We start from the raw sequence: 57,100 nt of genomic DNA on the forward strand, positions 1-57,100 counted from the left end.
AAATTCTTTTTTCGTTTTGTTTCATGCTTTTTGAGGATGTAATTCCTTTCTGTGTTTCCAAAGATCGATCAAACCATCTTCGATTTTTTTTGCGGTCTGATCCCAAGTCCATTCGGAAGCGTTCCAAACTTCCGGTCTTTCCAACTTTCTCTTTTTGAGTTCGGATAAAGCCAGAACCCAAGAATTTACGCTGAGAGGTTCCGCAAACAAGTCCACCTTTCGATCTAAAATTTCATGAAAGACGGGAATATCCGATGCGACGCAGAGTTTGCCTTCCCGAAGGGCTTCCAACAAAGGAAGACCAAAACCTTCATGAATCGAAGGGAACAAAAAGGAAACACAGTTTCGATACAACCAAGCGAGAACTTCGTCCGCCGGATTTTCTACGAAATAAATTCCTTCCGATTCCAAGGTTCCTTCTTTTAATAACTCGGTCAGACCTTCGGACTTCCATCCTAAACGACCCGCGATCACAAGAGGATACGGAAACGAAGGATCCTCTTTTTTGAGCCCGCGATATGCGGAAACAAGAGTTCCCAAATTCTTGCGAGGTTCCAGGGTTCCGATGGTAAATAAAAAATTTTCAGGAAGTTTACGAAGAGGCTCTCGAAGAATCGGAAACGAATCCACTCCCGGATAAACCACTTTTAATTTAGAATCTATCGCCGGTCTGAATTTAAGAATATCGTTCCTTGTGTTTTCGGAAAGACAAAACACAAGGTCCGCTTTTTTCAAAGTTCTGGGAGAAAGAATCCGGTGTTGCCAATAGTTCGCAGTCGTCATCGTTTCAGGAGCCGAACGAAAGTTGAGATCATGATAATTGACGGCGGTTAAAGCGCTTCCGCAAGAGAAGGGCAAAAGCTGAAGGGTTCCCCAAAAAAGATCGAGACGATCTTTTTTGATTCTTCTTGGAATCGTCCAATTCAACCAAGCCACACCGGGAAGTTTCCCCGTTAGAAAAAATCTCGAGTTTTGGTTTGAAAGAATATCATAAAATACTGTATGAATCGGTTTGTTGGAATAGAGATAGTATTCCAAAGGGGATTCGTTCGTTATCAACCTTCTCAAAACTTCGGCGAGATATCTTGAATTGCCGGTGATTCCGTAAGCGAGAGGACGTACGTCCACACCGACCCTAGGTTTGTATTTGAGTTCGTTCGTTCGAATCGTCATCTTTGTAAGAATTCTTTTTTTTTATTTTTCCGTTTGTAGTTCCGAATCCGGAATCAACAAAAGAAGGACATACTGAAAAATCGCAAAATAAAGAAGATAAGAAGCCATCATCAGCTTTTCTTCCGTTCCTCCCCCGATCACCGATCGATTGGAGAGAAGAATTCCGATCGATCCGATTAGAAAGAAAAAACTCACTTTATCATTTGCAAACAAGATCTTAACCGAAGCAAAACTTTTTTTCAGAAAAGAATCGGAAACGATTTTCCAAACGGGCAACACTTTCACTTCCACAAAAGACCAAAGTCGATTGAGAAGAATCGCGGAAGGATACAAAAGAAAAACAAAAGCGTGCACCCAAGAAATTCCGCTAAAGATGATCGAAAAGACGAACAAACAACCAAGAGTCAGTTCTTCCTTACGTTTTGCAAAAACTTTCCAAAAGAAAGGAATCACAAGACCCAAGGAAAGAATATAATAAATTCCTTTTACAGCTTTTTCGGGAAGTTCCGCAAGCGGATATCCGAGTTGGGATTGATTGAGAACGTCCGCGTAATTGAGAAAATATTTTGCGAGAGTCGCGTTCAAACTCTGATTATTCTTCCAAGCGCGAAAGAGAGGAGACTTGAGATAATTGTCTAAGATCAACTGTTTCCAAGTCAAGGTCATCTCGATCGTAAAACCCGGAGCATAAATACAAGGAAGAAGAATCCAGAAAACTGAAAATACAAACGTATAAAAAACGGCCCAATAACGTCTTTGCATCAAAAAGAAAAGAACAAAGGCTCCCGGAGTCAACTTGATCACGATCGCAAGTCCGAGCAACAAACCGGACAACCAATCCTTCTTTGTATGTACGGAAGCCAAAATCAAAAACATCAAAAGAAAACCCACTTGGTTGTTGTTCTGATGATTTTCCAAAAAACGAAGATTGAGAAGACAAAGAACTACGACAAAAACCAAATTCCCTTGGATCCGAAGCCGGATCGAAAGGATGTATAAAAAACCGACAAGCGCCAAAAAATTCAAACTCAGAAAAACCGCCGAGGCGACTTGGTAAGGAAGAAAAGAAATCGGAATCAGCAAAAACGCAAACGTAGGAGGATAGATGTAAGAACCCAAACCTTCCATCATATCTTTGAGTTGTGTAAAAACCTTAGGGGTAAACGCTTCTTCGACTTTGATTTCTCCCGTTTGAAGCTTTTCGAGAATCTCATCGATCTGTTCTAAGTTGTATAAATTATTTCCTTCGGTAAAACGAACGGATGCGTTGTAGTAGTCTCTGAAATCGGAACGGTTCCCCGCTTTGGAAATTCCATTGATGAAGAGGAGGGAGAAAAACAAAATCGTTCCTGCAAGAATCCAGGTTTTTCGGTCTCTCATTTGCATTCTGAAACACTTTTGGATCGCACCCGAAAAGCCAACCAATAAAATTCTCCTACATTCCCGCGACGATTCTCAAAAAGGAATCTTTCTCTTGTTAGAAAAAAGATTCACCCGTGAGCATTCTCCAAATCCACTGCAAATAGAATGTTGTTTTCCGATCTCAATGAATTTGAATTCGAACTGCAAGAGGAAAGAATCGCACGCTATCCGGCAAAGAATCGGGACGAGAGTCGACTCATGGTGGTCAACGTTGGTTCCGGAAAAATCCACACCGAGGACACATTCAAAAATATCATCGCTTATCTGAGAGAAGGCGACGTCTTGATCGGAAATCATACCAAAGTCAGTAAACGCCGCGTTTATCTCAAAAATCAACTTCGAACCCACGAAGCGATGTTCTTGGAACCCAAGGACGGACTTTGGAGATGTAAGATTCGAAATTCTAAAAAACTAAAAACCGGGGATCGGCTTCAAGACGTAAAAACGGGACTTCGCTTTTTTCAAGTGGAGGGAAAAGAAGAAGAATTCGTTTTTTTAAAACCGGACAAGGAACTCAAGGAAGAAGACTTTCAAGAGATCGGTGAAATTCCGATTCCTCCCTATTTAAAAAGAGACGCGAACTCCGAGGATGAAATTCGTTATCAGACTCTTTTTGCAAAAACCCCCGGCTCTGTTGCAGCTCCTACAGCCGGTCTTCATTTTTCCGAATCTTTGTTTCAAATTCTAAAAGAAAAAAAAATTCGGATCTGCACCTTGGAACTGACCGTGGGTTACGGAACCTTTCAACCTCTCACGGAAGAAAATTTTCAGAAAAAAAAATTGCATCGAGAAGAATTTCTTTTGGAAGAATCGAGCGCCTCCATTCTTAACCTCGCGAAAAAAGAAGGAAGAAGAATTCTTTCTATCGGAACCACGACGCTTCGAGCCTTGGAATCCACATACGATCCCCTTACAAAAACATTTCGTTCCGGAGCCGGTGCGACCGAACTTTTTTTGCAACCGGGAGACAAATTACAAAGTTGCGAAGGTCTGATCACAAATTTTCACTTACCCGGTTCGAGTCTTCTTTTGCTCGTCTCCGCGTTCGCCGAAAAGGAACTGATCTTACACGCGTATCAAAAAGCGATCCAAGAAGAATTTCGATTCTATTCCTACGGAGACGCGATGCTGATCCTCCGGTAGATTGTGATTGATAACCGAGGGGAATTAGGGAACAATCGTCACAGTGATAAAAAGAATAACCTCCGCTCAGGCAGAAATCAAACTTCACGCGGGAAAACAAAGACCCAAAAACGGTCTTCCCGATTTTTTGGCGTTTCACAGAGAAGAACTGAGTTCCTTACCGAAGGCTCTGGAAAATCCGGGCATCCTTTCCAACATTCTCATAACCGGTCCGGCCTTAGAAGCAAACCTTACCTTACTTCAAGAATACATCTCCAATCTTAAAAAAGGAATCAAAGTTGTCTGCGATCCCCATCCTGGATTCTTAACTCTCGCAGGTTTTCCAGGAAACTCGGAATACCGCGCGGGCAAAATGGTGGAAGCCGACGGCGGTTATTTACTGCTCCCAATGCGAGCCCTTACGGAAGATCCGAATCTATACTTTCTCGTAAAAGGAGTTCTGCAAACGGGAAGTATCGACTTTTTGACACTTCCTGAAATGACCGGCTCGAAAGAGATGAATCGTTTTCATCCTTCGATCAACACACGCTTTCGTCTGATTCTCGTGGGAGAAGAAGGAGAAGTGGACTTTATCACCGGAGTCGATCCCGACTTCTATGAAAGTTTTTCTTTTAAGATTCATCTTCCCTACGAAGCTGTTATGAAGAGCAAGAAGAATCTTCAGCTCTTCGGAGGACTCATTCATTCTTGGGAAAAGCCCGGTTATCCGAGTTTCGATTCTTCAGCGGTCGACGCGTTACTCGAAATCGCTCTTCGTTGGAACGACAGCAGGGCGAGACTTTCTCTTTCCTTCGCAGAACTTCGTACCTTTGTGGGGGAACTTCTCGTCCTTTTTAAAAAGGAAAAAAAGACGATCACTCGCGCCCAAGTAGAATCCGCAATCCCCACGATCGAAAAAAGAATCGCGGTTCACAAAAGAAGATATCAGGAAAGTGTTCGAGAAGGTCTGACTTCGATTCAACTCAAAGGAAAAAAGACGGGAAGAATCAACGGCCTTTCCGTCATCCTTCTCCATTCTTCTTTATCCGATTTTGGTCAGGTCAACCAAGTTTCCGCGCGTGTCGCCTTAGGTTCCGGAAATTTTATCAACATCGAAAGAGAAGTCAATCTTTCGGGAGACTTACACGATAAGGGCGTATTCATATTACAATCTTATATTAAAGGAATGTTCTCCCATATCCAGTCCTTCGGTTTGGACGCTTCGATATTGTTCGAACAAAACTATTCTCCGATCGACGGAGACTCCGCGAGTTGTGCGGAATTACTCGCAATTCTTTCGGCGCTTTCCGGTTTGGAAATTCCGTGTAACATCGCGGTGACAGGAGCCCTTTCTCAGTATGGAGAAATTCTTCCCGTGGGTTCGGTAAACACAAAGATCGCGGCTTGGTTTGATATGATTCAGATAGTTGGGAATACAAAGGATAAATACAGGGTTTACATTCCGACTTCGAACCTTCGCGATTTGAATCTTCCCGCTCACATTCGAAAGGCCATCGATAAAGGAAAATTCCAAATTTACACTTGTTCTCATGTGGAAGAATTGATTCCGGAAGTTTTTGGGATTCCCGCGGGAAAATTCGGCAAAAACGGAAAATATCCTCAGGGAAGTCTGTTCCACATGATAGAGGAAAGAATCGATCGGAAAAAAGAAGAAGAGCACGAATGAGAAATAGGCCTTGAGTGTCGATGGGACAGAATTCAATAAAAAAATTCTTTCCCGCTACCCCCTCGGTTTTGAAACTGGATGGAAGGAATCAATCTCGTTTTTTTTGAATTATTTTCGCTCTGCCTCCGCCACAAAAGGCCTTTCAAACCTTGGAAAATTCAAATGATAACCAAAATGCTCTGGGAAAAAGAATGCTTCGTTTTTTGGATTCTTTAAAAAATCTTCGTCCTATACCAGACTTGCATTTGTAGGTGATCCTTCGACTCTGATTACCGATACTAAATAATGATAAGAAAATGAGACTCATCGGGGCGATCAACATTCAATCCTCCTTGCTGGTCAGCGGCCTGTCCGCACTGGGACTCGGTGTTCTCATTTCTATCGCTCAAGTCAAAACCCCCGACAATGTTCCCAAAATCGATTCCTTTCCGATGGAGGAAAACGACAGCCCTTCCAAGTTCCAGCCGACTTTGAAGGAAAAAGTGGAAGAACGAGCCAAGGACGTTCAGGTTTTTCAGATTCCGGGTTCTCGCAAAATCGATCTCTTGGAAGAATGGGAAAGATCATCCTTTGGAATCCAAGAAGACCGAGGTTCTAATTTTGCAAAATTTGGGAACGGTTGGAGCCCTTTTCCTTCCAAGGATTCCCTTGCTTGGAATCAACCGGATTCTCTTTTTAACGATCAGAATACAAACTGGACCGGAGCGCGCTTTTTCGGAGGAAAACAGGGAAAGGTTCAATTGAATTCTTCGATTCGTCCTTCGTCTCCTTTTTCTGAACTGGCTCCTTCCCTTCGTGGAAGAAAATCGGATCCTTTTGGAACCGGAGATAAAACTGGCATCCACCAATCCACGTTAGACAACTTTGAACTGAGTTATTCCGTCACACCCGGAGTGGACGCGATTCTTAAAACCGGAAACTCACTTCCTTATACCGCCGATCAAAAAGACATTGGGTATTCGATGGCCGGTTTTTCCTTTAAACCCAACGATTATATCAATACAAAAATCGTCTCCGGAAGTTCTTTCGGAAATTCGAGTATGGCCTCCAGTCGTTTTCTTTATTCTTCTCCCGGATCCAATTCTCAAGCGTTCAATACGGATCCGAGCATGGGAAACAATCCGGTTCTTAGAAATCAAGCGATGGGAAACAGTAGCGGGCGTGTGATCGAATGGCAGGCGAACATCCAACCCATCCGTCGTCTTTCGTTTCAAACTTCGGTTTTGAATAAGGAAAAAGAGAAGGGTCTTTACAACCCGGAAGCAGCACGCTTTTCGATGTTCATCGATTTTACAAAAATCATTCTCAATATTCGTTATAGTTATTCCGCCGATCCTACTACGAGAAACAACGGCCTTTATATGACTCCGGAATCGGACGCGACTACCTTGGGTTTTACGATGCTCTTGGATCCCGCCGGAAGATATTCTCTCTTTCTCGGAAATAACTACTACAATCTCCTCTCTCAGAGAAATACCGGTATCAACACGCAAACGGACGAACCGCTTCGTTCTTTTTCAGCCGGCTTTCGAGGAAAGACGAGCTTTCAGAACGCGATCTTTTTTATGAACTTTCGAAACAATCTCTCCAAGGGTGTGATCTACACCGACGTCGGTCCGTTCCGTCTTCCGGCTTATTCACAATACTATTCCGAATACTTCACTTCTCTGGGAATGGAGTTGTCCTTCTAAGTTTCTTTTCTGGTTGCCGGTTTTTTGGCGTTCGGAAATTTGATTGGATGAGGAGCTCCTACGCGAAAAAAAAATCGCGGAATGTAATTCTTCTTAAAAATACAATAGGTTCAAAAGGAATTAAAGAATGTTTGGAAACAAGTTAGAATCCCTAAAGCAGATGAATCAGATGCGCGTGAAAATGAAAAAAGTGGAAAAGGATCTCATGGCTCTCTCTTTCGAAGCAAAGTCGAAAAACGATCTCGTAACTTGTATCTCCGACGGGAAACTCAACATCAAAGACATTCTCATCGAAGACGAACTTCTCGCAAAAAACGATAAGAAACTTTTACAAAAGAGTATCAAACAGGCGGTTACACGTTCTCTCGAGCTCGCGCAAAAAGCCGCGGAAGAAAGAATGGCAGAATTTCGCGGAATGATCCCGGGAATGGAGTGATTCTTGTTAAAAAAATGAAGTCCGCAGCGAGTTAGATCACAAACGGCATTCCAACTTCCAACCCGGCTACAATTTTTTTGAGAAATATTTTGTCGGAACAATCGTTTCGAGTGGAATGAATTTATACATCATAAGAAATTTCTTATAGAGTTTGCACGAACCCAGATACGAAAATTTGTAATAGCTCCTACAATAAGTCTTAGATAACGGCCCTATACCCTTTTTGAAGAACGTTCAGTCGAACCAAACCGAGGGAGTTCCCACAAATTACAAGCTTCTTGTTTGAAACCAACTTGCAACGTCGTTCCCGAGATTGTAAGAGTTCCCACGCTTTTGGGGATTTCAGAAGAATGTGCAGCGCATTTCCGCGGAAAGAATTGTTTCCTGTAAAATCGATTCAACTATCAGAAATTTCTCAAAAACAAATTCGAAGTTAATTTGTTCGATTTCTTTCGGAAGCGTGAAAGTATTCGAGGGGACAGATGATCTCCGGACCGCCCGTTTCCGGAAGAAGAAAAATTTCTCCTTCGTCTTCCGTTCTCGTTACGGATTGAGAAACCTGACCGAGACGATACGGATCTGCGTTTACTTGCAAAATTTTTAAACTCGGAGCCGTCTTTTTCAAAAGGACCACGCCCGGTTGAGTTCCGGTGTTACTCCGATTCTGATCGATAAAATGAAACTGACCCGGTTTGAGAATCGAAAGGGGAAAAATGAAAGGAAGGGGTTGTGTGTCATACAATTTTCGAAGTTCTCCTCCTTCTTGATTCGCAGAAGGAAAGGGAAGGGCCGATAAAACGGATTCCATTCCGGTTTTAAAACCGGCAGCTCCCGCAAAATCCACCCCCAACTGCGCTTCCGAAAGAGTCGTCTCTCCCGTCGATAACCAGAGAAATGCCGCAAACAAACGTATGAAGGAAGTTTCTCCGGAAACCCCGAGATCGTTTTTCTGGGACGCGGAAAGCGAATTTACCGCAGAAGAAGAAAGAAAAATTTCGGCTAAACTCTGAGCGTCTTTTGCCCTTATGGAAGGACCGGAGACCGTCTTTTTAAAGAAAGAATTTCTTTCCTGAAGATTTGCGCCAGAAACCGTATAAAGATATTTTATAAAAGCGTAAGCAAAAGAATAATCCACAATCGACGAAAAGTTGCCGGACCCGAAGATGCTGGAACCGTTTACACCTCTCGCACAAACTCCTGAGACGTTTCCTCGGTAACACTCGATACGATTCGTCTGCGGAGAATATCCAGCGATATCGCTCGCAACCTCGCTCGTTCCTTCGTTCAACCAGGTTTCATCCCGAGTCTTTTGGGAAAGATAATCGGGAAGTTCGTATTGAAATCGAATGAGGTGCTGGAATTCATGTGCGATCGTGGAAAGGATCGTATCCGGTTTTCCGGAAGCCAGATCCTTTTCGGCCAATTCTTTCAACTGCACGGAGTCTATATAAAGAATTTCTTTTGTATTGGAACGTATTCCCGATCGTGGATCGTCCGAAAGAAAATCGAAAGGATCAAAAAAACCGGCTACAAAGGAACCGCCCGGTTTACTTCCGTCACGGATGTCCAAAAAGAGAATATGAACCTTTCCGCTCTGATCCATATCGGAAGGAGCTCCGAAAGCGGCGCTGAGTTTTGGAAAAATTTTCAGATCGAATTCTCGGATTATATTTTTGTAATCCAGATTTTGCTCTTGTCCGAATTCGGCGTAGACTGAAACATTTTCTCCTTCTCCCACAAAACTCGCCTGAAGACAATAAGATGCGTTTTTTGTAATGTCCCTTACCCAAAATTTTCCGGGGCCGCTACAGCTGATCGCAGTGAGAATCAAAGCCTGGACGTACTGAGCGCCTAACTTTTGTTTTTCGGAAGGAAACAAAGACGGGAAAACACCCTCCAAAGAACAAGAATTGAGAAAAAAAAGAAAAATCGAGATCCCCGAAAAAATTACAAGATTGTTTCGACAATTTCGCTTCATCGAAAGGATAGGACGAAAAAAGAGAACCAATCTAGAACGTTGACTTAAGGAGAGCGGTCCAGAGGATGTGAAAAAGAATCCCGACATGTGTTTTGTAACGAAGGGAGAGCGGAAACTGAATCGAGATTCTCTCTTGCCCCCGTAACGTGTCAGGATCTTTCTCCCTCTAAACAGGAGCAATCAACATTGGATAAAATATTTCCTATCGATTCCTTTTTAAAACGCAAGAAATACTCGATTCTGATCGGAATTTGGATCCTCGCGATGCCGTTTTGTTCCTCAAGGGAGGAGAGGATCGAACAATATCCAACTCCATTCTTAAAAATTCCCCCCGGAGAATACTATTCTAAAATTCAAAAATTAGAAGAGGGTTATTTCGTTAGACAATTGTTTTTAGATACAAACCCGTCAAAGAAGAATCCGAAATTTATCTTTACGCAACTGAGCGTCACCTTGAGCAAAAATCGGGAGGAGACGAGGATCGAAGGAATCGCCAAACCTTCCAAAACCGGTTTTCAACTCGTTCCGGAATCTTGCAGAGTTTTTACAAACAGAGAATCCGGAAACCGTTGGGCGCTCGTTCGTGCTTACGACTGCGATCATCTCGTTTTTGAATTGGAATCGAAAAAACAAAACTTCATTTCGATCCATCCGGATTTTATTCCGGGAACACCCTCCGGAGAATATAGAAAGGCGATCTCCTCCGATCCGAGCCGGATCAGTGCGCTCGTTTTGGAAAGTGGGGGAAAAATTCTCGAAGTCTGGGGTCTTCGATTGTCGAGAGTCCGCAAAAACGCCTCCATAGTTTTGGAAAAAGAAAACGGGAAACGTTACCCTGTAAGGGCTTTGGAAACGATAGAAACAACGGGACAAGTCACAGCCGAAGGAGTTCCCGTGGACAAAGGGGACATTTTGCTTTATTCAAACCCCGGCGAATCGAGCCCTCTTTCTTATTAATTTTTTAGAATATTATAAATTGCTGTAATAGTTAGGGACCAATTTCAGATAAGGAAGTTGGATCCGAATCCAGTCCAATTCCTCTTTGGAAATATTCAAACCCGACCATTCTAAATAACGAAGGTCTTTCATGTCGTAGATATATTTGATTTCTTTGATTTTCGTGTTCCCGATTCTCAGCTCGAGAAGATATTTACAACCGGAAATAGACTCCAAAGAAGCGACTTCGGTTCCACGGATGTCCAACTGCCTGAGTCTGCAGTCAGGACCGATAAAGGAAAGATCCTTGATTTTGGTTTTGTAGAGACCGAGTTTTGTAAGAGCTCCTACACTCGGATAACGAGAAAGATCCTTTTCGTCCACGTCGGTCCGATTCAAATAGAGGCTGTGGAGAAGGGGAAGTTTTGAAAGAGGACTCAAATCCTTAACCTTGGTCCCGTTGATGTTGAGAAAACCGACCGTTTTTAAGGCGCTCAATTCTTCTAAGTTCTTAAAATCGGGGTGAAGAATTTCCAGAGAAACCAAATTCCTAAAATCGCTCAATCTCGACGTGTCCGGAAATTCATCCTCGTCAAAACCGATCCAACGCACCTGATATGGATAGTATCTGAGAATCTTTCCTTCCCGAGAGAATACGGGAATCGCTCCGGAAATCGGGTCTTTCTCTAAAATTGAACAAGAAAAAAGACAAAAAGGGAGGATCGCAAGGAAAATCGTTCTAAAAAAAATACCCGCGTTACTCGAAATCATTCTACAAACGATTGAGAAACGGGTTGGAAGAAATAGAAACCAAATTCTAAATCGCTTCCAAAATGTAAAAAGGCTTTCCTATAGAACGGGTTCTGTGAGATTCTCCTGGAAGCATTCCTAAGAATTACTGATATTGAGTTTGACTCTCATATTCACATTTTGAGAATGGTTTTCAAATGGCAGAAGGAGAATTCATGAAAACTATTCAAAAGATCGCAAAGACGACCCTTATTTTCGGCCTCATCTTAGGCACCCTCATTCACTGTAAAAAAGAAGATAAGGAAGAAATCGACCCTATCACTCTACTTTTATTGGGACTCACCGCCAATAGTTACAATTGTTCCGCAAACGTAGGAGGGAGAGTTTCAGGCCTTCCCGCAATGACTGCAACCACTTCTGTCCAAACCCTCGTTTACGGCAAGGTTCCATTTGTAAATCACTCGATCGCCGCGGTAAAATTCTCAAATGTGAAGGCCGGGGATCAGATCTCTTTTACCGGAAGGAATGTCGCTGACTTTGACGAAGGGACCGCAAATAACGTGAATGCGCCGTTGGTTTACAACACCGCATCTTGTCCCCTATTGGATTCTGCTTACGATTCTGCAAGAACTTCTTACACAACTCCGAGCGAAGGTCAATATGGAAGCGCCGCAGGAAACGGCCCCTACGTTTACACTCTGAACGCTACAAAAGGCGGAGACTATTACTTCGTTTTTTACCTCGCAAGTAGAACCGCGGAACCGCCGACTACAACGTTTCAAATCACTCTGAAAAACTGAATTTCCTTTTTGGTATTTGCGATGAAACGAATCTCGAACTTCAAACACCTTTGGAAACAAATTCGTCTGGGGTTCGGGATCTTAATCCTTTTATCTTGTGCGAGACAAAACCCGGCCGTGGATGAAACCGAACTCGCGATGAGACAAACTCTGCTCGCTCTTCAAAAACAATTGGAAGATGCAGCGATTTCAAGAATCCTTTCCACCGAATCCAACGGTGACGGTTCTTATACGACGAAGGTAAGAGCGATTTCGTATGACGTCTGGATCAAATTTAGTTTTGCCAATTTATCGCAAGTCTCAGCTCCCGATACGGCGGGAGGTTGGGACGTAGGATTTCAGAGATTCAAACTTCAGACAAACAGCGGTCTGACCAATCCGACAGGAAACGGAGGGGCTTGTATGACCAATCCGGTCCTTACCGATTTTAACGCCGCTTCGGCTAGCTCTTCCACGACCTTGGGTTGTACAAACGCCAACTTTTCCAAGGACACAAACGTTTCCGAAGTTGCGGCAGGCGGAGTGCAGACCGAATATGTAGGAAACGACGTACTCAACAAATGGTTTAACTACACTCTCGCTTTTTTACAACCGAATAATAAGATTTTTATAATACGTTCCAATACCGGCAACGAATATTATCTTTTTCAAATCACCGGCTACTACAGTTCCGAAGGGACATCGGCTTATCCCACAGTAAAATGGAAACAGATCCCTTACTAATTTCATGTCCCTAATTCAAAAACTTCTTCAACACAAGGGAATTTCGGTTCTTTTTCTGTTTCTTCTTCTTTCACCCTTACAAGCTCAAGACGACAAAACCAAAAAGGAAACTCCGATTCCCGAAAAGGAATCGCCTAACACGACTACTGTGAAGCCGGAGCCGAACGGAGCCGAAACCCAAAAAGAGAACAACGGACAAGAGGATTCTCAAATCGTCGTTACGGGATCCCGCGGTGAAAGAAGACTCAAGGATTCCACTGTCGCAACGGAAGTGATTTCGAGAAAGAAGATCGAAGCGAGCGGCGCGAGAAACGCCGCCGAAGTTTTGGAAACTCAGCTCGGAATCGACGTGGTTCCTTTTTTCGGCGGATCGAGGGTCCGAATGTTGGGTATGGATTCACAATATGTCCTGATTCTCATTGATGGGGAAAGAATTTCGGGAAGACTCAACAACGCAGTCGACCTAAGCCGTTTTAAAGTTCAGAATTTGGAAAGAATCGAAATCGTCAAAGGAGCTTCTTCCGCGTTGTACGGAGCCGACGCGATCGGAGGTGTGATCAATCTCATCACTCGGGAAGCGGATAAAAAACTCAGCTTCGAGATAAGGACCACTTACGGAAACGGAAGCCGGAAAAACTTCAATACCGAAGGAGAATTCAATACCACCGCAAATCTGGGTTTTCGAAACGAGCTCGTAAGCGGTAACGTTTCCGCAGGTTACAATAAAAATCCGGGTTATCGTCTGGTTCCGGATTCCCTCGCGACTACCGGAAACGCGTATCAGGATTTGAATACGGGGATGAATCTCACGTTCAATCCGGACGGAAAGTTCAAGGGTAAGACAAGAATTCTCTATCAACACAGGGATCAAAACGGAGTCGACGTCACTCAGTCCAAAGCAATCTTCGATCGAAACAACAAAACCCACGACTTTCTCGCGACCGGCGCCCTGGAATACGGATTCGGGAGAAAGAATCTGATCTCTTTTCGGGGAAACATTTCGAAATGGGAAAACAAATACTACAATAACCAAAGAGGTTCGGATGAGTTGGATGTAAAACAACTCAACGCTGAATTGACTTCCCAAGGTACCGTTCAGTTAGACTGGCAAGCCGCAGAAAGACATTTTATCACCGCGGGAGTAGAATCCTTCGCGAACGAATTAGAATCCGATCGTTTACAAAACCGCTTTGTATATCGTACACGAAGAGCGGCATTCTTTCAAAACGAATGGACGGTTTCCCGATCTCCCAGAATTCGAATCATACCCGGTGTTCGTTACGATGACGATTCCCAATTTGGAAATCAGACAACTCCCAAATTGGCCGCACGTTATGATATCCTTCAAAACCTGGTCTGGAGAACGAGCTACGGAAGGGGATTTCGTCCTCCTAGTTTTCAAGAATTGTATCTTCGTTTTGAAAATCCCGCCGTTGGTTACGTCGTGGAAGGAAATCCGAATCTAAAACCCGAAAAATCGATCACGGTCAATTCCGATCTTGAATACAGTCCTTTTAGTTTTCTTACACTGTCCTTGAGTTTGTATCGAAACGATATCATCAACTTAATCCAATATAAATTCGATTCCAACCAAGGAAGGGAATTTTCCCAGTTTCAATTACAGAACATCGCGAAGGCCTACACGCAAGGAGGAGAGCTCGGCGTTCAATATCGTTTTCTAAAAAACTATACTCTTGAACTCGGTTACAATCAAACCGATACGAGAGATCTTACGACCGATCGTCCCCTGGAAGGAAGGGCTCTTCACCAAATTTCGGCGAACTTTATCTACAATTCTCCAAGCGGATTTCAATTCAATCTCCGGGGAAAACACCTGGACAAAAGACCCTTTTACAGTTCGACCAATAACCTTTCAGCGGCAGGACAAGACTATATTCCGACCGAAGTTAAATTGAACGAAAATCCGCCGGTGACATACGGAAAACCATTCACGATTATCAATCTAAGAATGGAACAAAAATTCTTCGAAAAACAATTTGCGGTGTTTGTGGGAGTGGATAACGTCCTGAACGAATACGAACTCGCTTACAATCCCACAAGACCTAGATTTTATTACGGCGGTCTTTCAGCCCAATTTTGATTTTTTGAAAATCGCAGATGAAGAGTTTCGATCCTTCCGCTTAAGAACGTTAGACGACATTTCGAGCAAGCTATCTTTTTGAACCGCATGCTCTCGTTTCATTTTTTCGAACAAATGTCTTCCCGCAAAGTCTGAAATAAAATCCTGGAATTTTCAATCATTCAAAGAATGATCCCGGGTCGGAAAAAAGGAAGAACCGAAACTCTTGAATGATCGAACGATTCGGAGTATGTCCAAAAATTCGGAACCACTTTTGACAACGTTTATCGACCTCATACGAAAAAACGCGGGAGTTCCCGCGGATTACGTTTTTTAGCGGTTTCGTTTTGTTAAATTCTTGTTTTTGTTTGAGTTCCTACATTCCGAACTTTTCGGAGAGGTTCCAAGTTTCGAACCATAAAGAGCGTTCAATTCTGATTCCATCAAAATTTAGAAAAAACTTTTACCTTTCTAATTTTCTTTTTGATTCAAAATTTTATAAAAGGGAATACTCACGATCACGAGGAGAATCTGAGCGAGACCGAAAACAACGGCGGTAAGGGAAGAACTTCGAAACCAAGAAATGGAATCCGAAATTTTATCAAGTCCAACGGAGGAAATTGGACCTAGAAAAAAACCCAAGGAGCCGATTCCAGTCAAAGCGGACATTACGATTCCGTTATTCTCACGATTACAAAGAGAGGATGCCAAACGCAAAGAAGTCGCAAACATAAGCCCCGCCCCCAAACCGCAAAAAAGAAGCGAGATCGTAATCCAAACAAGAGAATGAAACGTTCCGGAAAGAGTCAATGCGACGCCGTAGATCAAAGAACCGAGAGCCACCGGAAAATACTTTCCGGTTTTTTTGGAAAGGCGGATCGCCGGATAAGACAAAAGCGCCATTGGAAGAAAAACGAGGGAAAGTAAACGTCCCGTCTCCGAAGGATTGAGTAAAAATTCTTCTCGAAGACGAAGATTGAGGGAGCTCATAAAATAACCGGATGTAAATCGATCTAAAAATTGAAACGCCATCGGAAACAAAAGAAGCGGATGAGAAAGAAAAATGATTCCGGATTCTTTCCAAGAAGTATGTTTTTTGGAGGTTAGGTTTTCCACTTCGGGAACAAAACGATATACTACGAAGGCGAGAAACAAAAGGATCCCCGAACCCGCGTAAAAGGGAAGATAAGGATTTTCTTTTCCTAAAAATCCAAGGGAGATTCCGACCGCGCCTCCCAAAGAAAGAAGCATTCCTGAAAAGCCCATCAAAGCTCCCCCTTTGAGTTTTAAAGAAAATCCACCTTGTTCGAAATCGGCGACCGAAGCCAAAAGCAGACCGATCACAAAAACGTGGGCTCCTCCTTCTAAAAAACGAAGACCCAAAAGTAAGGGAAGATTATCCGCGTATGGAAGAAGACTTAAGACGAGGGCGTCTAAAAAACAGAAAAGGATAATAAACTTTTTTCTAGTTCCGAAATGATCCGAAAGAAAACCTGCAATCGGGGAAAAGAAAAAAGATCCGAGCATCGCGACGCTCAAAAACCAGGCAACCTCGCTGTTGCCCGATTGAAATCGATCCTTTACAATTTCTTTAAATACGGGAACGATCATCGTAACCGGAAGCATCGCCAAAAAGATCGCCCCCGGTAAGAAATAGACCGAACCTTTTTTTTTATCCTTTGGAGAGGACGGAGTCATAGGTTTCCTTTCCGATCGCGGCGATCAGGTCTTTTTCCAATTCCGAAAAAATTCCTTGGTTCAAAAGAAAAACCTGTTTCGATTCGGAAAGAATATTCTGCTTTTCCGAATCGTCAATCGGAAGCGCGTCTAACGCGGCTCTGTAGTTTTGTTTAAAGCCGTTGATGTCCGTAACCTGCGGAAACTCGTAAAAAGCGATTCCTTCTCCTTCCGGAAGTGCGAGTGCGCGGCTCGCTACTTTCTTGAGGATCTGACCTCCGGAAAGATCGCCCAAATAACGCACGTAAGAATGGGCCACGAGAAGAAGAGGTTGTGTTCCGGAAATTTTCCGGATTCTATCCACGTAAACCTGAGTGGCGGCAGTGGGCTTGTGATCTTCCGGTTTCCAAGATCCGAAAAAGAACTGAAGATCCTTTAATATTGCGTCCTTACGGTTGAGTTCCGGAAAGAAGATCGATCCGAGAACGGGGTCTTTCGAATGGAGCTCCAATTCTTTTTCTAAGGCCTCATAGACAAAGTAGAAGGCTTCCAGATGTCTCGAGTAGGTTCCTTTTTCCAAAACACCTTTCATAAAACAGCGAATAAAAGCCGAGGTTTCTGCGGATCTGTGCTCCTCGGAAGTTCCTTCTCGAAGTAAAGTAGCTAAGTTCATTTCGTATCTCCTGACAATACTGTGACAATTCTTTTTATTTGATACTGAGAATCAAACTTATTTTCTGAAAATGGAAATTCTTCGTAGAGGTTGAGGTGTAGGAACTCACACAATTTCCCTTTTCAAAATATAATATTGATATATCGTTATCATTATTGACAAAAAGAAAACCTTCTCCAAACTTGAAGGAAAGGAAAAAATGATGAGTCTTTCCAAAAGTGCACAGAAAAAGCTCCCTGTGAGCGTTCTTTCCGGTTTTTTAGGCGCCGGGAAAACAACCGTCCTCAATCACATCCTTCACAATCGGGAAGGAATGAAAATCGCCGTCATCGTAAACGATCTGAGCGAGGTGAACATAGACGCAGGGCTCATCCGATCGGGTGGAGCGGATCTCAAACGGGCCGATGAAAAACTTGTGACGATGAGTAACGGTTGTATCTGCTGCACGTTGCGAGAGGACCTTTTGGAAGAAATCGGAAACCTGGCTCGACAAAAAAGGTTCGATTATCTTCTGATCGAGTCCACCGGAATTGCGGAACCTCTTCCGATCGCGGAAACCTTTACATTCGAAGATGAAAACGGAAATTCCCTTTCGGACTTCGCGTCCTTAGACACGATGATCACCGTAGTCGATGCAAAGAATTTTCTAAAAGATTTCGACTCTTCCGAAGACCTCAAGGATAGAAACCTAAACTCAGAAGAAGAAGAAGACGATAGAACGATCGTAGATCTTTTGGTGGAACAGGTCGAATTCGCAAACGTGATTCTCGTTAATAAGATCGATTTGATTTCGCAGGAACAACTCGGGTCTCTTCAGGCGATTCTTACTAAACTCAATCCTGAAGCAAAAATCTATCCGATCCAAGAAGGAAAGATCCCACTTTCCAAAATTCTGAACACGAAACTTTTCGATTTTGAAAACGCGTCCAACGCACCCGGTTGGCTTCAAGAACTTCGAGGTAAACACAAACCTGAAACCGAAGAATACGGAATATCCAGCTTTGTCTTTCAATCCAGAAAACCGTTTCATCCGGATCGTTTCTATAAGCTGATCGAAAAAGAATGGGCGGGAGTGATTCGTTCCAAAGGAATTTTCTGGTTGGCTTCTCGTATGGATTGGGTGGGAGGTTGGTCTCAGGCGGGAGCCTCCTGTAGAACCGAAAACGTAGGGCGTTGGTGGGCGACGATCCCTCGTTCGGAATGGCCGTCCGAATCAGAAGATCTGGACGAGATCACCTCCGTTTGGTGCGAGCCCTTCGGAGATAGGAGACAAGAGATCGTGTTAATTGGAGTTGACATGAAGGAGGATGAGATCCGAGAATTATGGAACGACTGTCTTTTGACCGAAGAAGAAATGCTTCTTGGTGAAAAAGAATGGAACCATTTTTCAGATCCTTTTCCTCCATGGGAAATCGAACTAGAAAAAAACCCTCCGGTGGTCGATCGGATTTTTTTGGATGAAAGCAGAAGTAGGCAAAGCAGCCCTTAGAAACACAAAACAAAAAGGGGAAATCTTAAAGGTTCTCGAAGCAGCCAAGGGGCCTTTATCGATCAAAGAAATCTTCGAACTCTCTCGAAAGAATCTCGACAACCTCGGAATCGCCACAGTCTATCGAGCCGTCAATCATCTGATGGAAACCGGCGCCATCAATGAAATCCATCTTCCTGGAGAATCCTCCCGTTTTGAGGCGAGCCATCTTCACCACCACCATCACTTTCATTGCAAACAATGTGATCGGGTCTTTGACGTTGAAATCTGTCCGTTTCCTCTCGACAAAAGCCCTAAAGGTTTTACCGTGGACACCCATGAGATCATCCTCTATGGGACTTGCTCCGACTGTAATTCCAAAGTAAAATGAATTCAGAATCACGATTAAAGTTTAAAACTTTCTGTATCTCTCTTCTACTTCTTTTAGGATTCGTTTTTTTAGACAGAGTGATCTTTCCGATCGCACTTTTCGAATTTCCAAACGAACTCGAGTGGGACACTTCTCCTTGGTACAATTTTCTTCACAAAAGAAGAAACATCAGCTTTAAAAACGACGAAAAGGGGATTCTGATCGCGGGAAGTAGCGTAGCGTTGTATTCTTCTTATCCGGATAAGATAGCACAAAAAATCAATTCTTCAAAAAGGGTTTCGTCGAACTTCCACGCGGAATTCTATTCCCATCCCGCGATGTCTCCTACCGATTTTTATTATTATTCGGACGACATCCTTTCTAAAAATCCGGAGGTTGTCGTTTACGTTTTTAATCCCGCCGATTTACAATTAGATTATATTCAAAAAACGGAATCTAATTCAGCGAGTTTCAACGAAGCCGCAAGACTCAAGGATTATAAGGTCCGGCACCAGAATCGTTTCATTTTTCCGGGAGAATTTTTAGCGGACCACTGGAAGAATTATTCCAAGGGAGATTTTTTTTCCCAGCTTGCAAAGGCGGGAATTCTTCTCAATCGTTATAGAAGTTTCTTATACGATCCGTGGATGGAATACATAGAACATCATACAAGAACGATGCGCTCCTATCATTATTTCACCGGCGCCGTTCCGAAAGAGGGGATCTTTCTTCGAGGTTGGACGCCGCCACAGTTTACGATCGAATGTGAACTCAAGGACGGAAAACTTTCCGAGGATATCTTTACACAAAAGCCGGGAATCAACTTACTCATTGAAGAAACGACTCCGAGCGGAGCGCCAATGAAGTATGAAGCTTTGTTCAACGAGACTTACTCTAAACCGGGTTGGAAGCCAATTCTCCTAAAATTCGAAGACGAGTTCGGGAAAAAAAAGAACTCCGTGACCTTAAGATTCACCGTATCTCCGACAACCAGCTCAGAAGAAGTTGATGCGAGAATTTTCGGAATCCCCGCGACCTACGGAATCCGGCTCCCCCAGAACTTTTGCAGAAGGGAAATCAGAACGGGAATATCCTACGAAAGAATCCACGGCCTTGACGACGATCGTGTCGAGAACATGTCCGACGGAGAATACTTAAAAGACTACGAAAGACGTCTTTATTACAATCCTGAAAACGAAGGTGCCTTGAATCGTCTCAAAAAAGTCCAAAAAAACAAAGAGATCCTCGGCGATTCCGAATTTTTTACCTGGTCCGAGTTTGTTTTTTTGGAAAAGACGATCTCAAAGTTCAAAGCGAAAGGGAAAAAGCTCGTCATCATCAATTCGCCAGAAAATCCTATTGAAAGTAAATATTACAAAAACGGAAATTGGTATCGGGGATATCTAAACTTCTTCGAATCCCGGAGGAATAAAGACTTCGGTTTTTACGATCTCAAAGATTCGATGGGGGATAAAAAATTCTTTTTGGATCCTCATCATTTGACATTCAATGCCGCACAAAAAAGTTCCGGGTTGTATGCCGAATCGATCTTAGAATTCCTCGATTCTCCAGAGCGAAAAAAATAGTGAACTCAAATCGGAATTCGATTTTTGCCCGAATTCGGTATCAGCTTGAAAGTCCGAAGTTTGTTCTTCCTTTCTTTTTAATCCTTTATATTCTCTCCTCAATTCTCATCTGGAAAAAATACGACTGGAATCCGAGTTCTCAGATCAATTTCGGAATGCAGTTTGTAGTCCAGAATCCGGAACGGACGCCGAAAAGCGCTGTGATCTTCCAAAGTCAACCGGGCGATTTAGGTGCCGGCTACGACGGGCAGATCTTTTATTTTTACTCGAGAATGTTAAGCGAATTCAATTTAGAGTGGCCGAAAGGATTCGAGGCCAATATTCGAGCGCTCCGAATCGGATATCCACTTTTGATTTCTCCCTTTGGCTGGTTCGGACTCTGGGGAAACGTAGCGGGGATGTTTCTTGTGAACTTGATCTTGATTTTATCTTCCTGGTTTTTACTAAGAAATCTTTGCGGAGAAAAATACCGGATCGGTTCCAGTTTGTATTTATTTTCTCCCTTCCTTTTGGGAAGTTATGCGCTCTTAGTAAGCGACGCGACCTTGGCAAGTCTTCTCGTTTTCGTTTATTGGTTATATAAAAAAGAAAAGTGGATTTTGTTCTCTTTTGCGGGAGCCCTTGCGATCCTCACAAAGGAACAGGCCTTATTCTTACTCTTTCCCTTGGGACTTCAATCCTTGTTGGAGAGAAAATGGAAAACTTCCTTTTGGATCGCTTCCACACTAACGCTTCCGATCCTTTGGGCCTTCTTTTTGAAAGTTCAAATCCCCGAATGGTCTCCGACAAGATTCGCGGACTTCTTTGCACCGTTAGACGGCTTTGCGGGTTATTGGAAGGAAATCAACGAACCGTCTTTGTTTTCGTTTTTGCATGCGCCCGACTTTGAAACCAAACTGACTTTGTTCGCCAAAAAGTTTTCCAGGGTTCCTCTTTTTCTTTTGTTTCTTTCGGGGCTTTTTGTCCTTTCGAGCGGGGATTGGAGAAAAGGTTTAGGAAATCGGCTTTCTTTTTTTTTGGTGATGTTTTCTATTTTTTCGGCGGGTTATATTTTCTATTGGTCTTCTTACGAAAACGTTTCGAGAATGTTTACGGTGTCGATCGTTTTTTTAATCTTCTGGAAACTAGAAGACGAGACAATCTCCGATCGGATCTATTGGATCGTTTCCGGATGTATTTTGTTTCTGTTCGTATTCAAGTTGGCTTTTATTTCCAGAACTCTCCAATACGAAATCTGGAAATAAAATCTCTTCCAAAACCCAATTGATCTCCGTAAACTTTCTAATGAAAATGCTAGAACTCCCACAAATTCCGTCATTTTCGTAAAAAAGTTCAAACAAACTTAGAATAGTAAATTCTAAATGGGATGCGTACATTCTGAAATCTTGATATAGTCTTTTAGATTTGAAAAGATTGAGAAGTTTTTAGAAAAAGAACTTTGACAAAGACGAAAAAATTTATGAGCAGAAGAATGTTTCGACAAATGGCACCCTTGCGAAAAAAATCAAGGACAGACTTCATCCGGTCCGTATCCAAGATGATTTTCGGCGGAATCCAGATTTCCCCGTACGGGAATCGGGACTCCGATAAAAAGGCGGTTTTGTAGGAGCTCACACAACAAAGACACAAAGCTCTGCCGCGTTTAACGTGAGATCGCAGTTCTTTTCAATTCTCCGGCATTCGAATCTTATAACTCTTGTAGATACGATCGTTAATCTCTTTGAGTTTACTTCTTTCCAGAGCGATCTCGGTTCCATCGTCCAGAGAAATCAGGGCAAAATTCGCTTTCCCTTCTTTTAGATTAATTTTTAGTTCGTTCACCGATTTCACTTCTTTACCGTCCAACTTTTCCACAATCTTAAAACTCAGGTCGTGAAAACCGTTGTTGGATTCGTCGGGGAGAACTTGAGAAAGAAGAACAACCTTGCCGGCGTCTCCTTCTTTTTCGTGAAACTTCGCATAGTCGAAAAGATAAAGGAGCTTTCGATCTACTCTGGATCTCCAGTCTTTTCCCCATTCTTCCAGAAGAGCTTCGGAAAGTTCGAGAAAAACAAATCCACCTTCCACGGCAAAGTCATTCGTCATCGGAGTGTTCTTGAACGGAATTCTCACAGCGTCGTGTGGAAAAGGCTTGAGTTTCATGTTCAGGGAAATCTTTTGTTTATCTCTTAGGATAAGAATCGGGATTTCCTTTCCTAACGAATATCCAAACGAATCACCCGCGTGCGCCAAAAAGGAAAGAACTTGTTTCCCATATAACGGGTGTTCGATGTAACCTTTGGAATCCACCTTTTTACCGCCGAATTCCAAGATGATATCTTCAAGTTTTAAAACTCCGCTCGCGGAAGAACCGGGGATGACGTCCGCCACTAGAATCCCGGAATCGGATTCTTCCATACCGTAGTATTTTTTCACCGTAACATCCGTGATCGGACGGAATCGAAATCCCTTGTGAGCGAAAAGATCGGTTCCGGGAGTATTTAAGAATTTTTGAATGATAAAGGAAGGAATGATTCTTCCTGAATTTTTGCCGGTCGTAAAATCATAAAGAAGCCCCACAACTCTTCCGGATTCGATCACGATTTCTCCAAAACCGTTTAGACCTTCGCTTGAACTGATATCCACAACGGGAAGTTCAATTTGTCCGAGCGGCATCTGATCCATATCCATGCTCAAAAGAGTTGCGGCTGTGGATTGAATCGATCCGGAATTGTCCAATTGATAGATGTTTGCCTGTTTCGGAAAAACCACGATCGGAGAAAGCGGAAGAGGGGACAGATCGTCGAAAAAGTTTTTCTTTTCCACTCTCAAAAGCGCGAGATTCGATTCCGGATCTTTGCGAAACACGACCGCTTTGATTTCGGAATAAGAAGAATACTTTTTGACTTCGATCAGAGTCGCATCCGGAAGCAACGTATAAGGAATCAGAATCCGATTTCCTTCGGTGACCAAACCCACACCTCTTCTTACACGCGGACTCTTTTTTTTCCAGGGCTGATGGTATTCCGGTTCTTGAAAGGTTACTTTAACCTGTATGATACTTTTCTGATATTCCTCAGTGGTCCCTTTGGAAGCGGGGGAGGAAATCATCGGCTTCGAGGATTCTTTTTTGGAAACATCCTTCGTAGCAGAACGTTTTTTTTTGACCGAAAGAAAATCCCCATTCTTACCAAAAGAAGTTTCGGCGAAAACCTCGAACGAAAGAAAAAGAATCGCCGAAACAGCCGCCAACTTGAACATTCTATTTTTCATTTTCTGATTCCAGGCCGTAGGTCTTACGGATTTTTTCGTCGGCCTTCTCCGCTTCTTCTCGATTGAGAATCAAGGGCACTTGAACATCCAAGAATTTCAGACGAAGGTATTTGTCTTTCGAATCGTTTAAAATTCTTTTGAGATCTTCCAACTGAGTCACGGGAATTCCGTTTACAGATTCCAAAACTAAATTGACGAAGTAATCCGAGGAAGAATTGACCGGGTGCGATAACTTTCGATAGAGAACGACGTCCGTCTTTTTGGTTCTGTTGAGTCCGTCTTCGATAAAATAAAAAAATCTGTATAAGAGTTGGCTTCCACCGGAAGTGTTTCCGCCTCGGCTCCAACTCGTGATCAGATCTCGCGACATCTCTTGAAAGAGAAGTCCTCCGATCATCGCGAAATCATACGGTTTATCGTATTGGTTCCGCATAAAATCAAAGTCGGGCATACGGATCGCGGGGAAGGATACGGTCATTTCCTTTCCATTTCTATAGAGTTTAAAAGTGATCTTATCTCCCGCGTGTTTGTTGTCCACGATCTCCACAAAGTCCACTCTCGCGTCCCGGTCTTGCATCACGGTTCCGTTTTTACCGATCGGATTTCCGTCGATCTCCACGAGAAAGTCTCCTTCTTTTAGATACTTTTCAGCGGATCCGTTTTTCAAAACCTTGGAAACAAAAACACCTTCTAAAGAATCCGGAATTCCTTTCGCCTTTCGCAAAGAAACGTTAAACGAATTGAGGGTTCGAACTCCGAGCTCCACATAACCGTCGTATTTGCCGTCTTCGATATCGGTGAGGAAATGACGTATAACGTTGGTGGGAATGAGATAACCGATATTCTCACCCTTGGTCGCGACTTGAAACGCAACTCCGACTACCTTGTCGTCTTGGATCGCCGGTCCTCCGGAGTTTCCAGGATTGATCGCCGCGTCCACTTGCAAAACCAAATGACTGTCCACGGCGGAATGAGAATAAACGGATTGATCCTTTCTCGAAACGATTCCTCTCGTCACCGAAACCTTATTCCCGCCGATCGGATAACCGACCACGATCAAAGGAGAATTGAGTTCCGGAATTTCTCCGAGTTGAAGATCTCTCGAGTCTTTGTAGAATTCGGGGCTTTCCGCTTCGAGAACGGCCAAATCACAATCATGGGCTATATGAAGAACCTTTACGCCGTACCATTCGGTTTGATTGTATCTCTGCACCTGAACGAACTTTGCGTTCGAGATTACGTGTGCGTTTGTAATGATTCTTTTATTCCCGATCAAAAAACCGGTTCCGGAACTTGCGCGAACCGCGTCCGTCGTCCAAGGCGAAAACGGATTTACCGACTGAGAATAAACTCGAATTTGGACGACTCCCTTTCGAAGTTCGTCAAAAGGAAGAGGGCCTTCCACTGCATTGGTTTTTGTTTGAAAAAACAAAAACACCGAAACAAGAAGAAGTTGGCGACTTCTCTTGACCCCAATTCTTAAAAAACCGGATAGATTAGCCGTCAATGGGCCCTCCAAAGCGAATATTCAATTTTTAGAATTTTCTAATGTCCTTCGAACTCGCAGATCGCAAAAATCGGAACTTGCAATTCTTCTTTGAGTTTTTTGCCGCCGCCCAGGTCCGGAAGATCGATGATCACTCCGGCCTCGTAAACTTCGGCTCCCAGTTTTCGCAGAAGTTTTACTGCCGCGATCATGGTCCCACCGGTTGCGATCAAATCGTCCATAAGAAGAATTCGATCTCCCGGTTGGACCGCGTCTCTATGAATTTCGATTACGTCTTTTCCGTATTCCAGATCGTATTCTTCCGAAACGGTTTCCGAAGGAAGTTTTCCTTTTTTACGAATGGGAATAAAACCGACTCCGAGTTGAAACGCAAGAGGAGCCCCGGTCAGAAAACCTCTGGCTTCGATACCGGCCACTTTTGTGATTCCTTTCCCTTGGTATCTGTTTACAAAGGTTCCGATCGTTAGAGCAAGTCCTTCCGGATCAAGAAGGAGAGAAGTAATATCGCGAAACAAGATTCCCGGTTTTGGATAGTCAGGTATGGTTCTGATTTTGGATTTAACAATAGACATCTAGGTTTTACGTCCCAGGATTTTTATTTTACGGGTTCTATTCAAAAAACCGGAGACATTTCAAACAATTCTTTTTTATTTCCAAGAAAGAAAAGCCCGGCAAAACCGGGCTGATTTTAGGAACTCTTAAAAACTCCGAATCAATATCCTGAATTTTTCAAAGCTGCGATTCTCGCTTCTAAAGGCGGGTGAGTGGAAAACAAGGCCAACCACTTACCGTGTCCCGAGATCTTCATCGTTGCAAGAGATTCTCCACCCCTTGGATCTTCCGGAGCTTCAAAAGTACGTTTTAACTTTTCAAGAGCGGACACCATGTTCTGACGTCCCGCGAGTTTCGCTCCGCCGGCATCAGCACGATATTCTCTCGTTCTTGAAAAATAAGCGACCACGATCGATCCAAGAATGCTGAATAAAATGCTGAGTACGATGTTGGCGACCAAACGCACCGTGTATTGTGCGTCTTCGTCTTTTACGAGAGTACTCAACGCATAGCTCACGATTCTCGAGAAGAATATTACAAAAGCGTTGACTACTCCTTGGACGAGAGTCATGGTTACCATGTCACCGTTCGCAACGTGAGCAAGTTCGTGCGCGAGAACTCCTTCTACTTCTCCGTTGTCCATCACTTGCAAAAGTCCGCTGGAAACAGCGACAAGAGAACTGGACTTGGACGGTCCGGTTGCAAACGCGTTGACTTCGGGAGAATGATAAATTCCCACTTCCGGCATCGGAATGTTCGCGGCCCTCGCGAGTCTTTCGACTTTAGAATACAATTCTCTTTCCACTCCGGTTGCGGATTGGCGATTGATTACCTTTACACCCATCATCGTCTTCGCCATAAACTTGGATAGAAGGAGGGAAATAAAGGATCCGCCCATACCCCAGAGGAGGGCAAAGATCATCAAGGATTCGTAATTAAGTCCGTTTGCGTTGAGATACGGCCCGATTCCAAGCACGCTCGTTACAATCGAAATCGTAACCACGACCAAGATATTCGTCAGCAAAAACAACCCAATTCGTTTAAACCACATTTTGGTTTCTCCTATTCATCTTCTTTTCTTTATACTATCAGTCTGCCTAAGAACGATTCCTATTTTTATGGGAAACGCGATTTTTTTGTCCGATGGAATTCTTAAAAATCCAATCCGTCGTTTCTCGTCGTTCTAAAATCGCGGATGCACTATCACGGCAAATCCACGATTCTCAATTACTTAGACCTTTCCAACAAAACTTTCGATCCATTTCGAAGAAGCTTCCTCGAATGCTGCCCCTTTTTTGGACCAAAAAAATCGACCTTCTTCACGTTTCGATTTTTCCGCGGGACGTTTCGTTTTCGACAAAACTTAAAATTCTTCTTTGAGTCCGTTCGGCGAGGATTCAAAAATTCGGAAGAATTTTGGTCTAAACTTTTCTCGGTTCCTTTCTAAAAAACGAGGCGAGTAAGAATAAAAATCCGAGTAAAACATACGCAGTCACGAAAGAATTAAATCCGGGTTCGAACTGCACAAGCACGTCGTTTCCTCTCAAAGAGAATCCGTGAATAAATCCGGTGGCCGCTAAAACCGAGGCGATCAAACAAGTGATCAAGGCCTTCTTAAAATCACGATCGATCACAAAGACGGCGATGGAAGCCCAGATCATCGATGAAATGAGAAACCCTTGAGAAAGACTCAAAAGCCCTCCGAGTGGATACGGAAGAAAGGGTAGCCCTAAAGGAACATCGGACATCCAGAGATGCGCGGTTTCTTTTACACCAGCGTTTTCTAATATTCCCGCGATTGATCTGTCAGCGTAGTTGAACGTGGACTGAACCAGAAGGACTCCCCAGCCTGCAAGCGCCGGAAGAATTCCGATCACAACCGCCGGCGCGTGTCTGCTCGGAGTGGCTTCGAAAGCTTGCGAACCGATCACGATTCCGATCCAAAGAACGATCGCCATTCCGGCTTCCACTGGAATCAGCGCTTGGATAAAGGCAAGAAGTCCGAAAAGCGCGACTAACGTCATAAAAATTCCGTTCAACGTGGAATAGCCGGCTCTTGCACCGAGCGCTTTCCAACCGGGATGTCCGATATAAATCGTAGTAGGAAACGGAGAACCAAAGAAGGAACCGATCACGGTTCCGACCCCGTTTGCCAAAAGAGAATCTCTGGTGTTGAAAGAATCTCCGGAGGCTTCTGCGGACTCAATGTTTTGCAAAGATCCGATCACGTTAAAAATTCCCATAGGAATGATCACCGCAAGATACTCCCGAATATCCGCGAGTTGAAACGCGGAAAACAAATCTCCGATCGATAAAACCGGTAAGTAGAATCCGATTTGACTCGTGGAGGCTTTCAAAAGCGCTCCGTCCATCATCGGATTTCCCCAGACCCCTTGCGACCATGCAAGCGCGGTTCCTAAAATTACGGAAACAAGTCCGCCGGGAAGACGGAACGGAAATACGACCCTCGCAAAGTATTGGAGAAGAATGATTCCAAAAGGAAGAAACGCTATCAGTGGATTCTGAAATGTCCGAACTAAAAAGTCCATCGAGATAAAAGTGATCGCGATTCCTGCCAGAGAGGAAAGAAGCGCGGCTCTTGGAGTTACCTTTCGAATCTTTTCGGCTACAAAAGAGCCGAACATTTCGATCAGACCGGAAAGAAGACTCGCAACAAGTCCCACCTGCCAAGCGATCTTGTAATCTCCGGTTTTCTTATAAACGGGAAGTATAATGAAGAACACAAATGCGAAGAGTGAAACTGTATTGATCCCGTAGGGGAGTGCGGTGACGTCGTTTCTGTTTTCTTTCTGAGCGAGACGATGCGCCTGCCAAGAATAGAAAAGATTTCCGAGCAAAAGAGAAATTGCCGTTCCCGGAAGAATGACCTTATAAACAAAGTCTCCCGGCACGCCGCAGAGCGTGGTTAACAAAAAAGAAAGAACAAGAATCTGAATCAGATTGTCGATCATCAGACCGAAAAATCCGTCCAAGTCCCCAAGTACAAACCATTTGAATTTATTCTGGCTCATTGTTTCGATTTACTCCCAAAGTCCACTTGAATCACGTTGGACTTGTCGTCCTTCGTATCACCCTCTTTTTTCTCTGTTAAAACCGTCTTCTCTCCCGGAGAGGATTGTTTCCGATCCTCCAGTTCCGAGGTAAAAACTTTCATGTTCGTAAGCGTTGTCTGTGTTTTATCAAAATAACGAAGGACACAATCCCAGGGAATAAAAACTTCCTCCCAGACGTATCCGAATTGAAGTTCCGCGTAGATCCATTCCTCGCCCGCGTCGAGATTTCGAACTCCGCCTTTGGGACTAAAAACGAGAACGATTCCGGATTCTTTTTCGTCTCCGACTAATCCTCGTTTGCCGATGACGAGTTTGGGATGAGGAAGCGCGTGCAAAAAGAAAGTGCCGAATCCGTCCCAGTAGAGATCGAACAACTGTCGTTTGAACTTTCTCAGACTGAGAATTTCTTCCTTTAGATTTCCCTTATCCATTTTTGAAGTTTCGATCCGGACCTTCCGCGTTGGTTTCGCTGAGATAGTCTCCGTGAATTTTGTATTCCGGAACGAGGGCCTTAAAGGCCAGAAAAATTTCCTTGTCCTTATTGGTTCTTCCCGCGGTGAGAAGTTCGTTGAATCTTGCGATAAACGTAGTCGGTTCCTGATTCTCCAGAGGAGATGCGATCTTGATTTTAGGATGATGAGTTTTTTTGATCCCTTCCAGATCGAGAAGAAGCTCTTCGAATAATTTTTCTCCGGGCCTGAGTCCGGTAAACTGAATCGGGATGTCGACATGAGGCCTGAGTCCGCAGAGACGAATCATCTCTTCGGCGAGGTTGAGAATTTTTACGGGCTCGCCCATTTCTAAGATAAAGATCTCTCCACATTCTCCCATACTTCCTGCTTGGAGTACGAGTTGAGTCGCTTCCGGAATCGTCATAAAGTAGCGGATCACATCGGGATGTGTGACCGTGACGGGTCCACCGTTCGCAATCTGTTCTCTGAATCTTGGAATCACCGAGCCGTTGGAGCCGAGTACGTTTCCGAATCGAACCGTGATAAACTTGGTTCTGGTTTCTCGGGAAATATGTTGCAGATACAATTCCGCGGCGCGTTTGGAAGCCCCCATGATGTTCACGGGATTGACCGCCTTGTCCGTCGAGATCAAAACAAAACGTTCCACTCCGGAAAGACGGGAAATATCGGCGATGTTTTTTGTGCCGAGGATATTGTTCATCACGGCTTCGGTCGGATTGACTTCCATCATAGGAACGTGTTTGTAAGCCGCCGAGTGAAAGACAACTTGGGGAGAATGCCTTTCAAAGATGGAACTCACACGGGAAAGATTTTTGATATCGGCCACGATCGGAACGAGTTCGATATTCTGACCTTGTAATTTCTTCTTGAGTTCGTATTCGATTTCGTATAACGGAGTTTCTGCGGAATCCAAAAGAAGAATCCGGGAAGGTTCAAAAACGGCGACTTGTCTACAGAGTTCGCTTCCGATCGAACCTCCGGCTCCGGAAACAAGAATGGATTTTCCTTTGAGATAAGAACGAATGGATTCGATTTCAAGATCGACCACCGGACGACCCAAAAGGTCTTCCACTTGCACTTCTCGGAGTTGATTCAACTTAGGAGAATCAAAAAACAAAGAACCCAAGGAAGGAAGAATTTTGAACTTTACGTCCGAATTCTCAAAAGAACGAATCAAACGACTGATGAGCTTTCCGTCGGGATTGGAGATCGCGATGATGACCTGTTTGATTCCGAATTGACTGATCATCTGTTCCGCTTGATCGATCTTTGCGAGAATCGGAATACCTTGGATATGAGCTCCGATTTTTTGTACGTTGTCATCCAGAAAACCAACCGGATTGAGTTTGAGCTCGTTGTGTCTTCGGATTTCCGAAAGGAGTGTGGCTCCCACTTTTCCGGCGCCTAAGATCAGAGTAGGAAGTCCTTCTTCTTTTGATTTTTTAAGAATGTACTGATCTCGAAATACTCTCCAAGAAAAACTGCGAATACAAAGAAAACTGAGCAGAAGCAGCGTATCTAAAACAGGAACCATTCTGGAAAGTTGCTCGAAACGATTGTAAAAAAGAAGTGCGGTCGTCGAGACTAAAGAGGAAAGCAGGGTGACTTTGATGATCTCCACCAAATCGTGAATCGACGCGTAAGCCCAGATCGATCTGTAAATATCCGAAAGAATAAAAACTCCCGCACGAACCGAAATCACGATGACAAGAGACGTTAAAAATCTTTCCGGAGGAACTAAAAAGACAAAGGATTCAAAGCGGATCCAATGTGCTAAAAAGAAAGAAATTCCCATGAAAAAAAGATCCAAGGGGAAAATCCACATTCTCCGATTCCATTGACCGAGCATGTAGGAAATAAAATCCTCTTCTTCCTAAAAGTCCAATCTTTTTGAAATAACGAACGCCGATTTTTAACCGATCCGAAAAATGTGTTGCAGAAAATCTTTTCTTGCCCGACTCCAATAGGAGAATAAATCGGTTTTAGATCGGGACACTTTGAAAGAAATCATCATCAACCTCCAAGGGGATTTGGACTTTAAACTGGGAGAAGCCCTATTCTCCAAATTGGAAGAACTTACCGAAGCGCCTAGAAGAATTCTTTTGGACGCTTCCGGTTTGAACTCGGCGACCCTCGAAGGCGCCTCGATTTTAAACCGACTTCCCGAACGTTTTCCGGATTCGAAATTTGCGATCTGTACAATTCCGGAAGGGATCGATCTTTCTTCGGAAGGGAATTCTCCCATTCTCGTTTTTCAGGACAGAGAATCGGCTAAGTCACATTTGACCGCTTCGGACGACGACACGACGGACCAGGAGTTTTCGGAAGAATCTACCGTATTGGTCCATTGTCCGATCTGTTTTCATCTTTTGAAAGTCCAGGGTTCCGGGAATTACGGATGTCCGGCCTGCAATTCCAAATTTTTCGTGACAAAAGATTTCAGAACGTCCCCTTTTGAAAGATTATTATAATATTCTTACATTTCTTCGAACAACTGAATCGTTTCCTGGACTTCGACGGGAACGTTACCGGCTTGAAAATAAGGGTTGTATCTTTTTTTGATCCCTGAAACAAGTCTTCGTTTTCTCGCCTCGAAAGAATCCATAGATTCTTTAAGAATCGGATCTTTTCGAAGATTGGTTCTGATGTCGGGGGCAAAGGGCACATAACGGTTCAGTATGTCTCGGCAGACGCGGTTGAGCCTGAGCTTTCCGGAAGATTCGAATAAAATCCAATAGGAGTAATCCGAGCCGAAAATGTCCTTTAGATTCTTTTTGAATTTCATCAACTGTTGATCGATTCCCTTCTTAGCATCCGCAGTAAGGGCAGGAGATTTTCTATAATTCTCCAGATAAAGATAATACTCGGACGTCAATGACGGAGGAGAGGAATCCTTCCACTTTCTTCCACGAACCGTCCTTTCGATTTCCCAACGGAATTCTCCCAAGGTTCTCGTAATGGCCAAAGTCATATTCTCGTTGAGAATTTGAGGAAACACAAGCCTTCCTCTCGAACTCAAACCGGAAGTCACCTCCTGCCAAAGAACTCCTCGGTTTCCAAAAACGGGAAGAATGATACAGTCCGGAAAAATTTCCTTCATCGCAAGTTCCGGTTTTCCGGGAGATTGTTCCGGCTCGAACGTGATCTGTCTGTGAAAGAGATGTCGATCGATCTTGTGTACGTGATCGACAACCGACTTTAGTTTTTCCGGAGTCATCAGAAACGCGTCCGTTTCACCGTACATCTGATCCTCGGAAAGAATCGGATAGGCAAGATTCGGATTGGTAGAAACTCCGATGAGGCCGTTGTACAAAAGATTGCTCAACTCCCAATCCAAAAGATGAAGAAGATCCTCGATCCCGCTCTGATTCGCGGAGTCGTCCTTTCCAGTCTTCCGAACCAGGGAAGCTTTCACTTGTTCATAAGTTTGTGAAAGATAATTTCGAGAAGGAGTTTTTTTTCCGGAAAGAATCAAACCCAACCATTCCGGTAAAAGATAAATCGCAAGATTGTGGTTAGACGGATAGGGTTCTTCGGAACGGCTTCTCAGTTTTTCCAGAGTGGAAAAGAGCTGAACGATTCTGGAAGGGGAGAGTAGATTCTCATCTAAAAAGAAAAAATGAAGAAACAACAAAACCGGTTTGGGAATCGAGGAAATATCCGACCGATACTTCGCATAACAAGACGCATAAAGTTGGATGAAGGATTGAATGTCTTCCGGTTTGTGTTCCTTTCGAACAAGACCCGGATGTTCCTTGAATGCGTTTACTCTTTTTTGAATGTCCGCCGTCGCCGAGGCGCTCATCCCCGAATATCTTAAAATCTGAATCAAACTGTCTCTGAATTCATCGGGAAGAGGTTGATCGTCCTGACCCGTAGTCCCGGCCATGTGGACTCCGCCCCAAGTCCTCGTTTTCTCTGGGTCTTTCTCCGGAAGCGTTTGGATTTGGATTCCGATATCGTTTCCTTTAAAATTGAGAATCGTTGCATCAAAACGGATCCATTCCCGATCTTCTCCCGAAAAAAGAACGTGAATTTTTTCTCCGGCCCCGATTGGAAACGAGTGGTAGATTTTTTTTGTAAAAACTTTTGCGTGGAAGGACTTGTGGACGGACTCGGGAACAATCGGCCCGGAAAATAGGAATCCGGGAAAGGCTTCTTCCCCATCGGTTAAGAATACGACCGGAAGAATTTTCTTAGGATGAGGGCCCAGATCGTGCACGAGATGCTGCAACCTCTTGAAGATCAAAGCGTCTCTCCAAGCGGGAAGTTCTCCCAAATGTGCGAGGTAGATTGCAAGCTCCGGGAGAAAGGCTTCTTGAAACCAAGAAGGAGATTCTACGATTCTTCTCAGATCGGAAACGCTCGCCTGATCCAAAAAGGCATGGATGTGAATAACGTCTCTTCCGTTGAGATAGGTGAGCGGAAGTTTTTTTAGAATTTTTGCTCGATAGAGAGAGCGGAGTTCCGTAGAACGGCGAAACCTCTTCTCAAGCCAATATCCGGCGAGCACCAAAAGAACGACAAAGATAGTTCCGTTGATGACCGGGATCCAAGAGAATTCAGGCCAGACTAAAACGGGACGAGCTTGTGCGAGGAGAAACATGCGGAATGTATAAACTTCTCAGAGTCAGGGTCAAGCAGGATTCTTCAGAGTCTCGGACCGCTTAGAATCCAGAACAACGAATTCCAAATCTACAAACCATTCTTACAAGACGTCGCTTGTACAAATCCATTTTTTTTGAAACGTGGCGATATCGTAAGCTTTCGGTCTTTTCGAACCGACTTATATTTTAGGATACAAATCCGGCCGTTTCAACTCGAAAAATAAGAATTCGTTTCTTGGAAGTCGCATTAAAAAAATCTTTTCCGAAACAATCGAGGATCGCGCGGGTTCAGGACGTTTGTGATTCTTTTCTTTCGAAGCCTTTGTTATCAGTCTGTGCGAACGAAGACGGCTCCAATTCGAAATCCGAACTGTCCTTGCAAAAACTTCGAACGATCGAACGACAAAGGAATGGGAAACTCGGCTCAACGTTTCCGGAAAAAACAAAAAATTCTTAAAAGCGAAAAAAGTTTAGAATCTAGAATCCTTGTTTGCGACGTGAAACCGTTTTTCGAATGAGAATTTGATTTGTCCAAAAGAGAACGATGTTTCAACGTCTGAAAAATGACTATAGAAAAAGGAATCATTCTCCATCATTATCCGGCTTCTCCTTACTCGGAGAGGGTTCGACTTTTTTTAGGATATAAAAAAGCAACTTGGAAATCTGTGATCACTCCGATCACCATGCCCAAACCGGATCAAACGATTTTGACAGGAGGATACAGAAGGGCTCCCGTCTTGCAAATCGGATCCGATATCTATTGCGATTCAAGACTGATTCTCGAAGAACTCAACCGAATTCTTCCGGAACCTCCGATTTCGATCGGAAACGCAGACGCAGCTTCCGCCAACCTTTTGGCGGAATTGGTCGACGCCGACGTATTCTTAAAAGTCGCCAAATTCGTAATGGGATCCTACGCGCAGAAACTTCCGCAGGAACTCGTGGACGATCGTGCTGCGATGCAACCTCAGGAAAAAATGACAAGGGAAAATATGGAAAAATTGGTTCCGTATCTTCAACTCAGTCTTTCCAAAATACTTCCTGAATTTGCAAAAGTTTTGGCGAAGAAGGAGTTTTTCGGAGGTGAAATTCCGGCTCGAGGGGATTTTGCGATCTATCAAATTTTCTGGTTTCTAAATACGATTCGAAAGTTCAAACCGCTCGTTCCGGGAAATGAAAATTTGCACGAATGGTTTGCAAGAATGAAAACGTTCGGCGCCGGAGAATCGATTTTGTTCACCGCGGAAGACGCCTTAAAAACGGCGGCGGAAAGTTCTCCCCAAAGGATCGTTTCCGCAAATGTCTTACCCGAGCCTTACGACCTTAGAGCTGGACAAGAAGTGATCGTTCATCCGGAACACTACGATCACGAAAGAATTTTCGGAAAGTTGGTTCATCTCGACGACGAGATGATCATTCTCGCCAACGAGTCGCCCAAAACCGGATTGGTTCACGTTCATTTTCCGAGATTGCGTTATCTCGTTTTACCAAAAAGTTCCTAAAGTTTTAGGGGAACTTCGATTTTGAACTGGGAAAAAAGCATCCCAACGTTCTATGGAATTTTGGATGCTTTCCAATTTCAAAAGAAAGAATTTTGAATCGAGGGGAGCAAAACAGATCCAGTAGACATAATCCGGAACTTCCGATAATGTAGATTATGTCTCATTAAAAGGAAATGAGAGGGGTATCTCCGAATTCGGATTTTGTAAGACATCCTACAAAATTCTTCTCTAAAAAACAACCGATCGCGAAAATTCTCATCGGAGAAAAACTCCTCGCGGGAGCCGCGCAACGAGGACAAGACTTTTGCTTCGGATCCGGATTCTTATTCGATGACCAAAAATCGGCAGGAGAAAATTCTTTTCCAAAAATGAGGAAGAAAACGATTCGAAAAGTGCTTCCCGGAAAGACAATTCTTGGAATTCTTATGCCCCATGGAAATTTTAAGAACACCGGATTCCGCCTTTGACAACCTTCCCGGTTACAACTTTCAGCCGAACTACATTCCAATCCAAAACCTTCGAATGCACTACGTCGACGAAGGAACAAAGGACGCTCCCGAAACCGTACTTTTGCTCCACGGAGAACCCTCCTGGTCTTTTCTCTATCGCAAGATGATTCCACCCTTAGTTGCAGCCGGATATCGTGTGATCGCACCGGATCTGATCGGATTCGGAAAATCGGATAAACCGAACGAGCCCGAATTTTTTTCCTATCAGAGTCACATGGATTGGCTGAAGGAATTTCTGATCGGACTCGATCTCAAAAACGTTACCCTCTTTTGTCAGGACTGGGGAGGACTTTTAGGTCTTCGATTGGCGGCGGAGAATCCGGAACGTTTTTCGAGAATCGTTGCCGGAAATACTTTTTTACCGACCGGAGACATTCCGCCCAAAGAAGACTTTTTGAAGTGGAGACATTTTTCTCAAAACGTAAAACGACTTTCGATCGGAACGATCGTAAAAAACGGATGTGTTTCCGAATTATCCAAAGAGATCGTCGCGGCCTATGACGCGCCGTATCCCGATGAAACATTCAAAGCGGCGGCTCGCAAGTTTCCGGCTCTGGTTCCGATCACTCCGGACGATCCTGCTTCCGCAGCGAACCGAAAAGCCTGGGAAGTTTTAAAAACGTGGAAGAAACCCTTTCTTGTCGCATTCAGTGACAGCGATCCTCTCACCAAAGGGGGAGATATTTTCTTTCGCAGAATCATCCCTGGAACCAAAGGTCAAAAACACGTAACAATTGCAAATGCGGGACATTTCCTTCAAGAAGACAAAGGGGAAGAATTGGCCGAGGTGATCCAAGGTTTTATCGCGGACAATCCCTTGATTTGATGTTTCCGAAGAATTCGGTGACATCATCCGAGACACAACTCACGCCGCCGGTCTCGGAACATCAAAAGTAAAATGCCAGCGCCTGACAAACAGGAAATATTCTATTTATAGAATATTATGATTTCGGGAAGTTTTCTAAAAGTTCCTTATTTTTGAGTTTCTGATCTTTGAGCATTTGATAATTCTCTGCCTTGATCGTTTTGAAAGTTTGGATGATTTTCATCTTTTCCTTCATAAATTCTTTGAGAGGTTCGAGAAGAAATTCTTTACCGTTCCAGGAAGCTTGTTCTCCGGCTTTTAGATCCAGTTCGCCTCCGGAAGAAGTGTTGACCGCGACCGCGCCTTCGTTTACAAAAACGCCGTCCGGAATCGCCGAATCTTCGTTTTTCGGAGCATTCTCCTTATCTTCGCTGATTACGAACTGAGTTCCTCGAACACCGGCCGTATAAGAAACCGAAGTGACTTCCAGATCTTCTTTCTTATTGGATTTCTGGACGTTGGCAAAAAGTTTTCCGGAAACCAAATTGACCTTGGTTTTATTTTTGGTCCCATCGGAATAGAGTTCCGAAATTTCAATCTTGGTGAATGGGGCTAGTCGGACCACGGCGCTCGCACCCAACTGAAGATCGGCCTTACCGTCTCCGGTTTCCACCTTCGCGGACTTTGTTAAGACTACGTTCTTTTTTAGAGTGTCAGTCTTTCCGCCTAAAGTATAATGCACCTTCCCGGTGACAAAGAGAGCGATCGCAACTTCTTCTTCGGCAAAAACAATCGACGGAAAGCTTAAGAAGAGGAAGGCCAGGAGCAATACGTTTCGGATCATACCGAGAAGGTTTGCATAATTTGGGAAAAAATCTACAATTAATTTCCGAAAGAGATCGAGGCTCCGGAGGAACGTCGATTTAAAACCCAACCCTTTCGGTTTTGGATTTGAACCAACAATTGTTCAACTCTTCGAATTGATTCTTTTTTCGATCACCTGGTTGAGAAGATCGGCGAGTTCTTGAAACTCGTCCCCTTTTCGAATTTTGATCTTTTTTACGTTTTCCCCATCGGCCAATCTTTTGAGGTGATTTTTGATATTGTAAACGGGGCCGGCCATCTTATGAGAATAAATGACGGTAAAAATCGCGGTCATTCCTAAAAACAAACCAGACAAAAGAAGAATTCCATTTACTTGAATCGTAAACATATCGAGCCTATGGTCGTAGTCCGGAAGGAAAACTTCTCTTTCAACAAACTTTTCTTTTTCCACACCGTTGAGCTCTTCAAAACCTTTTTGATACACTTTTACCGGATCGTTCCTCAAACGGAAAACGACACCCTTGTCAAACTTTGTATAATTCAACCAGTAAAGAAAACCGACCGTCAAAAGTAGTCCGAAGAGAATTAGTAAGGAATAATTCAGTAAGAATTTGAGTTGGAAGTCCCGGTCTATGATGTAGTTGCTAAAAATCCTTTTCTTACCGGGGTCATCTTGTGTCATGCGGGGTCCTCGAGAACTAAATTTCCCGATTTACCCGCTCGATGTCAAAGAGAATTTCGTTCAGTGAACTTGAATCACTTCAGATACGGATTCCCGTGGAATCGTAATTTCCTTTTCAAGTGTTTGAACATACATCGCTTTTTCGTCCATGTCCACGATGACGCCTTCGATCGTCTTTCCGTCTATGAGAACAAGTCTTTCCATTCTTTGAAACTCGGTTAGGAGATCTTGTTTGCTGGAATAAGCCTTGTTTTTGTCGCGAGGAATGCTTTCGATCGGCAATTTATCAAATTCACTGTTGAGAAGATCTTTTTCGGAATCTTTCAGAAGGCTCCGAACAAAACCTTTTTGATTCACAAAGATTGCTTGGTTCGGCTCTAAAACCTGTTCGCCTTCCGGGGCGGTCTTTTGAGAATCCGCTCTCGCGCTTACGGCAACACGGCCTTCTAAAACTTGAACTTTAGTTCCATCTCCCGGGAGATTTTGAAAACTAAAACTCGTTCCACGGACTTCTACGCTGACCGTTTCGGAACGAACTATAAATTCTTCCTTTTTCAGATTCTTGTGAATGTGAGCAAGAAGTTCGCCTTTTTCCAGATCGATTCCGATCTTGTAGTGGGTTGAGAGATCGATTTTGGGAAAGGAAACCTGAGAATCTCCGAGGACACGAACCGCGATTCCGTCCGAGACTTTGAGATTTAAGAATGCGGTCGGACCCGTGATCACTTTCTGCCCTTCCTGAATCCGAACTCCCGGTTTGAGGAGAATTTTGTCCTTCGGATCGGAAGAAGTCAGATAGGCTTCTCCTTGGACCTGAGAAATTTCGACTCCGCCCTTTTCAACGTTGAGCGGAGCGTTATTTTTAAGAATAGAATAATACCCTAATGTGATGGCCATCAGAAAGACGGCCGCGGCGGAAAGAGAAAGGACGATCTTATTTTTTTCGAAACTGGAAAAGGAAACTACATTCGAGGTCTGGGCGCGGCTATAGAGCGACTCAAAATCCGACTGTTTGGCTGAATATTCAACCCAAGAACTGCTCAAACTTTTGCCGAGCCATTCTACAGAAGGACTAAGTTCGTTCTGCTTGCCTTCCAGCAGAATTTCTTTGATCTTCTCTTCCCTTTCCATTCCCGATGCTTCCAACTTTTTTTTATTTGATTCAATCAGGGTTTCAAATTCTTTTTTTCCGCGATCTCTGTCACTTTTGCCGTCGCTTTTACGATCAATCGAGAAGCGGTTGAAACCGAAATGTCCATAATCTCAGCAATGGTAGACAAATTGTAGTCTTCCATAAACCGAAGGATCAAAGCATACTTTTCGTCTTCTTCCAGTTCATCCAAACAAACCAGGAGACGCTCTTCCAGATCCTTAAGTTCGGCTTTTCTAACGAAGGAAAGTTTCTTTTCCTGAAAGTCCTGCATCTCGGAATTTCCACTCTCCTTTACGGTCGAGAATTTCCGAGAATGATTGATGGAACGGTTCCTGGCGATCGTATAGAGCAAGCGAATCGCTTGTTCCTTATCCAGATCCGAATCCGAATACTTCCTGAAAAAATTCAGGAAGGTATCCTGCATGAGGTCCATCGCTACTTCAGGATTTCCAGAAGAATATTTATAGAGGAAATCAAAAATCTTTCCACTGTACTCTCGATAGAGAGCATCCATAAAATCTTTCCGGGAGGTCATTGGAACTAAGTTGAAGATGGGAAACCCGATTTCAAGTAAATTCCTTTGCCGCTCCAGCCTTCTATCCTGAGTTAACAGAGTGAATTCGGCTTTTTTTCAAATTTACAGTTTTTTTTTCGAACTAAACGGATTATTTCCTTTGATTCAGATTCCAATCGTAGTCGAGATATTGGATTTCTGCGGCAACCGGAACCGGAGGAAGTCCGGAATTCTCATTGAAGAAGGAGAGGAGATTCCCGTTTTTACGAGTAAAATCCGTCTGAAACCACTGAAAGATCTTGGAAAGATAAAGAATCTTCGCCGACTCATCGTATCGATTGAATTTCGAATCCGAGAGAAATTTTTTCGCAACAAAACTCAGTTGTTCTTCAAGCTTTGCTGCTTGATAGGATTCGTTTAGAATCGGCGGACAACCTTTGGACGCACAATTGATCGCGAAGTGAATTCTGGGTTCTTGAAAATCTTTTCGGAGTTTCTCGTGTTCAATCCAATCCAGATTCTTTTTGGCGCCAAGGAGGTTAAAAAATTCGATTTTCCACGGTCCGGAAAAAAGGCCTCCGAGTTCTTTGATACTTTTCAGAGGATAATGATCCAGGATCAATCGAATCGTAAACGCGTTATACGCGTTGATCAGAAAACTCAGTTTTTCGGATTTTGTAAAAGAAGAATATTCTTTTTCGTCGACCGCGCTCAAGGTCTGAAGATAAGAATCCAAAGCAGTACGATTTGTCTTCCAGGAAGTGTAATCGACTAGACCGTTCTGAACGTATTTTCTAAGCTCGTTTGAAAACTTAGAATGCGCATGATCGAAAGCGGATAAAGATCCCGTAAAAAGGACCAAGATTAGAATGGGAATGAAAAAAAATGAATGATTTCGTCTGTGCATTTTTGCTTTTCCTATTTTTTCCTTCGACTGAGTTTAGAATCCATCGGTTCTTCTATTTTCTTCTATTTGTGAAAAAGTAAATGGAGGTTTTGAGAAACGTCGGGCCTTCTATTTGCTATAAAATGACAAAAGCGGGCTTTGTCTTTTTCGAACTGTGAAACTTTTAGTAGTACGGAATGCGGTCCTTTGCATAAATCGGGTTCGGATCAAAGATAAATTCCCGCGAAATCGTGTTTGAGCTCAGATCGAGGGTCAAAATATTGCGGTAAAAATTGAAAAAGGGTGGAGTTCCCACATTTAAAGTTTCACTTATAGATTCTCCAACTCCAACCTCTTCCAACCAAAGCATATAATTTACGAGGAAACATCGGGAAACTCCGTGTGCGTTCGCATAAGAGCTCAGAATCGCCCACGTCCCAAAATCCATTCTTACATTGATTCGGATCAGAGGGCCTTGATTTTTTTGATACATCGTTTTACCGATTTCCGGGTTGAGCCTTCTTACCGAAAGAAGATATTTTCCATACCTTCTCATCAAGACCGGAATTTTCTTCCGAAGAAAAATTCTTTCTTCCTCATTCAATCTCTTCCAATATTCTTCGGGAATCAGAAAGGTTTCCACGTTTGTTTTTCCGTCCACGGCAAGACGGTCTTCAACTTTTTTCACCGGAGCAATCAAAATGTTTCCCATACACAAAACGGTTCCAAGAGAATTCCGCAGGATTCGAACTCGAGAGATTCTAATACTTTTTTTTATAAAAAAATTCCGATTCTCCAAAAAAACAAAGGATAAGAAGAATTGAATTCTCTTTTTCCGACAATCAATTTCTCCCAATAAACCGAATCAGGAACTCGATTCCCCCTTTTCCGAATCATCCTTTCTCGTTCTTTTTTATTCTTCCCACTTAAAAATCTTTCTCTTCTTCGTTTTATCTTTCTTGGAGAATTCTTCGAACCGATTTTCGCAATTTCTATTCCTTGTTAGGTTTGGAGGTAAAGCTAACAAATACGGCGTCTTTGATTCCCAAAGTGCAAAAAAGTCAGACCAAGCAGGCACTTCATTTTCTTTTTCGAAAGAATCCAACGGAAATCCGGAATTCTATTCTTTTTATAAGAACAAAAATTCGATCCGATGGTTATTTAAATCGAGGTTTTTTCATGACGATAGTTTATAACGGAACCGGAGGAATTTTGGGAATTTTCGCAATCCTCCTTTCTATCATTTTGAGTTTTTGCGATATAACCTGGAATCCTTGGGGCTTATTGGTTTTTTGCTCCATCCTGACTCTTGGAGGTGGAATCTTGGAACTAACCTTGGACGAAAAGATACGTCCACGTTATTTTTTTCTGATTCCGGCTTGGCTCATCGGGATTTGCGGAATCGGTCTTGTCGTTCGAGAAAGATACGAACTCTGGGGAAACGTAATCTTCGCCGGAATCTTAATTCCACTTTCGTTTTGGATCCGAGCCGAATCGAAAAAACCCGGCGGTATGTGGGTCTTCGCTTTGCTGGGTAGCCTGATCTTAATCGCTACCATTCAGATTTTGATGCAAGGAGAACACGGGCCAACTCCTTCAATCGGAAGTCATATCTTCAACGGGGCCGGAATTCTTCTCTTTATATTTTCCCTTTTCAAGATTTGGTTCGCACGAAAAAAAGAAGAATCCGCGTCCGCCTAAACGGCGATCGATTCGAAAAAACAAAACGAAAGTAAATTTATCTCCTCGTAAGAATCGATTCTTTCGATACAAATCTTAGATGTCCTCACTTTTTCAAAACGATTCCGAACCGGAAGAAAGAATCCACGGTTACGGAAATCCGATTCTAATTTTTAAACTTTGTATTATTGGATTGTTTTGTTTTGGACTTTTGCTCGACTTCCCCTCTCCGATCTTTTCTCAAAACGAACCCAATCAGAAATCTCAAGAACAACCGGAATCCAAACCCCTTCTTCGGGTCTTTCCCTCTTTTCGAAAGGAAGAATGTGACTGGGCGATTCGCTGGGATATTTGTCTCAATTGTTTAAGAATCGGAAGGAGATACGCGCAGAAGATTCATTTTTATCCTTCGGGACCGTATCGAGAACACGGATGTTATTCGGAAGAGGAAGGTTTTTTTCTTTTAGAAGAATGAAGTCGGTGAGAAGAAAAAGGTAAAACGAGAGAGATTGGACAAAAAACAAAAGCAGAGAAGAAGAATTATTCCTTCCCTGCTTTATTTTGATTGGAAAAATCTTATTTTTTACAAGCCTGAATTGCAGGAATGCTTTTCGCGGACTTGAGACAAGTCAGATCAAATTTTCCAGACATACATTCTTTTTGTAAAACAGGAACTAATGTCGCTTTCATAGTTGCGATGTTTGCGGTATCGTCTGCTTTTTGTCCGGCAGTCAGATTCGTTAACATTTCTTCAACGATAGGAGCACATTCTTCCGCAGAATGTTTTGGTCCACCGCACATAACAGTCAGAGATAGAACTGCTACAGCGCTTAGGGTAATCATGAGAACTTTTTTCATCTAATCTTCCTCTTTTGAGTATTCGGAACCACTTTAGTCCGATCTTGTTCCCTGAAAAGTGATTTTTTCGACGGTAAAATGGTTATTCCATAATGTAGAATTCCCTTTTCTCCCTTAAACTTGAGAGTTCTAGCACGGGCGTCGTACTGATACGAACCTGCATTCACCAAAACTTCAAAGCCATTCTTATAATGAATGTCCGGAATGAAGATTTCCGTTTCCGGAAATAAATCTCCTTCTTGTCGAAAAGAAAATTTGAATAGAGAACGTTCCATATCAAAAGACAAGGCCACCGGTAAACCTTTCGTTCGCACGGGGTAAGGCCGGCTAAAGGCCCTTACCGCCCGTCCCCCGTCTTCGTCGTAAGCAACGGGTGTATCCAATGAATAGATCGAAAGATCTTCTTCGTTCCAACGATCTCCCAAACTGTGAGTGTGATCCGGCGTATAATTCCAAAGGGCGAGGTTTACGAAATTTTTTTCGATCGCCTTCATGATTCGATCCAAAGCTTTTTCTAAAACCCCGTAGTCTTTTTTGAGATACGCGACTCTCTGATTCAAATCCATCGGAAGTCCCGTTTCTCCGATTACGGTCGGACAGTTCCCCATATTTCTTTCGGACATATCTCGAATCATCCGAATCGTTTCTTCGTAAGCCTTGTCGATATTCTCGCTTCCAAAAACAGGCTTTGCTTTGAAAACGTGAACTCCGAACCAAGGAAAATAACGTTTGAGCATAAGTACAGAGACGTCGTACCAATGCGTCGCATTCACGACACCGCCGTGGTTCTTCTTCGGAGTTTCTTTCCATTCCAATTCGAGTTTAGAAGGATCGCTTTCTATAAAGATATGAAATCTACTTTCTACTTTTTGAACTCTTTCCTTGAACTTCTTGATAAAGGGTTGCATAAAGTCGGAATAGAATTCGTATTTTTTTCCATTCTTCTTATAGAAGTATTCCGGTTTGAGGAGCATGGGCGCTCCGTTCGGATCGTAATCCCAAACTCCGTGATTTCTCCAGATACATTGATGTCCCCGTTTCCAAAGAGGAACTCCTCCCGCATTCAATCGAACCTTTCCCCAAGGAAGACTCCAGAACCCGAGCATATAAGCCTGCTCCGCGGAAACCGCACGTCCTTCGGATAAATACATTTCTTTGAACGGAGGAGTTTTGATCACCTTTCCAAAACCGAAGGCTTCGAATTCTCCAAGATTCTTTTTACCGATCCATCCCGGAGAAGGCTCGTTCATAGAATCAAAGCCGACGACGTGTTTGTATTTTTTTAGTTTGCGTACGATTTTGAGAACGGATTCTATATAATGATCTTGTAAAAAATCCTGAACGTTCTTTCCGCCGATCTTTGTATCCGGTGCAAATTCTTTTCCTCCGAAGAATAAAGAAAACATCGTTCCACACGCATACTTCTGATAGTTGAGTGGCCAGGACATTCTTCTATAATTTCTTCCCTGGTGATGATGTACGATTGCGGTTTCGGAATCTCGTATCTTTCCGATGTCCATTCCCAATTCTTCCAAGGTCCATCCGGGCGCCCCGTCTCCTCCCGTAAAACGAGACCATACGTCTTGATGTGGATCGATAAATAGATAGAGTCCTTTTTGTCCCGCGAGAGCGACCATTCTTTCTATGTAGTCTATGTATTCCGTATCGTATTTTCCGGGGCCCTTGTGCTCAATCGCTTCCCAAGTGATGATAAATCGTAGAAAATTGAATCCCCACTTCCGAAGACGATCAAAGTGTTCGCCTGCTTGGCTTTCTTCCAAGGGTCTTCCCACAAAGGAAACGTTTCTATGATTGTAGAATGTAAGAGTCTGATCAAAGTGTGTGGTTCCGTCCGGCTTCGAGGGGACTTTCGCCGATCCCGAAAGATTGACTCCTCTCAACTGATAGATCGTCCCGTCCTTCCCAGCGAAATGTCCGTTCTTTACGAATAATTCTTCCATTTTGTATTTCCCCGAATTGATTTCTTTTTTCCCTAAGTTTCTTTGCTTGTAAAGAGAGTTTCTTTTTAATAAGAATCTCTTTGCTTCGCAAAAAGCCAATCGCAACCTACTCTTCAAGAGCCCGCGGTCAAAACCGTTGAGTCGAATCTCCTACAGGTCTTTCAAACTTTGCGGCGGGAGTTTGAGAACCTCTCTTTACTGAATCGTTCGGTTTCACAGAATGATTTTCTTCGGTCTTAATTCCACGAGCCGTGATTCAACCCACAGTCTTCGTATTTCTATTCATTAAATTGAATTCTTGCGTCCTCGTAACCTCTGCTGATCAAATAGTCCGCCTGTACTTGCGAAAAATTTAATATACTACTGAAGCCGAGAGAGGTTCTCGGACCGATCGTTCTGATTTTTAATTCCGGCCGATCCGCACTAGGAATGGATAAAAGAGAAGAGAGTTTTGATTTTTTGCCTTTTCTTTTTTTCTTTTCAAAATTCATATTGGCCATCACGGTTTGAAAAGAACCGATGAGAGAGAGTTCGAAAACCCTTTCCAATCCTTCCCTTCTTGTTTTGGGAAGCCCCATGTCGATTCCTCCGACCGGTGAAAGTAAAACGACAACGATGTCGGTCGCGCCTCTTTCCACTGCGGGAAGAATCGGAGTGTTGGCCATCACACCTCCATCCCAGTGCGGAGCTCCGTCCACATACTGCCAGGGAAAAAACATAGGAATCGCCGACGAAGCCATCACGTGTTCGATATCGATTTCTTTGTTTCGAAAAAATACAAGTTCGGCCGTGAGAATGTTTACGGCCGTGATAATCACTTCCGTGGGATTTTTTCTCAGATTTCGAAAGTCCAAATGGGAATAGAGAAGATTTTTGAGCGGAGTCGTATCGGTCAAAGGAGAATAACTTTTTACGAAGATGTCGACGAGATCGTTCCAAATCGAATAACGCATCACCTTCTTGGCTTCGATCGACTTCCAGAGTTTGGTGATTTCGGCAGCGTTCATTCCGCAACCCATCGCAGTGGCTGTAATAGCTCCTACGGAAGTTCCACAGATGACATCCGGTTTGAATTGAATCTCTTCTAAATATCGAAGAACCCCGGCTTGATAAGCGCCTCGGGCTCCTCCTCCGGATAGGATCAGGGCACGTTTCATTCTACCTGAATCTCAAAGGGTTCTAAAAAAGAGAAGAATTTTCGGTGGATCGGGAAGGACACTTTTGGAAGGTTCGGAAAAGAAGAATTTTGAGGGAAACCTTCTGAGCGACTGCAACGTTTCTCCGGCATCAAACTGCCGGGATCGGAAGCTCGAGAATGACCAGTTCGCGAAACTCAGAAAGGTCAGTGGTCTGATTGTATTGCAATGCCCCGACTACGGCTGTATTGCAAGTGAAACCCGGGCTATTGCTCAGCCACCTCACAGGTCAATTGTTTACAACAACTATCATTCACTAGACCACCTCCTTTTCGTGTGGCTGCAAAATATTCTGTCTCATTAAAATGTCAAGAATTAGAGCGATTTTTTTCTGGAATTTTCTTTCCTAAGAAACCGCTTTGACTCTCGAAATTAGAATCACTGCGATCACGTTAAAGCCTATCGCGAGGTATCCGGCTATATCATAGTTTTCGTATGGAGCCGTCGGAGACGCCGCATACAAAATACTTCCCCCTATCGTCGCTCCCAAACCGGAAGCCAAGTTTTGAAACGAGGAAATGACGGTCATAAAACGTCCACGGTCTCTCGGCTCCGTGCTCGAAGTGATTAAGGCCAGCGCAGGAATCCATCTTCCGGAAACAAGAACCATAAAGAACGTAGTCAAAATCACGACGTTGACCAAGGAAGTTTTTCCCAAATGTGTCATGATAAAAATGGGAACAAAGGATAAGGGAACCAGAGTATAGAATACTTTGTGTTTCCCGATTTTGTCCGAAAGAATCCCGATCAATCTCGAAGAAAAAAGAGTGACTAGCCCGCCGAAAAAGTAGATCCACGGAATTTCCTCTTTTGAAATTCCCACGTTTCTTTCCATATAAGGAGCGATAAAAGGAATCACGGTAAAGCCGCCCAAGATCACGAACATCATCAGCATATACGAAGCCGTATATTTTTTATAGGTTAGAATTCTTACAAAGTTGAGAACCGGATTGTCACCTGCGGATTGATACGGAGGAATGTGAGGGAGATGATAATACATCAAGACCAAAATCGGAAGACTTACGAGTACGATTCCCGCAAAGGACATATTCCATCCGTAGTAGGAAGCGATCTTTAAACCCATAGGAATCCCGATTACCGACGCGACGGAGAAAGCCCCCATAATCGCCCCCGTCGCCCTTCCCCTTCGATCCATCGCGATCGCGTCGCCTACGATCGCAAAGGTGACGGAACTGAGAACTCCTCCGAAGGCTCCGGACAAAATTCTTGCAAGCAAAAGAAGAATATAAGAATCCGCGACCGCACACAAAGCGGTTCCGATAATAAAACCGGAATACAAAAACATTGCCGCCGTTTTTCGGTTGAATCGATCGATAAAGAGCGCGCCCACAATTCCCGCCGCGAAAGCGCTGTAAGTGTAAGCCGAAATCAAAAAGGAAAACTCCCTCGGATTGATATGAAACGCCTCTTGAAAATAACTTCCCAAGGGCATCATGATTACGAAATCGAGTATGTGGGTGAATTGAATCGCCGCTAAAACGAAGATCAACATTCCTTCGGATTTGACGTATATGTTACGAGTCGGTTGTGAAGACATTATATGGATAGCTTGAGAAATATCACTTTCTTGTAGATAGAAAAATCAAAAAAATAGGTTGAAGGTCTTTCCTTCCGAATCAGAATTCTTTTAAAAAAGGTTCCTAAATTCCATGAAAGTTAAGTATATTTCCGCCAATTCGGCTCTTTCTTCTGTCCAATCGGGTCAAAGGGTTTTCGTTCACAGCGTGGCGGCTTCTCCTCAGTTGCTGATAGACGCGTTGACCGCGAGAGCTCCCGAGCTGACTAACGTGGAAATGATTCACCTTCATACGGAAGGAACGGCTCCGTATGCACAACCGGGGATGGAAGGTCATTTTTTCGTAAATTCTCTTTTTGTATGTGCCAACACAAGGAAGGCGGTGGAGGAAGGAAGAGCGGATTATATTCCGATGTTCTTAAGTGAATGCCCTCTTCTTTTCAGAAAAAATATTCTTCCGTTAGACGTCGCTCTCATACAAGTTTCTCCTCCCGACAAACACGGATTTTGTTCTCTGGGTGTTTCGATCGATATCAGCAAGGCCGCGGTGGAAACGGCCAAGGTCGTGATCGCGCAGGTCAACGAGAACATGCCCCGGACTCACGGTGACGGAATCGTTCACATCGATCAAATCCATTCCTTTGTGGAGGGAAATCTTCCTTTGCACGAACACAAGTCGGCGACTCTTACCGCGATCGAAATCGCGATCGGAAAAAACGTGGCCTCTCTTGTGGAAGACGGTGCGACTCTTCAAATGGGAATCGGCGCAATACCCGACGCGGTTCTCACTTGTCTCACTTCTCACAAAGACTTGGGAATTCATACCGAAATGTTTTCGGACGGAGTGATGGATCTCGTTCAAAAAGGAATCATCACCGGAATTCATAAAAAGAAACATCCCGGAAAAATCGTTTCCGGTTTTGTGATGGGAACAAAAAAACTCTACGACTTCATCGACGACAATCCTCAAGTTGCGATGCTCGACATCGGATATATCAACGATCCTCACGTGATCCGAAAAAATCCGAAAGTCACCGCGATCAATTCCGCAGTGGAAGTCGATCTCACCGGACAAGTCTGCGCGGACACGATCGGAACGAGACAATTCTCCGGAGTCGGCGGTCAGATGGACTTTATTCGAGGAGCTTCCTTATCGGAAGGAGGCAAACCGATTATCGCTCTTCCTTCCGCAACCGCAAAGGGAGAATCTAGAATCGTTTCCATGCTCAAACCCGGCGCGGACGTAGTTACAACCCGCGCTCACGTCCACTACATCGTGACGGAATATGGAATCGCAAATTTGTATGGGAAGAACCTCAGACAAAGAGCGAAGGCCTTGATTGAAATCGCCCATCCCGATCATCGAGAAAGGCTCGAAAAAGAAGCGAGAGAAAGATTCAAAATACTTTGATTCAACGAAACGTTGTAATCCAATTTTATTCTTCCTATTTGAGAATTCGAACGGAATCGTTTGACAGAGGCCGATCCTTTCGTCAGATTGAATCTGTAATCGGAACTCAATGAAATTCGAACGTGATAAAGTCTATGAAGGAATTTTTCTTTCCGACGTTCACTACCTTCTCGACAAAAAGATCAAGTCCCACAAGCACAAAGAACTTTTTCAATTCTTAGATCATCTCGAAAAAAAGAACGTTCGATTTCAGACGATCTATCTCGTGGGAGACATCATCGAGAACTGGTTTTTCAGCGCATCGCGAAAACTCAGAAGAAGTAAAAAAAGATTCAATAAACTTTTTGATCGGTTGGACGCACTTTCCGCCCCTGGCGGAGATAAAATCTATATCGTCGGGAATCACGATTCCACTTCGTATCTGATGAATCTTCCACCGAAGATCGAAAAATATCTCAAAGAACGAAACTGGGACGTGTGCGAAAAGGCAGAAACGGACATTCTGATCGCCTTACACGGGCATCAAGGCCAATACAATCGGTTTACCTGGATCGGTTCCATCTTTTTATTACGTTTTTTGCATATGATTGCGCTTCTATTGCCGAATCTGTTCCGTTTTTCCGAAGCGTTCTATCATAAACATCTCAATAGACAAGACCCCACTACGACGGAAGAAATCCTAAAATACTACGAACGTCTTTCCAGAATTTCCCATCAGGGTCAGAAAGTTTTAATTTCGGGTCATACTCATGATTTTCTCTGCATTCCCAATCTGAAGATCATCAACACCGGGGACTGGGTGAAGAGCAATAGTTTCGTTTTTCAAGACGGAATTAACTTTATCGGAGCCAGGATGAACAAACGCGGAGAATTCTCTAAAGAATTTATTTACAAGCATAGGGAAGAATCCTCTAGTTAGTAAAAATATTTCTTGCGGAACCTTTACAAAAGGTGCAGAATTGCCGGATGCAAATTCCGGATTATCAAATTCTAATTCAGTTTGTTTTGGAACACCCTTGGTCTTCCTTCTTCTCTGCGATCGGGATTTACACTCTCATCGCGTTTCTACACGACGTCTTTCAAAAAAGACACGCGATCAAACACAACTTTCCTTTGGTGGGAAGAATCCGATATCTGTTCGAAATGATCGGACCAGAACTCAGACAATACTGGGTCGCAAACGACAAGGAAGAAATGCCCTTCAACAGAGCCGAACGTTCCTGGGTTTATGCGACGGCTAAAAAACAAAACAACAACTTCGGCTTTGGAACAACGGAATTGTTATACGAAGCCGGTTATCCGATCATCAAACACAGCACGTTTCCGTTTCCGGAATCCAAAGTAAAACATCTCAAGAACGATTCTTCTATGATCCCTTGTCTCAAAGTGATCGGAGAATATCATAATCGTAAAAAACCGTTTCGCCCTCCTTCCGTCGTAAACATATCGGCCATGTCTTACGGTTCCTTGGGTAAGAATGCGGTTTCGGCTCTGAACAAAGGCGCGATGATGGCGCACTGTTATCAGAACACCGGAGAAGGCGGAATCAGTCCCTATCACAAGTTAGGCGGCGATATCGTTTGGCAGATCGGAACCGGATATTTTGGAACCCGAGATACGAAGGGAAATTTTTCACTCGATATGTTCGCACAAAAGATCCAGGAGAATCCTCAAGTAAGGATGATCGAAATCAAACTTTCGCAAGGAGCAAAACCTGGAAAAGGAGGAATTCTTCCCGGAAAAAAAGTAACGGAACAGATCGCAAAAATCCGTGGAGTTCCCGCGGGACAAGATTGTATTTCGCCTAACGCGCATTCTGAGTTTAGTACGGTGAGCGAACTCATCGATTTTATCGAAAGACTCCATTCCGTGAGTGGACTTCCGATCGGGATCAAAAGCGCCATCGGAGAAATCAATTTTTGGAACGAACTCGCTGAGAGAATGAAAGAAACAAACAAGGGACCCGATTTTATCACGATCGACGGAGGAGAAGGTGGAACCGGAGCGGCCCCTCTCGCGTTTGCGGATCACGTTTCTCTACCGTTCAAGGTGGGTTTTGCGAGAGTTTATCAAATCTTTCAAAACGAAAATCTCTCCGAGAGAATGGCCTGGATCGGTAGCGGCAAATTAGGTTTTCCTGATAGAGCGATCGTCGCCTTTGCGATGGGATGCGACCTGATCAACGTGGCAAGAGAAGCGATGATTTCAATCGGCTGTATTCAAGCGCAACGTTGTCATACCGATCATTGCCCCGCAGGAGTCGCGACGCAGAATCGTTGGTTGCAAGCCGGTCTGGACGTCGACCTCAAAGCGGAAAGAAACGCAAATTATATCAAAGGACTACGCAAAGAGGTTCTTTCCGTCACCCACGCGGCGGGTTACGAACATCCGCTTCAATTTCGAGGAACCGATATCGAGATCAGCGCCGGTTTGAATATTTTTAAAACCCTCGAAACGATTCTAGGATATCAAAGAGATCACGTTCACTTTACAAAAATGTTGGATTACACGGATCATACTTATTTGGAAGAATATATGAACGGCCTTACCAAAGAAGAGCCCTCTGCTCGTTAAGATGGAACCCAATGTGTTTCGAGTTCGAAAAAGAAATCGGATTCGAAGGAAGACCGGCTGGATTCTTTTCGTCTTGCCAACCCGCTTTTGTAGAAAAACCTGTACGAAAGCGGAGATCTCATGTTTCAGTTTTCTTATTCATTTCAAAACGTGCTTACGGAAGCTCGCGACATTCTATTCAAGCCGATTTCCTTTTTTAAAGAACTTCCAAAAACTAAGGAATCGATTCTTACCCTCTACTTTCGTTTTTTAACCTTCCTAGGATTTCTTTTTGTCGGCGCGGTTTTGAGTATGACTCTTTTTACCCCTCTGGATACGCCGCATCCGCCGATCTCGTTCCTATTTTTGGAAATGCCTCTCGCCTATTTTTTAGCGAGCTTTATCGTATTTCCTATATTAGGACTACTTTATATGCTTGTCTCCTGGATCTGCGGAGGAATCACGAATTGGAACCGAAATTTCAGAGCGAGCACGGCGGTGTTCAGCACATTCTGGCTTGCGATCATTCTCCAGAGTTTCGGCGGATTGATCCACGTTTATGTAGGAATCGGGATCGGAGTCGCGTTTACCGCCTACATTCCTTTTTTATTCTTCGTTGCGCTTACTTCGTATCTGGAAGCTCCGATCAAAAGGACAGCTGTGACACTCGCCGTTTTCACATCGATTCTATTCTACATTCAATATTCAAGAATGGCCTCTTACATCGGCGATTATCAGTTGATCGAAAGTATGAACTCACACAAACCTCTTTCCAGAGAAGAAGAAGAACAAGGCGAACAAGAAGCCGCTGAGATCATTCGGAAAGCGATGGAAAAGGCCGAATCGGAAGGAAATCAAATCGAGGAATGATATGCCGAGAATTCAATTAGAACTCCCTAATAAGTTTGTATGGTCCGTCGATCTGGACGTGCGAATTTACGACGTTAACTTTGCGGACCACCTTGCGCATGATCGAGTCATCTCTCTTCTTCACGAAGCGAGAGCCCGTTTCTTTTTGGAGCACAATTACAACGAACTCAATGTCGAGGGTCTTGGAATCATCATGACGGACCTAGCGGTCGTTTATAGGGCCGAAGCATTTTTTCGAGACAAGATCCGGATCGAAATTACAGCGGGCGATTTTAATGCGAGGGGATGCGATATCTATTATCGGATGTCTCACGCGGACGGCCCTGCGAATGGAAAAATCATTTGTGAAGCGAAAACCGGAGTCGTTTTTATGGACTATTCCACGCGAAAGCTGGGCAATCTTCCGGAAGGCTTTAGAAAGATCTTTCCATGATTTTTAAATTATCATAATAATTGAATATTCAATTATTACTTTTCTATCCGTAAAACGCAAGATTCAAGAATAGCATAAAAACGACCGCAAACCGCCTTTGAAGGTTTTGGATCGCAATTTCAAAGAATGAGCGGCGTTCTTTTCCAATTCCGAGGTTTTGTAGAAGCTCCTACAGAATTCCAGGGTCCAATTGTTTCGAGGATCGCTCCGTATTTGTAAGAGTTTCCACACACCGCTACGGCAAGGGTAAGGCTTATCAACGTTCTGCGAAACTCCTCAGTTGAGTTCTATTTTTTGTAAGAGTTCCTACAACTTGCAAATTTCTGAACAAATTCCGAACTCCCACTTTCCGACCAGGGTTCGATTTTTCAAAAAAAAATCTTAAATGCGTGGCTCGAAGCCCCATAACCTAACCCTAAAGTTGAGAGGAGATAAGACAAGAAGTGTCCCGAGGAAAGGTGCTTTGTAGGAATTCCTACATGAGAATTTTTTCTTGCAAAAAATTTGATTTTGTGATAGAGGAAAGTTTCCGGAATTTTTCCACCACCCTCCCCTCCACCCAAGATCAGGGCGGGGCGCGCGACTTTTACGGAAGGGCGTCGGAGTTCCGACATATTCTTCTGAAGATCCAGACAACTTGTGGGTAAGAACATGCGAAGCCCTTAAGCGGAAGAAAGAACTCCGTTTTGGATCATCGTTCCAAAGTTGTAATCGTAAGAGCTCCTACAATGGAACAAAGATAAGGATTCGTATTCTTAGGAAATTCAGCGTCCTTTTGTATATTTCAAAATGTGTGAGATCCTACATTTTCGTTTTCGGAAGTATCCCATTCTCAAGAAATCGAATCACGACGAAACTCGTTTTCCACGAACCAACCCGGAATTCTAACGACAAACAAAGTCCTATCAATATTCTTGCGAACCTCAGAGACCGTGAGTCCGAAAAAAAATCAGAAGGACTTCGATTCGTTTCCAACGTTTTTCTTTTCAGACTTTCCAAGAAGTGAACATCTTCCCGATCATAAAGACTGAAAGTTTGGTTCCGTTGATCAGCCAAGAAATCGGATTTTTTGTGAAATTAAATCTCATCGCCGCGAGAATCGCTTCGTAAGAATTTTTGTCAAACGGATACCACCAAATATTTCTCTTAGAAGGAATGATGTCCCAGTTCACAAGTTTCGGTTGTGTCATCTCGTCGAAACCGAGCCCGGAATGAGTTCTTCCCAAACCGGAATCTTTCCAACCGCCCCAAGGAGTTTCGGATTGTCCGTGTGTGTAAAGATGGTCGTTGATCGTAGTGACGCCGGATTCCAACTTCTGAGCGATTTTTTTTCCAAGGCCGATATTTTTTGTCCAAACCGAGGACGTCAAAGCCATTGTGGAATCGTTTGCGAGTTCGATCGCTTCTTCGATGGTCTTGAATTTCATTACTGGAATGACCGGACCGAAATTTTCTTCCCTCATCAATTCCATCTCGTGATTTACGTCGACCATCAAAGTAGCAGGATAAAAGAATCCCTTCGTATTTGCGGAAGGCCGGGATTGAGCGACAATCTTCGCGCCGTGTTTGATCGCGTCGTCTACTTGGAATTTTACGGTATTCAACTGTTCTTCGGTCGTCATGGAACCCATATCCACGTCGAAGTTTACGTCAGCCCCGTGACGGATCGCTTTTGTTTTTGCCGAAAGTAAGTTTATAAATTTATCATATACTTTTTCTTGCACATAGACCCTTTCCACACCTCCGCAGGATTGACCTGCGTTCTGATAACCTGCCCAAGCCGCGCCGTTTGCCGCCCGCTCGAGGTCCGCGTCCTCCAAAACAATCATCGGATCCTTTCCCCCCAATTCCAGGGACAAGGGAGTTAACGTGTTCACCGCGGCGGTCATCAGTGTTTTACCGGTTGCGACCGAACCGGTAAAAAAAATCTTATCGACTCGATTCTCAAAAAAAGTTTTGGAAACGGCTCCTCCGGAACCCACGATATGATAGAATAAACCATCCGGAAGATTTCCGGCTTTTACGATCTGATCGATCGCCTGTCCGACAAGAATCGTAGACTGGGCGACTTTCAAAAGAATCGCGTTACCCGCCATCAGACCCATTGCGATCTCTCCGAACGGAATCGAAAGAGGATAATTCCAAGGACTGATAATTCCAACAACACCGAGGGGCACTCGATGCAGTTCATTCTTCTTATTAAAAAATAAGAATGTGGACATCGGAAGTTTTTTCGGTTGAAGGTGATGTCTCGCATTCTTCGCATACCAATCCGCGGCGAGTGCGGCGGGAAGAACTTCCGTGGAGAGCGCGTCCATTCTTGACTTTCCGTTGTCCTTACTTACGATTTCCGCCAACTCTTCCGCGTGTTCTACGATATAATCCCGCATCTTCAGAATGTGTTTTTTACGGACCGCAAATTTTGTTGAAGCCCATTGTTTCTGCGCTTCTCGCGCTTTGCGAAAAATCTCGGACATCTTTGTCAGATCCGTGTTCGGAACCTTGCCAATTTCTTCCAAGGTTGCAGGATTCTGCGCCACCTGAAAACCGCTCCCGATATAAGTTTCCTTCGTTTTAGAGCCCGTTTGCTCCATTGTGCCGATAGACATTTTCATTCTCCCTAGTTTCTCTTCTTTCCTCGTTTCTATAGACCATAACGTTTGTTCGGTGAGTCTATAGTACAGAGAGAATGGATTTTATAACAAGCGTTTTTGCAACCGGTCCTGGGGGCCTCCCGGGAATCTCCTATACACGAAAAGCCCCCGTAAAAAACTGGCTTATCAGCTAAATCGAGGGTTTTTCTATGAAACGCACTGAACTGGAAAGAAGAGAAAGAGACCTCCGCAAGGCAGAAAAAAAGACACAGCTTCAAGACAAGAGGCTCGCCTCCGGGAAAGGATCTAGCGTGGGTGAATACATCGATGAGTTATCCGCCCTCTTTCGATACGATGCAACGGAAATCTTCAACACAGGAGACGACATTGCTATCTTGGAACTTTTAGAAGACATCCAAGCAAATCTCCCTGAGAAACAATGGGAGAATGTTCTTCGCAAAGCGATCAAAAAAACCGGAGTCCAAGAAAAGGACAAAGCCTACAACGAACTCAAAGAGTTGATGAGCGAAGGCGAAGAAGAATCCGAAACCGAGGAAGAAGAAGTCGGGGTTTAATCCCGGCTTTTTTCTTTTCTAAACTTTCTCAAACCCCGTCCGAAAGAAATCTCACAAACGAAGAAATTTTTCTTTTTCCGAAGGTCCGTTTCCGTAGAAATCATACAAACTTAGAAATTTTCCCTCCTCAAAAAATCGTTCCCCTGTGGGAGCCCCTTACATCTAAAAACTTCTTCCGCAGAAAAATCCCAAATCCAAACATCCCTTTCGATCTTTGAGATTCGACATTCTACGTCCGTACTTCCTTGAGTAATTTGTCAACTTAGAGAATATAAAGTCCATTTTGATTTTTAAGAAGACAGAATCTTCTTCCTCCGAACAATCTTCCCGGAAACTTTTTTCGGGAGAATCGACAACAATGGACCTCAAAGAAAAACACTATGATCTCATTCTGATTGGATCCGGTATCGGGGCGTTGACCGTGGCTTCTTTGATGGCGCAATATCGGGATAAGAAAGTTCTGATCCTCGAACAACATTTTAAGGCGGGAGGATTCACCCACGTTTTCAAACGAGAGGG

Annotated in this window: 52 protein-coding genes (1 of these 52 only partly in view); 24 read left to right on the forward strand and 28 right to left on the reverse strand. The window is 43.7% G+C overall.

All coding sequences use genetic code 11. The features are described 5' to 3' along the window. The 3 genes in view from JWG45_RS03230 to JWG45_RS03240 are tightly spaced (at most 21 nt apart) and all read right to left on the reverse strand, a layout consistent with a single transcriptional unit that may run on beyond the window. A protein-coding gene (locus JWG45_RS03230; protein WP_205278344.1) for an LIC20162 family protein crosses the window boundary here: on the reverse strand, window positions 1–25 show its start. 578 nt of this gene lie to the left of the window's left edge; the window shows 25 of its 603 coding nt (coding positions 1–25); it begins with the start codon at window positions 23–25; the stop codon falls past the left edge of the window. Continuing rightward, on the reverse strand, window positions 22–1,173 hold the full coding sequence (locus tag JWG45_RS03235; protein ID WP_205278345.1) for a glycosyltransferase family 4 protein: 1,152 nt from the start codon (window positions 1,171–1,173) through the stop codon (window positions 22–24). Before JWG45_RS03235 ends, JWG45_RS03230 begins: the two co-directional genes overlap by 4 nt. A 21-nt stretch (window positions 1,174–1,194) precedes the next feature. Further along, the gene (locus JWG45_RS03240; protein WP_205278346.1) at window positions 1,195–2,559 is read right to left on the reverse strand and encodes a glycosyltransferase family 87 protein; all 1,365 of its coding nucleotides are present in this window, start codon (window positions 2,557–2,559) and stop codon (window positions 1,195–1,197) included. Window positions 2,560–2,700: 141 nt separating this feature from the next. Between JWG45_RS03240 and queA the strand changes: the two genes are divergently transcribed. The 4 genes from queA to JWG45_RS03260 all read left to right on the forward strand — a co-directional run bounded on the left by queA (window position 2,701) and on the right by JWG45_RS03260 (window position 7,531). Next, window positions 2,701–3,738: a tRNA preQ1(34) S-adenosylmethionine ribosyltransferase-isomerase QueA gene (queA, locus tag JWG45_RS03245; protein ID WP_205278347.1), complete on the forward strand. Its 1,038-nt coding sequence runs from the start codon at window positions 2,701–2,703 to the stop codon at window positions 3,736–3,738. Window positions 3,739–3,781: 43 nt separating this feature from the next. Further along, window positions 3,782–5,404 (forward strand): AAA family ATPase, encoded by a 1,623-nt coding sequence (locus JWG45_RS03250; protein WP_205278348.1) that lies wholly within the window; start codon window positions 3,782–3,784, stop codon window positions 5,402–5,404. 296 nt (window positions 5,405–5,700) lie between these two features. Further along, window positions 5,701–7,095: a hypothetical protein gene (locus JWG45_RS03255; RefSeq protein WP_205278349.1), complete on the forward strand. Its 1,395-nt coding sequence runs from the start codon at window positions 5,701–5,703 to the stop codon at window positions 7,093–7,095. A gap of 127 nt (window positions 7,096–7,222) precedes the next feature. Continuing rightward, window positions 7,223–7,531 (forward strand): YbaB/EbfC family nucleoid-associated protein, encoded by a 309-nt coding sequence (locus JWG45_RS03260; protein WP_205278350.1) that lies wholly within the window; start codon window positions 7,223–7,225, stop codon window positions 7,529–7,531. A gap of 433 nt (window positions 7,532–7,964) precedes the next feature. Here the strand turns inward: JWG45_RS03260 and JWG45_RS03265 are convergent, their stop codons facing one another. Continuing rightward, a complete protein-coding gene (locus JWG45_RS03265; RefSeq protein WP_205278351.1) occupies window positions 7,965–9,410 on the reverse strand; it encodes a peptidase M30 in 1,446 nt (481 codons plus the stop codon). A gap of 363 nt (window positions 9,411–9,773) precedes the next feature. Here JWG45_RS03265 and JWG45_RS03270 point away from each other — a divergent pair, with 363 nt between their 5' ends. After that, complete coding sequence (locus JWG45_RS03270) at window positions 9,774–10,466, forward strand: hypothetical protein (protein WP_232380496.1); 693 nt, start codon at window positions 9,774–9,776, stop codon at window positions 10,464–10,466. 12 nt (window positions 10,467–10,478) lie between these two features. Here JWG45_RS03270 and JWG45_RS03275 read toward each other — a convergent pair whose 3' ends face one another. Then, window positions 10,479–11,216 (reverse strand): leucine-rich repeat domain-containing protein, encoded by a 738-nt coding sequence (locus tag JWG45_RS03275; protein WP_205278353.1) that lies wholly within the window; start codon window positions 11,214–11,216, stop codon window positions 10,479–10,481. Window positions 11,217–11,410: 194 nt separating this feature from the next. On the opposite strand from JWG45_RS03275, the gene JWG45_RS03280 reads away from it, so the two are divergent. From JWG45_RS03280 to JWG45_RS03290, 3 genes are read left to right on the forward strand one after another with little or no spacing between them, the layout of a single operon-like run. Next, window positions 11,411–11,995 carry an LIC20153 family lipoprotein gene (locus tag JWG45_RS03280; RefSeq protein WP_205278354.1) on the forward strand — a complete coding sequence of 195 codons (585 nt, stop codon included), beginning with the start codon at window positions 11,411–11,413 and terminating at the stop codon, window positions 11,993–11,995. Window positions 11,996–12,016: 21 nt separating this feature from the next. Continuing rightward, on the forward strand, window positions 12,017–12,718 hold the full coding sequence (locus JWG45_RS03285; protein WP_205278355.1) for an HmuY family protein: 702 nt from the start codon (window positions 12,017–12,019) through the stop codon (window positions 12,716–12,718). A gap of 4 nt (window positions 12,719–12,722) precedes the next feature. Then, entirely contained in the window at window positions 12,723–14,819 is a 2,097-nt protein-coding gene (locus JWG45_RS03290) for a TonB-dependent receptor plug domain-containing protein (protein ID WP_205278356.1), read from the forward strand. Between the two features lie 450 nt (window positions 14,820–15,269). On the opposite strand, the gene JWG45_RS03295 is transcribed toward JWG45_RS03290, so the two are convergent. After that, entirely contained in the window at window positions 15,270–16,496 is a 1,227-nt protein-coding gene (locus JWG45_RS03295) for an MFS transporter (RefSeq protein ID WP_205278357.1), read from the reverse strand. Continuing rightward, window positions 16,471–17,148, reverse strand: a complete 678-nt coding sequence (locus JWG45_RS03300) for a biliverdin-producing heme oxygenase (protein WP_205278358.1) — start codon at window positions 17,146–17,148, stop codon at window positions 16,471–16,473. Before JWG45_RS03300 ends, JWG45_RS03295 begins: the two co-directional genes overlap by 26 nt. Before the next feature lie 199 nt (window positions 17,149–17,347). Here JWG45_RS03300 and zigA point away from each other — a divergent pair, with 199 nt between their 5' ends. The 4 genes from zigA to JWG45_RS03320 are packed head-to-tail and all read left to right on the forward strand — an operon-like array spanning window position 17,348 to window position 21,816. Next, entirely contained in the window at window positions 17,348–18,637 is a 1,290-nt protein-coding gene (gene zigA / locus JWG45_RS03305) for a zinc metallochaperone GTPase ZigA (RefSeq protein WP_269750272.1), read from the forward strand. Continuing rightward, window positions 18,606–19,007, forward strand: coding sequence for a Fur family transcriptional regulator (locus tag JWG45_RS03310; protein ID WP_205274938.1), 402 nt, complete (start codon window positions 18,606–18,608; stop codon window positions 19,005–19,007). The genes zigA and JWG45_RS03310 overlap by 32 nt, the downstream gene beginning before the upstream one ends. Then, window positions 19,004–20,572 (forward strand): hypothetical protein, encoded by a 1,569-nt coding sequence (locus JWG45_RS03315; protein ID WP_205278359.1) that lies wholly within the window; start codon window positions 19,004–19,006, stop codon window positions 20,570–20,572. Before JWG45_RS03310 ends, JWG45_RS03315 begins: the two co-directional genes overlap by 4 nt. A gap of 20 nt (window positions 20,573–20,592) precedes the next feature. Continuing rightward, window positions 20,593–21,816 carry an AZOBR_p60025 family cell surface glycopolymer formation protein gene (locus JWG45_RS03320; RefSeq protein WP_408611592.1) on the forward strand — a complete coding sequence of 408 codons (1,224 nt, stop codon included), beginning with the start codon at window positions 20,593–20,595 and terminating at the stop codon, window positions 21,814–21,816. 421 nt (window positions 21,817–22,237) lie between these two features. Here the strand turns inward: JWG45_RS03320 and JWG45_RS03325 are convergent, their stop codons facing one another. The 8 genes from JWG45_RS03325 to JWG45_RS22465 all read right to left on the reverse strand — a co-directional run bounded on the left by JWG45_RS03325 (window position 22,238) and on the right by JWG45_RS22465 (window position 31,395). Further along, complete coding sequence (locus JWG45_RS03325) at window positions 22,238–23,785, reverse strand: PDZ domain-containing protein (RefSeq protein ID WP_408611593.1); 1,548 nt, start codon at window positions 23,783–23,785, stop codon at window positions 22,238–22,240. Window positions 23,786–23,813: 28 nt separating this feature from the next. Beyond that, window positions 23,814–25,262, reverse strand: coding sequence for a S1C family serine protease (locus tag JWG45_RS03330; RefSeq protein ID WP_332476227.1), 1,449 nt, complete (start codon window positions 25,260–25,262; stop codon window positions 23,814–23,816). 107 nt (window positions 25,263–25,369) lie between these two features. Further along, window positions 25,370–25,903 carry an adenine phosphoribosyltransferase gene (locus JWG45_RS03335; protein WP_205278362.1) on the reverse strand — a complete coding sequence of 178 codons (534 nt, stop codon included), beginning with the start codon at window positions 25,901–25,903 and terminating at the stop codon, window positions 25,370–25,372. A 140-nt stretch (window positions 25,904–26,043) separates the two neighbouring features. Beyond that, on the reverse strand, window positions 26,044–26,934 hold the full coding sequence (htpX, locus tag JWG45_RS03340) for a protease HtpX (protein WP_205278363.1): 891 nt from the start codon (window positions 26,932–26,934) through the stop codon (window positions 26,044–26,046). A 370-nt stretch (window positions 26,935–27,304) separates the two neighbouring features. Beyond that, window positions 27,305–28,915, reverse strand: coding sequence for an NCS2 family permease (locus JWG45_RS03345; protein ID WP_205278364.1), 1,611 nt, complete (start codon window positions 28,913–28,915; stop codon window positions 27,305–27,307). Then, window positions 28,912–29,388: a ClpXP protease specificity-enhancing factor SspB gene (locus JWG45_RS03350; RefSeq protein ID WP_205278365.1), complete on the reverse strand. Its 477-nt coding sequence runs from the start codon at window positions 29,386–29,388 to the stop codon at window positions 28,912–28,914. Before JWG45_RS03350 ends, JWG45_RS03345 begins: the two co-directional genes overlap by 4 nt. Beyond that, a complete protein-coding gene (locus tag JWG45_RS03355; RefSeq protein ID WP_205278366.1) occupies window positions 29,381–31,279 on the reverse strand; it encodes a polysaccharide biosynthesis protein in 1,899 nt (632 codons plus the stop codon). Before JWG45_RS03355 ends, JWG45_RS03350 begins: the two co-directional genes overlap by 8 nt. Then, window positions 31,204–31,395 (reverse strand): hypothetical protein, encoded by a 192-nt coding sequence (locus JWG45_RS22465; protein WP_332476228.1) that lies wholly within the window; start codon window positions 31,393–31,395, stop codon window positions 31,204–31,206. The genes JWG45_RS03355 and JWG45_RS22465 overlap by 76 nt, the downstream gene beginning before the upstream one ends. Before the next feature lie 32 nt (window positions 31,396–31,427). Here JWG45_RS22465 and JWG45_RS03360 point away from each other — a divergent pair, with 32 nt between their 5' ends. Continuing rightward, window positions 31,428–31,901, forward strand: coding sequence for an STAS domain-containing protein (locus JWG45_RS03360; RefSeq protein WP_205278367.1), 474 nt, complete (start codon window positions 31,428–31,430; stop codon window positions 31,899–31,901). Between the two features lie 5 nt (window positions 31,902–31,906). On the opposite strand, the gene JWG45_RS03365 is transcribed toward JWG45_RS03360, so the two are convergent. Then, window positions 31,907–34,036, reverse strand: a complete 2,130-nt coding sequence (locus tag JWG45_RS03365) for a hypothetical protein (RefSeq protein WP_205278368.1) — start codon at window positions 34,034–34,036, stop codon at window positions 31,907–31,909. A gap of 564 nt (window positions 34,037–34,600) precedes the next feature. Here JWG45_RS03365 and JWG45_RS03370 point away from each other — a divergent pair. Both JWG45_RS03370 and JWG45_RS03375 read left to right on the forward strand, forming a co-directional pair. Further along, window positions 34,601–35,539, forward strand: coding sequence for a glutathione S-transferase family protein (locus tag JWG45_RS03370; protein ID WP_205278369.1), 939 nt, complete (start codon window positions 34,601–34,603; stop codon window positions 35,537–35,539). 432 nt (window positions 35,540–35,971) lie between these two features. After that, window positions 35,972–36,874 (forward strand): haloalkane dehalogenase, encoded by a 903-nt coding sequence (locus JWG45_RS03375; protein ID WP_205278370.1) that lies wholly within the window; start codon window positions 35,972–35,974, stop codon window positions 36,872–36,874. 115 nt (window positions 36,875–36,989) lie between these two features. Here the strand turns inward: JWG45_RS03375 and JWG45_RS03380 are convergent, their stop codons facing one another. The 6 genes from JWG45_RS03380 to JWG45_RS03405 all read right to left on the reverse strand — a co-directional run bounded on the left by JWG45_RS03380 (window position 36,990) and on the right by JWG45_RS03405 (window position 41,625). Continuing rightward, the gene (locus JWG45_RS03380; RefSeq protein WP_205278371.1) at window positions 36,990–37,697 is read right to left on the reverse strand and encodes a FecR family protein; all 708 of its coding nucleotides are present in this window, start codon (window positions 37,695–37,697) and stop codon (window positions 36,990–36,992) included. Between the two features lie 123 nt (window positions 37,698–37,820). After that, window positions 37,821–38,360 (reverse strand): HAMP domain-containing protein, encoded by a 540-nt coding sequence (locus JWG45_RS03385; RefSeq protein WP_205278372.1) that lies wholly within the window; start codon window positions 38,358–38,360, stop codon window positions 37,821–37,823. Between the two features lie 60 nt (window positions 38,361–38,420). Then, entirely contained in the window at window positions 38,421–39,506 is a 1,086-nt protein-coding gene (locus JWG45_RS03390) for a FecR family protein (protein WP_205278373.1), read from the reverse strand. A 20-nt stretch (window positions 39,507–39,526) separates the two neighbouring features. Further along, complete coding sequence (locus tag JWG45_RS03395) at window positions 39,527–40,027, reverse strand: RNA polymerase sigma factor (RefSeq protein WP_205278374.1); 501 nt, start codon at window positions 40,025–40,027, stop codon at window positions 39,527–39,529. A 151-nt stretch (window positions 40,028–40,178) separates the two neighbouring features. Beyond that, window positions 40,179–40,934 (reverse strand): DUF547 domain-containing protein, encoded by a 756-nt coding sequence (locus tag JWG45_RS03400; RefSeq protein WP_205278375.1) that lies wholly within the window; start codon window positions 40,932–40,934, stop codon window positions 40,179–40,181. Between the two features lie 163 nt (window positions 40,935–41,097). After that, window positions 41,098–41,625: a DUF1564 domain-containing protein gene (locus JWG45_RS03405; protein WP_205278376.1), complete on the reverse strand. Its 528-nt coding sequence runs from the start codon at window positions 41,623–41,625 to the stop codon at window positions 41,098–41,100. A 467-nt stretch (window positions 41,626–42,092) separates the two neighbouring features. On the opposite strand from JWG45_RS03405, the gene JWG45_RS03410 reads away from it, so the two are divergent. Both JWG45_RS03410 and JWG45_RS03415 read left to right on the forward strand, forming a co-directional pair. Beyond that, the gene (locus JWG45_RS03410; RefSeq protein WP_205278377.1) at window positions 42,093–42,614 is read left to right on the forward strand and encodes a hypothetical protein; all 522 of its coding nucleotides are present in this window, start codon (window positions 42,093–42,095) and stop codon (window positions 42,612–42,614) included. 79 nt (window positions 42,615–42,693) lie between these two features. Then, window positions 42,694–43,068 (forward strand): hypothetical protein, encoded by a 375-nt coding sequence (locus JWG45_RS03415; RefSeq protein ID WP_205278378.1) that lies wholly within the window; start codon window positions 42,694–42,696, stop codon window positions 43,066–43,068. 101 nt (window positions 43,069–43,169) lie between these two features. On the opposite strand, the gene JWG45_RS03420 is transcribed toward JWG45_RS03415, so the two are convergent. From JWG45_RS03420 to JWG45_RS03435, 4 genes are all read right to left on the reverse strand, one after another. Then, window positions 43,170–43,451, reverse strand: a complete 282-nt coding sequence (locus JWG45_RS03420; protein WP_069609767.1) for a TIGR04454 family lipoprotein — start codon at window positions 43,449–43,451, stop codon at window positions 43,170–43,172. Further along, the gene (locus tag JWG45_RS03425; protein ID WP_205278379.1) at window positions 43,448–45,412 is read right to left on the reverse strand and encodes a glycoside hydrolase family 5 protein; all 1,965 of its coding nucleotides are present in this window, start codon (window positions 45,410–45,412) and stop codon (window positions 43,448–43,450) included. The genes JWG45_RS03420 and JWG45_RS03425 overlap by 4 nt, the downstream gene beginning before the upstream one ends. Before the next feature lie 278 nt (window positions 45,413–45,690). Continuing rightward, window positions 45,691–46,569: a patatin-like phospholipase family protein gene (locus tag JWG45_RS03430; RefSeq protein ID WP_205278380.1), complete on the reverse strand. Its 879-nt coding sequence runs from the start codon at window positions 46,567–46,569 to the stop codon at window positions 45,691–45,693. Window positions 46,570–46,954: 385 nt separating this feature from the next. Then, a complete protein-coding gene (locus JWG45_RS03435) occupies window positions 46,955–48,166 on the reverse strand; it encodes an MFS transporter (protein ID WP_205278381.1) in 1,212 nt (403 codons plus the stop codon). Window positions 48,167–48,278: 112 nt separating this feature from the next. Here JWG45_RS03435 and JWG45_RS03440 point away from each other — a divergent pair, with 112 nt between their 5' ends. The 5 genes from JWG45_RS03440 (at window position 48,279) to JWG45_RS03460 (ending at window position 53,412) form a co-directional block, all read left to right on the forward strand. Then, window positions 48,279–49,556, forward strand: coding sequence for an acetyl-CoA hydrolase/transferase family protein (locus JWG45_RS03440; protein ID WP_205278382.1), 1,278 nt, complete (start codon window positions 48,279–48,281; stop codon window positions 49,554–49,556). Between the two features lie 109 nt (window positions 49,557–49,665). Next, window positions 49,666–50,475: a UDP-2,3-diacylglucosamine diphosphatase gene (locus tag JWG45_RS03445; protein ID WP_205278383.1), complete on the forward strand. Its 810-nt coding sequence runs from the start codon at window positions 49,666–49,668 to the stop codon at window positions 50,473–50,475. A gap of 47 nt (window positions 50,476–50,522) precedes the next feature. Next, on the forward strand, window positions 50,523–52,130 hold the full coding sequence (locus JWG45_RS03450) for an FMN-binding glutamate synthase family protein (protein ID WP_205278384.1): 1,608 nt from the start codon (window positions 50,523–50,525) through the stop codon (window positions 52,128–52,130). 120 nt (window positions 52,131–52,250) lie between these two features. Next, complete coding sequence (locus JWG45_RS03455) at window positions 52,251–52,979, forward strand: Yip1 family protein (RefSeq protein WP_205278385.1); 729 nt, start codon at window positions 52,251–52,253, stop codon at window positions 52,977–52,979. A gap of 1 nt (window position 52,980) precedes the next feature. Then, window positions 52,981–53,412 (forward strand): acyl-CoA thioesterase, encoded by a 432-nt coding sequence (locus JWG45_RS03460; protein WP_205278386.1) that lies wholly within the window; start codon window positions 52,981–52,983, stop codon window positions 53,410–53,412. A 368-nt stretch (window positions 53,413–53,780) separates the two neighbouring features. Here the strand turns inward: JWG45_RS03460 and JWG45_RS03465 are convergent, their stop codons facing one another. Together JWG45_RS03465 and JWG45_RS03470 are read right to left on the reverse strand one after the other, a co-directional pair. Next, entirely contained in the window at window positions 53,781–54,065 is a 285-nt protein-coding gene (locus JWG45_RS03465) for a hypothetical protein (protein ID WP_205278387.1), read from the reverse strand. A gap of 333 nt (window positions 54,066–54,398) precedes the next feature. Beyond that, window positions 54,399–56,021: an aldehyde dehydrogenase family protein gene (locus JWG45_RS03470; protein WP_232380488.1), complete on the reverse strand. Its 1,623-nt coding sequence runs from the start codon at window positions 56,019–56,021 to the stop codon at window positions 54,399–54,401. Between the two features lie 194 nt (window positions 56,022–56,215). Between JWG45_RS03470 and JWG45_RS03475 the strand changes: the two genes are divergently transcribed. After that, window positions 56,216–56,581: an LB_289 family protein gene (locus JWG45_RS03475; protein ID WP_118969365.1), complete on the forward strand. Its 366-nt coding sequence runs from the start codon at window positions 56,216–56,218 to the stop codon at window positions 56,579–56,581. A 358-nt stretch (window positions 56,582–56,939) separates the two neighbouring features. Further along, window positions 56,940–57,100: NAD(P)-binding protein (locus tag JWG45_RS03480; protein WP_205278399.1), on the forward strand; the 161-nt coding region annotated here is incomplete at its 3' end.

It is taken from the genome of Leptospira ainlahdjerensis, assembly GCF_016919175.1.
Taxonomy (GTDB): domain Bacteria; phylum Spirochaetota; class Leptospiria; order Leptospirales; family Leptospiraceae; genus Leptospira; species Leptospira ainlahdjerensis.

What these genes read in the sequence shown, in the direction of transcription:
- JWG45_RS03465 (WP_205278387.1), bottom strand. Translation starts at nt 54,065, where the DNA reads ATGTTCTTACCCACAAGTTGTCTGGATCTTCAGAAGAATATGTCGGAA.
- JWG45_RS03375 (WP_205278370.1), top strand. Translation starts at nt 35,972, where the DNA reads ATGGAAATTTTAAGAACACCGGATTCCGCCTTTGACAACCTTCCCGGT.
- JWG45_RS03335 (WP_205278362.1), bottom strand. Translation starts at nt 25,903, where the DNA reads ATGTCTATTGTTAAATCCAAAATCAGAACCATACCTGACTATCCAAAA.
- JWG45_RS03445 (WP_205278383.1), top strand. Translation starts at nt 49,666, where the DNA reads ATGAAATTCGAACGTGATAAAGTCTATGAAGGAATTTTTCTTTCCGAC.
- JWG45_RS03440 (WP_205278382.1), top strand. Translation starts at nt 48,279, where the DNA reads ATGAAAGTTAAGTATATTTCCGCCAATTCGGCTCTTTCTTCTGTCCAA.
- JWG45_RS03410 (WP_205278377.1), top strand. Translation starts at nt 42,093, where the DNA reads ATGACGATAGTTTATAACGGAACCGGAGGAATTTTGGGAATTTTCGCA.
- JWG45_RS03315 (WP_205278359.1), top strand. Translation starts at nt 19,004, where the DNA reads ATGAATTCAGAATCACGATTAAAGTTTAAAACTTTCTGTATCTCTCTT.
- queA (WP_205278347.1), top strand. Translation starts at nt 2,701, where the DNA reads ATGTTGTTTTCCGATCTCAATGAATTTGAATTCGAACTGCAAGAGGAA.
- JWG45_RS03475 (WP_118969365.1), top strand. Translation starts at nt 56,216, where the DNA reads ATGAAACGCACTGAACTGGAAAGAAGAGAAAGAGACCTCCGCAAGGCA.
- JWG45_RS03260 (WP_205278350.1), top strand. Translation starts at nt 7,223, where the DNA reads ATGTTTGGAAACAAGTTAGAATCCCTAAAGCAGATGAATCAGATGCGC.
- JWG45_RS03365 (WP_205278368.1), bottom strand. Translation starts at nt 34,036, where the DNA reads ATGTTTCTCCTCGCACAAGCTCGTCCCGTTTTAGTCTGGCCTGAATTC.
- zigA (WP_269750272.1), top strand. Translation starts at nt 17,348, where the DNA reads ATGATGAGTCTTTCCAAAAGTGCACAGAAAAAGCTCCCTGTGAGCGTT.
- htpX (WP_205278363.1), bottom strand. Translation starts at nt 26,934, where the DNA reads ATGTGGTTTAAACGAATTGGGTTGTTTTTGCTGACGAATATCTTGGTC.
- JWG45_RS03450 (WP_205278384.1), top strand. Translation starts at nt 50,523, where the DNA reads ATGCAAATTCCGGATTATCAAATTCTAATTCAGTTTGTTTTGGAACAC.
- JWG45_RS03405 (WP_205278376.1), bottom strand. Translation starts at nt 41,625, where the DNA reads ATGGGAAACATTTTGATTGCTCCGGTGAAAAAAGTTGAAGACCGTCTT.
- JWG45_RS03285 (WP_205278355.1), top strand. Translation starts at nt 12,017, where the DNA reads ATGAAACGAATCTCGAACTTCAAACACCTTTGGAAACAAATTCGTCTG.
- JWG45_RS03345 (WP_205278364.1), bottom strand. Translation starts at nt 28,915, where the DNA reads ATGAGCCAGAATAAATTCAAATGGTTTGTACTTGGGGACTTGGACGGA.
- JWG45_RS03385 (WP_205278372.1), bottom strand. Translation starts at nt 38,360, where the DNA reads ATGACACAAGATGACCCCGGTAAGAAAAGGATTTTTAGCAACTACATC.
- JWG45_RS03300 (WP_205278358.1), bottom strand. Translation starts at nt 17,148, where the DNA reads ATGAACTTAGCTACTTTACTTCGAGAAGGAACTTCCGAGGAGCACAGA.
- JWG45_RS03240 (WP_205278346.1), bottom strand. Translation starts at nt 2,559, where the DNA reads ATGCAAATGAGAGACCGAAAAACCTGGATTCTTGCAGGAACGATTTTG.
- JWG45_RS03430 (WP_205278380.1), bottom strand. Translation starts at nt 46,569, where the DNA reads ATGAAACGTGCCCTGATCCTATCCGGAGGAGGAGCCCGAGGCGCTTAT.
- JWG45_RS03355 (WP_205278366.1), bottom strand. Translation starts at nt 31,279, where the DNA reads ATGCTCGGTCAATGGAATCGGAGAATGTGGATTTTCCCCTTGGATCTT.
- JWG45_RS03370 (WP_205278369.1), top strand. Translation starts at nt 34,601, where the DNA reads ATGACTATAGAAAAAGGAATCATTCTCCATCATTATCCGGCTTCTCCT.
- JWG45_RS03280 (WP_205278354.1), top strand. Translation starts at nt 11,411, where the DNA reads ATGAAAACTATTCAAAAGATCGCAAAGACGACCCTTATTTTCGGCCTC.
- JWG45_RS03270 (WP_232380496.1), top strand. Translation starts at nt 9,774, where the DNA reads ATGCCGTTTTGTTCCTCAAGGGAGGAGAGGATCGAACAATATCCAACT.
- JWG45_RS03290 (WP_205278356.1), top strand. Translation starts at nt 12,723, where the DNA reads ATGTCCCTAATTCAAAAACTTCTTCAACACAAGGGAATTTCGGTTCTT.
- JWG45_RS03415 (WP_205278378.1), top strand. Translation starts at nt 42,694, where the DNA reads ATGTCCTCACTTTTTCAAAACGATTCCGAACCGGAAGAAAGAATCCAC.
- JWG45_RS03255 (WP_205278349.1), top strand. Translation starts at nt 5,701, where the DNA reads ATGAGACTCATCGGGGCGATCAACATTCAATCCTCCTTGCTGGTCAGC.
- JWG45_RS03350 (WP_205278365.1), bottom strand. Translation starts at nt 29,388, where the DNA reads ATGGATAAGGGAAATCTAAAGGAAGAAATTCTCAGTCTGAGAAAGTTC.
- JWG45_RS03295 (WP_205278357.1), bottom strand. Translation starts at nt 16,496, where the DNA reads ATGACTCCGTCCTCTCCAAAGGATAAAAAAAAAGGTTCGGTCTATTTC.
- JWG45_RS03380 (WP_205278371.1), bottom strand. Translation starts at nt 37,697, where the DNA reads ATGATCCGAAACGTATTGCTCCTGGCCTTCCTCTTCTTAAGCTTTCCG.
- JWG45_RS03310 (WP_205274938.1), top strand. Translation starts at nt 18,606, where the DNA reads ATGAAAGCAGAAGTAGGCAAAGCAGCCCTTAGAAACACAAAACAAAAA.
- JWG45_RS03420 (WP_069609767.1), bottom strand. Translation starts at nt 43,451, where the DNA reads ATGAAAAAAGTTCTCATGATTACCCTAAGCGCTGTAGCAGTTCTATCT.
- JWG45_RS03395 (WP_205278374.1), bottom strand. Translation starts at nt 40,027, where the DNA reads ATGGATGCTCTCTATCGAGAGTACAGTGGAAAGATTTTTGATTTCCTC.
- JWG45_RS03400 (WP_205278375.1), bottom strand. Translation starts at nt 40,934, where the DNA reads ATGCACAGACGAAATCATTCATTTTTTTTCATTCCCATTCTAATCTTG.
- JWG45_RS03455 (WP_205278385.1), top strand. Translation starts at nt 52,251, where the DNA reads ATGTTTCAGTTTTCTTATTCATTTCAAAACGTGCTTACGGAAGCTCGC.
- JWG45_RS03435 (WP_205278381.1), bottom strand. Translation starts at nt 48,166, where the DNA reads ATGTCTTCACAACCGACTCGTAACATATACGTCAAATCCGAAGGAATG.
- JWG45_RS03470 (WP_232380488.1), bottom strand. Translation starts at nt 56,021, where the DNA reads ATGTCTATCGGCACAATGGAGCAAACGGGCTCTAAAACGAAGGAAACT.
- JWG45_RS03425 (WP_205278379.1), bottom strand. Translation starts at nt 45,412, where the DNA reads ATGGAAGAATTATTCGTAAAGAACGGACATTTCGCTGGGAAGGACGGG.
- JWG45_RS03235 (WP_205278345.1), bottom strand. Translation starts at nt 1,173, where the DNA reads ATGACGATTCGAACGAACGAACTCAAATACAAACCTAGGGTCGGTGTG.
- JWG45_RS03275 (WP_205278353.1), bottom strand. Translation starts at nt 11,216, where the DNA reads ATGATTTCGAGTAACGCGGGTATTTTTTTTAGAACGATTTTCCTTGCG.
- JWG45_RS03460 (WP_205278386.1), top strand. Translation starts at nt 52,981, where the DNA reads ATGCCGAGAATTCAATTAGAACTCCCTAATAAGTTTGTATGGTCCGTC.